Source organism: Bradyrhizobium sp. 35 (assembly GCF_023073215.1).
Lineage (GTDB): Bacteria > Pseudomonadota > Alphaproteobacteria > Rhizobiales > Xanthobacteraceae > Bradyrhizobium > Bradyrhizobium canariense_D.
On the sequence record NZ_JADPJC010000168.1, the window covers coordinates 1 to 57671 of the forward strand.

At 64.0% G+C, this 57671-nt stretch carries 49 protein-coding genes and 2 pseudogenes (1 of these 51 running past the window's edge); 11 read left to right on the forward strand and 40 right to left on the reverse strand.

Translation table 11 applies throughout. From position 1 onward, the window contains the following. From IVB36_RS38585 to lpxA, 4 genes are all read right to left on the reverse strand, one after another. The coding region (locus IVB36_RS38585) for a transposase (protein WP_247391693.1) at positions 1-288 on the reverse strand (288 nt) is incomplete at its 3' end. A 409-nt stretch (positions 289-697) separates the two neighbouring features. Further along, entirely contained in the window at positions 698-1897 is a 1200-nt protein-coding gene (lpxB, locus tag IVB36_RS38590; protein WP_247394979.1) for a lipid-A-disaccharide synthase, read from the reverse strand. After that, positions 1894-2751 (reverse strand): UDP-2,3-diacylglucosamine diphosphatase LpxI, encoded by an 858-nt coding sequence (gene lpxI / locus IVB36_RS38595; protein ID WP_247394981.1) that lies wholly within the window; start codon positions 2749-2751, stop codon positions 1894-1896. Before lpxI ends, lpxB begins: the two co-directional genes overlap by 4 nt. 19 nt (positions 2752-2770) lie before the next feature. After that, on the reverse strand, positions 2771-3562 hold the full coding sequence (lpxA, locus tag IVB36_RS38600) for an acyl-ACP--UDP-N-acetylglucosamine O-acyltransferase (RefSeq protein ID WP_247394984.1): 792 nt from the start codon (positions 3560-3562) through the stop codon (positions 2771-2773). 175 nt (positions 3563-3737) lie between these two features. On the opposite strand from lpxA, the gene IVB36_RS38605 reads away from it, so the two are divergent. Continuing rightward, positions 3738-4082 (forward strand): KTSC domain-containing protein, encoded by a 345-nt coding sequence (locus IVB36_RS38605; RefSeq protein WP_247394987.1) that lies wholly within the window; start codon positions 3738-3740, stop codon positions 4080-4082. A gap of 6 nt (positions 4083-4088) precedes the next feature. Here the strand turns inward: IVB36_RS38605 and fabZ are convergent, their stop codons facing one another. The 16 genes from fabZ to IVB36_RS38685 form a co-directional block, all read right to left on the reverse strand. After that, positions 4089-4550 carry a 3-hydroxyacyl-ACP dehydratase FabZ gene (fabZ, locus tag IVB36_RS38610; protein ID WP_007610868.1) on the reverse strand — a complete coding sequence of 154 codons (462 nt, stop codon included), beginning with the start codon at positions 4548-4550 and terminating at the stop codon, positions 4089-4091. Further along, a complete protein-coding gene (gene lpxD, locus IVB36_RS38615; protein ID WP_085353279.1) occupies positions 4547-5614 on the reverse strand; it encodes a UDP-3-O-(3-hydroxymyristoyl)glucosamine N-acyltransferase in 1068 nt (355 codons plus the stop codon). The genes fabZ and lpxD overlap by 4 nt, the downstream gene beginning before the upstream one ends. 125 nt (positions 5615-5739) lie before the next feature. Beyond that, positions 5740-8295, reverse strand: a complete 2556-nt coding sequence (gene bamA, locus IVB36_RS38620) for an outer membrane protein assembly factor BamA (protein WP_026232862.1) — start codon at positions 8293-8295, stop codon at positions 5740-5742. Between the two features lie 185 nt (positions 8296-8480). Further along, on the reverse strand, positions 8481-9632 hold the full coding sequence (gene rseP / locus IVB36_RS38625; RefSeq protein ID WP_027567151.1) for an RIP metalloprotease RseP: 1152 nt from the start codon (positions 9630-9632) through the stop codon (positions 8481-8483). Positions 9633-9676: 44 nt separating this feature from the next. Continuing rightward, entirely contained in the window at positions 9677-10900 is a 1224-nt protein-coding gene (dxr, locus tag IVB36_RS38630) for a 1-deoxy-D-xylulose-5-phosphate reductoisomerase (protein WP_247394990.1), read from the reverse strand. A 4-nt stretch (positions 10901-10904) separates the two neighbouring features. Beyond that, positions 10905-11690, reverse strand: coding sequence for a phosphatidate cytidylyltransferase (locus tag IVB36_RS38635; protein ID WP_247395099.1), 786 nt, complete (start codon positions 11688-11690; stop codon positions 10905-10907). 53 nt (positions 11691-11743) lie between these two features. Next, positions 11744-12502, reverse strand: coding sequence for an isoprenyl transferase (locus tag IVB36_RS38640; RefSeq protein WP_007610887.1), 759 nt, complete (start codon positions 12500-12502; stop codon positions 11744-11746). 112 nt (positions 12503-12614) lie between these two features. Then, positions 12615-13178 (reverse strand): ribosome recycling factor, encoded by a 564-nt coding sequence (gene frr / locus IVB36_RS38645; protein ID WP_007603628.1) that lies wholly within the window; start codon positions 13176-13178, stop codon positions 12615-12617. Positions 13179-13243: 65 nt separating this feature from the next. Beyond that, on the reverse strand, positions 13244-13960 hold the full coding sequence (gene pyrH / locus IVB36_RS38650; protein WP_018455040.1) for a UMP kinase: 717 nt from the start codon (positions 13958-13960) through the stop codon (positions 13244-13246). Positions 13961-14020: 60 nt separating this feature from the next. Beyond that, entirely contained in the window at positions 14021-14944 is a 924-nt protein-coding gene (tsf, locus tag IVB36_RS38655; protein ID WP_018455041.1) for a translation elongation factor Ts, read from the reverse strand. 131 nt (positions 14945-15075) lie between these two features. Continuing rightward, on the reverse strand, positions 15076-16065 hold the full coding sequence (locus IVB36_RS38660) for a 30S ribosomal protein S2 (protein ID WP_007603625.1): 990 nt from the start codon (positions 16063-16065) through the stop codon (positions 15076-15078). 219 nt (positions 16066-16284) lie between these two features. After that, positions 16285-18792 (reverse strand): caspase domain-containing protein, encoded by a 2508-nt coding sequence (locus tag IVB36_RS38665; RefSeq protein ID WP_247394993.1) that lies wholly within the window; start codon positions 18790-18792, stop codon positions 16285-16287. 191 nt (positions 18793-18983) lie between these two features. Next, on the reverse strand, positions 18984-19724 hold the full coding sequence (locus IVB36_RS38670) for a carbonic anhydrase (protein ID WP_085353578.1): 741 nt from the start codon (positions 19722-19724) through the stop codon (positions 18984-18986). A gap of 112 nt (positions 19725-19836) precedes the next feature. Next, positions 19837-20355, reverse strand: coding sequence for a hypothetical protein (locus IVB36_RS38675; RefSeq protein WP_027518200.1), 519 nt, complete (start codon positions 20353-20355; stop codon positions 19837-19839). 114 nt (positions 20356-20469) lie between these two features. Then, a complete protein-coding gene (dnaE, locus tag IVB36_RS38680; protein WP_247394996.1) occupies positions 20470-23967 on the reverse strand; it encodes a DNA polymerase III subunit alpha in 3498 nt (1165 codons plus the stop codon). A gap of 455 nt (positions 23968-24422) precedes the next feature. Next, on the reverse strand, positions 24423-25142 hold the full coding sequence (locus IVB36_RS38685; RefSeq protein WP_085394829.1) for an outer membrane beta-barrel protein: 720 nt from the start codon (positions 25140-25142) through the stop codon (positions 24423-24425). Between the two features lie 252 nt (positions 25143-25394). Between IVB36_RS38685 and IVB36_RS38690 the strand changes: the two genes are divergently transcribed. Continuing rightward, complete coding sequence (locus tag IVB36_RS38690; RefSeq protein WP_018455047.1) at positions 25395-25715, forward strand: DUF3551 domain-containing protein; 321 nt, start codon at positions 25395-25397, stop codon at positions 25713-25715. A 1-nt stretch (position 25716) separates the two neighbouring features. Continuing rightward, positions 25717-25965 (forward strand): DUF3551 domain-containing protein, encoded by a 249-nt coding sequence (locus IVB36_RS38695; RefSeq protein WP_018455048.1) that lies wholly within the window; start codon positions 25717-25719, stop codon positions 25963-25965. A 147-nt stretch (positions 25966-26112) separates the two neighbouring features. Here IVB36_RS38695 and map read toward each other — a convergent pair whose 3' ends face one another. Both map and IVB36_RS38705 read right to left on the reverse strand, forming a co-directional pair. Further along, entirely contained in the window at positions 26113-26862 is a 750-nt protein-coding gene (gene map / locus IVB36_RS38700) for a type I methionyl aminopeptidase (RefSeq protein ID WP_085353579.1), read from the reverse strand. Between the two features lie 78 nt (positions 26863-26940). After that, positions 26941-30090, reverse strand: a complete 3150-nt coding sequence (locus IVB36_RS38705; RefSeq protein ID WP_247394999.1) for a GAF domain-containing protein — start codon at positions 30088-30090, stop codon at positions 26941-26943. A gap of 602 nt (positions 30091-30692) precedes the next feature. On the opposite strand from IVB36_RS38705, the gene IVB36_RS38710 reads away from it, so the two are divergent. Beyond that, positions 30693-31679 (forward strand): hypothetical protein, encoded by a 987-nt coding sequence (locus IVB36_RS38710; protein ID WP_247395001.1) that lies wholly within the window; start codon positions 30693-30695, stop codon positions 31677-31679. 35 nt (positions 31680-31714) lie between these two features. Here IVB36_RS38710 and IVB36_RS38715 read toward each other — a convergent pair whose 3' ends face one another. Together IVB36_RS38715 and IVB36_RS38720 are read right to left on the reverse strand one after the other, a co-directional pair. Further along, positions 31715-32353: an HD domain-containing protein gene (locus tag IVB36_RS38715; RefSeq protein ID WP_085353295.1), complete on the reverse strand. Its 639-nt coding sequence runs from the start codon at positions 32351-32353 to the stop codon at positions 31715-31717. A 90-nt stretch (positions 32354-32443) separates the two neighbouring features. Next, positions 32444-32905 carry a carboxymuconolactone decarboxylase family protein gene (locus IVB36_RS38720; RefSeq protein ID WP_085353296.1) on the reverse strand — a complete coding sequence of 154 codons (462 nt, stop codon included), beginning with the start codon at positions 32903-32905 and terminating at the stop codon, positions 32444-32446. A gap of 137 nt (positions 32906-33042) precedes the next feature. On the opposite strand from IVB36_RS38720, the gene IVB36_RS38725 reads away from it, so the two are divergent. Next, positions 33043-34461 carry a PLP-dependent aminotransferase family protein gene (locus IVB36_RS38725; protein ID WP_247336834.1) on the forward strand — a complete coding sequence of 473 codons (1419 nt, stop codon included), beginning with the start codon at positions 33043-33045 and terminating at the stop codon, positions 34459-34461. Between the two features lie 27 nt (positions 34462-34488). On the opposite strand, the gene IVB36_RS38730 is transcribed toward IVB36_RS38725, so the two are convergent. Next, positions 34489-35262 carry a helix-turn-helix transcriptional regulator gene (locus IVB36_RS38730; RefSeq protein ID WP_018455054.1) on the reverse strand — a complete coding sequence of 258 codons (774 nt, stop codon included), beginning with the start codon at positions 35260-35262 and terminating at the stop codon, positions 34489-34491. Between the two features lie 107 nt (positions 35263-35369). Between IVB36_RS38730 and IVB36_RS38735 the strand changes: the two genes are divergently transcribed. Further along, the gene (locus tag IVB36_RS38735; RefSeq protein ID WP_247336837.1) at positions 35370-36449 is read left to right on the forward strand and encodes a zinc-binding alcohol dehydrogenase family protein; all 1080 of its coding nucleotides are present in this window, start codon (positions 35370-35372) and stop codon (positions 36447-36449) included. A gap of 77 nt (positions 36450-36526) precedes the next feature. On the opposite strand, the gene IVB36_RS38740 is transcribed toward IVB36_RS38735, so the two are convergent. The 8 genes from IVB36_RS38740 to IVB36_RS38775 all read right to left on the reverse strand — a co-directional run bounded on the left by IVB36_RS38740 (position 36527) and on the right by IVB36_RS38775 (position 45500). After that, the gene (locus IVB36_RS38740) at positions 36527-37228 is read right to left on the reverse strand and encodes an ABC transporter ATP-binding protein (RefSeq protein ID WP_018455056.1); all 702 of its coding nucleotides are present in this window, start codon (positions 37226-37228) and stop codon (positions 36527-36529) included. Positions 37229-37235: 7 nt separating this feature from the next. Next, positions 37236-38516: a lipoprotein-releasing ABC transporter permease subunit gene (locus IVB36_RS38745; RefSeq protein WP_018455057.1), complete on the reverse strand. Its 1281-nt coding sequence runs from the start codon at positions 38514-38516 to the stop codon at positions 37236-37238. Positions 38517-38606: 90 nt separating this feature from the next. Further along, positions 38607-39926 carry a proline--tRNA ligase gene (gene proS, locus IVB36_RS38750; RefSeq protein WP_247395004.1) on the reverse strand — a complete coding sequence of 440 codons (1320 nt, stop codon included), beginning with the start codon at positions 39924-39926 and terminating at the stop codon, positions 38607-38609. Positions 39927-40079: 153 nt separating this feature from the next. Next, positions 40080-41642 (reverse strand): CopD family protein, encoded by a 1563-nt coding sequence (locus IVB36_RS38755; RefSeq protein ID WP_247370276.1) that lies wholly within the window; start codon positions 41640-41642, stop codon positions 40080-40082. Further along, on the reverse strand, positions 41642-42160 hold the full coding sequence (locus tag IVB36_RS38760) for a YcnI family protein (protein WP_018455060.1): 519 nt from the start codon (positions 42158-42160) through the stop codon (positions 41642-41644). Before IVB36_RS38760 ends, IVB36_RS38755 begins: the two co-directional genes overlap by 1 nt. 32 nt (positions 42161-42192) lie before the next feature. Continuing rightward, on the reverse strand, positions 42193-42711 hold the full coding sequence (locus tag IVB36_RS38765) for a copper chaperone PCu(A)C (protein WP_247395008.1): 519 nt from the start codon (positions 42709-42711) through the stop codon (positions 42193-42195). A 122-nt stretch (positions 42712-42833) separates the two neighbouring features. Further along, the gene (locus IVB36_RS38770; RefSeq protein ID WP_247370269.1) at positions 42834-45041 is read right to left on the reverse strand and encodes a TonB-dependent receptor; all 2208 of its coding nucleotides are present in this window, start codon (positions 45039-45041) and stop codon (positions 42834-42836) included. 84 nt (positions 45042-45125) lie between these two features. Beyond that, on the reverse strand, positions 45126-45500 hold the full coding sequence (locus tag IVB36_RS38775) for a DUF2946 family protein (RefSeq protein WP_247370267.1): 375 nt from the start codon (positions 45498-45500) through the stop codon (positions 45126-45128). Between the two features lie 476 nt (positions 45501-45976). On the opposite strand from IVB36_RS38775, the pseudogene IVB36_RS38780 reads away from it, so the two are divergent. The 4 genes and pseudogenes from IVB36_RS38780 (at position 45977) to IVB36_RS38795 (ending at position 50094) form a co-directional block, all read left to right on the forward strand. Then, a pseudogene (locus IVB36_RS38780) lies at positions 45977-46380 on the forward strand (globin). Between the two features lie 141 nt (positions 46381-46521). Beyond that, the gene (locus IVB36_RS38785) at positions 46522-47544 is read left to right on the forward strand and encodes a sugar ABC transporter substrate-binding protein (protein WP_247370265.1); all 1023 of its coding nucleotides are present in this window, start codon (positions 46522-46524) and stop codon (positions 47542-47544) included. A gap of 6 nt (positions 47545-47550) precedes the next feature. After that, positions 47551-49053: a sugar ABC transporter ATP-binding protein gene (locus IVB36_RS38790; RefSeq protein ID WP_231188447.1), complete on the forward strand. Its 1503-nt coding sequence runs from the start codon at positions 47551-47553 to the stop codon at positions 49051-49053. Positions 49054-49065: 12 nt separating this feature from the next. Next, a complete protein-coding gene (locus tag IVB36_RS38795) occupies positions 49066-50094 on the forward strand; it encodes an ABC transporter permease (protein WP_085353317.1) in 1029 nt (342 codons plus the stop codon). Between the two features lie 326 nt (positions 50095-50420). On the opposite strand, the gene IVB36_RS38800 is transcribed toward IVB36_RS38795, so the two are convergent. Next, positions 50421-51125 (reverse strand): L-2-amino-thiazoline-4-carboxylic acid hydrolase, encoded by a 705-nt coding sequence (locus IVB36_RS38800; protein ID WP_204511342.1) that lies wholly within the window; start codon positions 51123-51125, stop codon positions 50421-50423. A gap of 41 nt (positions 51126-51166) precedes the next feature. Continuing rightward, entirely contained in the window at positions 51167-51559 is a 393-nt protein-coding gene (locus IVB36_RS38805; protein WP_247370264.1) for a RidA family protein, read from the reverse strand. A gap of 129 nt (positions 51560-51688) precedes the next feature. Here IVB36_RS38805 and IVB36_RS40305 point away from each other — a divergent pair. Continuing rightward, positions 51689-52311: pseudogene (locus tag IVB36_RS40305) on the forward strand (LysR family transcriptional regulator). Here IVB36_RS40305 and IVB36_RS38815 read toward each other — a convergent pair. The 5 genes in view from IVB36_RS38815 to IVB36_RS38835 are tightly spaced (at most 60 nt apart) and all read right to left on the reverse strand, a layout consistent with a single transcriptional unit that may run on beyond the window. Beyond that, entirely contained in the window at positions 52226-53368 is a 1143-nt protein-coding gene (locus IVB36_RS38815) for an oligopeptide/dipeptide ABC transporter ATP-binding protein (RefSeq protein WP_247370263.1), read from the reverse strand. The pseudogene IVB36_RS40305 and the gene IVB36_RS38815 overlap by 86 nt on opposite strands. Then, positions 53361-54341 (reverse strand): ABC transporter ATP-binding protein, encoded by a 981-nt coding sequence (locus IVB36_RS38820; protein WP_204511344.1) that lies wholly within the window; start codon positions 54339-54341, stop codon positions 53361-53363. Before IVB36_RS38820 ends, IVB36_RS38815 begins: the two co-directional genes overlap by 8 nt. Beyond that, entirely contained in the window at positions 54338-55159 is an 822-nt protein-coding gene (locus IVB36_RS38825) for an ABC transporter permease (protein WP_007603580.1), read from the reverse strand. The genes IVB36_RS38820 and IVB36_RS38825 overlap by 4 nt, the downstream gene beginning before the upstream one ends. Then, positions 55156-56079, reverse strand: coding sequence for an ABC transporter permease (locus tag IVB36_RS38830; RefSeq protein WP_018455074.1), 924 nt, complete (start codon positions 56077-56079; stop codon positions 55156-55158). The genes IVB36_RS38825 and IVB36_RS38830 overlap by 4 nt, the downstream gene beginning before the upstream one ends. A 60-nt stretch (positions 56080-56139) precedes the next feature. Further along, positions 56140-57671: the 3' portion of an ABC transporter substrate-binding protein gene (locus IVB36_RS38835; protein WP_039799326.1), read on the reverse strand. It continues 55 nt past the right edge of the window; 1532 of the gene's 1587 nt are visible here — the last part of the coding sequence; its start codon lies beyond the right edge, outside the window; it ends in the stop codon at positions 56140-56142.

The following is a 57671-nucleotide window of genomic DNA, read 5'->3' on the forward strand; positions in this document are numbered from 1 at the left end:
GGAGTCGATCGACAAAGCCACTCGGTCCTTGCCGCAGCGGGCGAGCGCTTCAAAGATCGCCTGCCAATGTCCGCGCTTAGCCCAGCGATTGAACCGATTATAGATCGTCGTGTAAGGGCCATAGTCGGACGGGCAATCGCGCCAGCGTGCGCCGCACTGGAGCATGTGAATGATACCGCTGATAATGCGTCGATCGTCTTGGCGCGCCGGGCCGGTCTGGTTCGTTGGCAGATGCGGCTCTATCTGAGCCCACTGCTTGTCGTTGAGCCAGAACAGTCCTTTGCGCATCGAAGTCCCCCGTGCCGAATCAACTTGGCACGAGGGAATCAGAACTCGCTAATTAGGTACAGACCCTAGTCCATTGGGTGGGCTGAAGGTCAGCCAGCCAGCGAACCCTAAAATCCCAAGAAGCAAGATCGCGACAAGAAATCTGAACATTTTTAGAGCAAGACGCATGCGTCCCTTTAGGTAAATCCAATCAGGAGGCCGCACCTAGGCGAGCGCACAAGATATTGCGCGCAGATCCTGACATGCACCTGACGTCCCGGTTTGCCGTGGTTGTTTGGTGGACCGAGGATGTTGGCAGTCTTACCGAGACGATGAGAGATGCAAATCGACGCGAGGTCTGCTCTGGGTCACAAACCGCCGATCACGCCCAAGGTTAGGAGGCTTCCGCTTTGCGCTGGCAAGCCAACGTTTATGAGTACACGTCCAAGCCTGCCCGCCTGCCCTTGCGCATCGTCGCCAGCACGATGTCGGCGGCGAGTACGCTCGGCGACTTGTTGCCGGTCGACATGATCGTATCGAGCTGCGCGAACGCTTCCACCTGCTGTCGGCGCAACGGTGAATCGGTCAGAAGCTGCGTGAGCGCGGGCGCTAGCTTCTCCGGCGTGCAGTCTTCCTGCAGGAACTCCGGGATGACATCCTTGCCGATCACGAGATTGGCGAGGATCACCGAGGAGACGCGGATCGCGCGGCGCAGGATGAAGGCTTCGATCGCGCCGACGCGATAGGCTGTCACCATCGGAATGCCCGATAGCGCGAGCTCCAGCGTCACCGTGCCGGATTTTGCCAGTGCCGCGCGCGCGATGCGGAAGGCAGCGCGCTTCTCGTTCTCGCCGACCACGATTTGAGGCTTGACCAGCCAGTTCGCGATGCCTTCGCGGATGGTGGTTTCGAGATGCGGCATGGTCGGCAGCATCAGCTCGAACGCGCGGCCTTCGGTCTGCAATCGGCCGAGCGTCGCGCCGAACACGTCGAGATGGTGCCTGATCTCGCTGCGGCGGCTGCCGGGCAACACCAGCAAGACCGGCGGCTCGCCGTCGCGGCGCGCCTGCTCCTCCGCGTTCGGCCGCAGCGAGGGCAATTGCTCGATCAGGGGATGGCCGACATAGCTGCATGGCGGCCCGCCGAGCTTGCGGTATTCCTCCGGCTCGAATGGCAACAGGCCGAGCACATGGTCGACATAGCCGAGCATGGTCCGCGCCCGTCCCGGCCGCCAGGCCCAGAGCTGTGGCGAGACGTAGTCGACGATCGGGATCGCCGGATTGCGCGTCCGCACGCGGCGGGCGACACGGTGGGTGAAATCGGGGCTGTCGATGATGACGAGCGCGTCCGGCGCGGCTTCGGTCACGGCCTCCGCGGTCTCGCGGATCAGCCGCAGGATCTTCGGCAATTGCTGCACGACCGCGGCGAAGCCGACGATCGAGAGCTGCTCGATCGGAAACAGCGTCTCGAGCCCCTGGCGCGCCATGGTGTGGCCGCCGACGCCCACGAACTGCACGCCGTCGCCGAGGCGCTGGCGCAGCACCTTCATCAAGGCGCTGCCGAGCCGGTCGCCGGATTCCTCCGTGGCGATCAGGAATATCTTGCGCTTGGGATCGCGACCTTGCATCACGCCGGCAGGCCGATGACGAAGACATATTTGGCGTCGGCGAGCGCGATCATCGCCTCCGGCTCGGCGGCGATGGTGTTGCCGGCAACGACGGCGATGCCGGCCAGCCCTGCGGCGGCGACGCCCTCGAGGGTGCGCGGGCCGATCGTCGGCAGGTCGAAGCGCAGATCCTGCCCGCTCTTTGGGACCTTTACCAGCACGCCCCGCCCGGTGGCGGCGCGGATGCGGCCCTCTTCGCGCAGGCGCGCCACGCGCGCGAGCAGCGCATCGGTGCCCTCGATGTCCTCGACCGCCACCACATGGCCGTCGATCACGACCGCGGCCTGGCCGATGTCGAACGGACCAAGCGCGGTCAGCACCGCGCGTCCGCGCTCGATGTCGGTCTTGCCGGTGTCGCTCGGCCAGGCGCGGCTGATGCAGCCCTCGGGCATCAAGAGGTCGGGCGCGACATCTTTGATGCCGACCATGCGAAAGCCGCCCTGCTCGAGAATGCGCCCGACGCCGGACAACAAATGATCGTCGCCGCCACGGAAGGCGCGGATGACATTGCCGAGCAGCCGGAGCGTCGTGAAGTCGACCCGGACCTCCGAGAGCGAAGGCCGTACCAGCGTGCCGATGAAGATCAGCTCGCGGCAGCCCTCCTCGCGAAACAACCGCATGGCGCGGCCGAGCTGGCCGACCGAGATCCAGCGATGACGGAATTTCTCTACCCGCGCGGGATCGCAGGCTCCTCGAAGCGGAAACAACACCGGCGTGATGCCGCGGGCGGCGAGCGAGTCGGCAACCGCGAACGGCATCGCGCCGCCGCCAGCGACGACGCCGACCGGCGATGAAATTTCCGAAGCCGCCGATGTCATGCCCGGGGCCATTCCATCATCACTTCGCGATGGCGGGAAGACAGAGCGGGCGCTTGCCCTTGCCGATGAAGTCGAGGATTTCGCCGATCGCCGGATCTCCACCGGCGAGCGGCCGCGCCGCCTCCAGGCGTTCGGCAAAGGTAGCGGGGCCATGGAAGAGCTTCTGGTAGAACGCGCGCACGGTCACAAGCCGCTGCTTGGTGAACTTGCGCCGCTTCATGCCGATCAGGTTGAGGCCTTCGAGCACCGCATATTGGCCGTTGACCAGCCCATACGGGATGACGTCGTCGCGCACGCCGCAGACACCGCCAACCATCACATAGGGGCCGATGCGGGTGAACTGATGCACTGCGGACAGGCCGCCGATATAGACGGCGTCACCGATCTCGCAATGGCCGCCGAGCGTCGCCGAGGTTGCGAAGATCACGTTGTTGCCGACCATGCAGTCATGCCCGACATGACTGTTGTTCATGAAATAGCCGTCGTTGCCGACGCGCGTCAGGCCACCGCCCTTGATGGTGCCGACATTCATGGTCGCACCGTCGCGGATGGTGCAGCCCGAGCCGATCTCAAGCTTCGTGGGCTCGCCCTTGTAGCTGAGATCCTGGGGCGCCCCGCCCAGCACCGCGAACGGCGAGATCACGCAGCCATCTCCGATCGAGGTGTGGCCGATGACGGTGACCTGTCCGATCAGCTTGCAGTTATTGCCGATCGCGACATGCGGGCCGATGATGCAGAAGGGGCCGATCTCGGTGCCCTCGCCGATCACGGCGCCGTCCGCGATCCGTGCGGTGGGGTCAATCTTACTCATCAAGCAATCTGACTCATCAAGAAGGTCTGATTAGGTGTTGAAGTCGCTCGGTTTTCCGCTGGTTAGCGCGACTATGCCCGATCTGTCCAGTGACGTATGATCTCTCCGTGTTTCAAGTGCCGGATGAGGCAGCCTTCCCGGGTCATCAACAAGTTCACGCGGAGCTTCAGGTATCGTGGTCAGGGCCCTGGCACTTCTCCTCGCACAGCTCGCCGCCGCGCCGATCGTCTCCGAGACGATCGAGACCGCCGAACACCGCCCCATCGACCTCGCGACGTTCGAGTGCCGCGACATCAGCCGCAGCACGGTGCTTCAGCGGGTCTGTTACGACCGTGCGCAGCAGGCCCTCGTCGTGGCCGTTGAAGGCGTTTATGACCGCTATTGCGGCGTACCGGTCGACACGGTCGAGCGCCTGCTGGGCGCACCGTCCATGGGACAGTTCTTCAACCAGAACATCAAGCGCGAGGTCAGCGGCGGCCGGTACGCGTGTCCTGCGCGCGAGCGCATCCAGAGAAGTTGATCCCGCTCAGTCGGTCAGCATGGCGCCGACGTCGGCCTCCGCAACCACCTGGCCGTTGACCTTGGCGTCGCCGTGAAACCACCACATGGCCTTGCGGCGGCCGATCGAGCGCATGTGGTATTCGATGGTATCGCCGGGCAGCACAGGCTTGCGGAACTTGCACTTGTCGATGGTGAGGAAATAGACCGCGCGCGGCTTCTCGGTGCCTTCGACCGACTTGATGCCGATCACACCCGCGGTCTGCGCCATCGCTTCGATCATCATGACGCCGGGATAGACCGGGCGATCGGGAAAGTGGCCCTGGAACGGCGGTTCGTTGAAGGTGACATTCTTGATGCCGATGCCGCTGTAATCGGTGCGGATGTTGATCACGCGATCGATCAGCAGCATCGGAAAACGGTGCGGGAGCGTTTGCAGGATCATGTTGATGTCCACAAGCTCGAACCTGACCGGTGCTTCGTCCGTCACTCCCGTTCCTCCTGCTTCGGATCGGCCTTGCTGTCGCGCGCCAAGCGCTCGACCGCCAAAATTTCCTTGAACCACTGCCTGGTCGGCTTGGCGAAAAAACCACCCCAACGTCCGTTGGGAGGAACGTCGTCCTTGACGCCGCTCATGGCAGTCACCTGAGCTCCATCCCCGATCTTGACGTGATTGTTGATGCCCACCTTCGCTCCCAGCGCCACGTTGTCGCCGAGCGTGAGGCTGCCGGCAAGGCCGATCTGGGCTGCCAGCAGGCAGTGCCGGCCAATGGTCACATTGTGGCCGATCTGGACCTGATTGTCGATTTTGGTCCCCTCCCCAATTACCGTGTCGCGCAAGGACCCGCGATCAATCGTGGTGCCGGCGCCGACTTCCACATTGTTTTGGATCAGCACGCGCCCGGTCTGGGGCACCTTCAGATGGCCCTCGGGGCCGAAGAAGATGAAGCCGTAGCCGTCCTGGCCGATCGAGCAGCCGGGGTGGATCAGCACGTCGTTGCCGATCAGCGCGCACTGGATGGCGGTGCGTGCGCCGACATTGCAGTCCCGGCCGATCTTGACGCCGGGGCCGATCACGGCCCCCACACCGATCACCGTGCCGCTGCCGATCTCCACGTCAGGGCCGATCACGGCCAGGGGATCGACGATCACGCCGTCCTCAAGCCTGGCGGTGGGATCGATGATGGCCGACGGCGCGATGCCGTCGTTGCCGGTCCAGGATTGCGGCCGGAGGGCGTCGCCATGCCACTCCCGCGCGATCCTGACGAAGGCGCGAAACGGCTGTGGCGCCCGCAGCACGGCGACATGCGCGGGCACCCGCGCCTCGAAGCGTGGGCTCACCAGGCAAGCACCGGCCTTGGTCGCCTTGAGCTCATCGGCATATTTGAGATTGTCGAAGAACGTCAGGTGCATCGGGCCGGCTTCGTCGAGCGAAGCAAGACCCCTGATGATTTGGCCGCCCCTGGCGGGATCGACCAACTCCGCCTTGGTCAGCGTGGCGATGTCAGCCAGCGCTGAGGCGGGCGGCTGTGTGAAGAAGGTCGGCTGCGCCATTCCACCCCGTCGCGGTCCGGCTTCGGCATGAAGCGGCCAAGCCGCATCATGCCTCATCTCCTGGATTGGCACGATCCCTTTCGGAAACCGGCTCCGGTGGTCCGGATCGTGCCGTGCTGTCCGAATTAGAACGAGGTGCCGCCGCCGAACCGGAACTCCTGCGTACGGTCGTTCTTGCCCTTGGTCAGCGGCACGGCGTAGTCGAAGCGCAGCGGACCGAACGGCGAGGCCCAGATCAAGCCGACGCCGACCGACGACCGGACCGCATTGCCATTGTCATACACCAGGCCGGTGCAGGTTCCAGCCGAAGCGGGATTGACGGTCGACGGCGTGCAGCTCGAATTCTTGGTCGTGGTCAGTTCGTTGGTCACCGACCACGTCGTCGGTCCCTGATAGTCGAACAGTCCGCCGGCGTCGGCGTAGACGGCGCCCTTCAGACCCACTTCCTTCGGCAGGAACCAGAACGGCATCTGCAATTCGAGCGAAGCACCCCAATACTTGGTGCCGCCAAGCGCGTCCTGCGTACCGAAGGGGTTCAAATCGCGCGGTCCGATGCCGTTCGGGGCAAAGCCGCGGACGAGGTTCGGGCCCATCTGGAAATGATCGAGCATGCGCAGATCGCTGCCCATCTTGTTCAGCATGCCGCCCTGGAGGCGAACGAGACCGACGATATCGGAGACCAGCGGAGTGTAGTACTTCGCGTCAACCACAGTCTTCAGATAGGAGACGTCGCCGCCGACGCCGGCGAAGTCCTGCCGGAAATCGACCAGCAGACCGTCGGTGGGGTTCTTGTTGTTGTCGAGCGTGTTGTAGGTCAGCGTGTAGCCGAGCGCCGAGGTCAGGGTCTTGCCGTTGGCAAGCTCCTTGCGGACCGGCAGCGAGGCCTCGCCGTCGCTGTAGCAGCCGAGGCCGTTGGTCGAGGGAGCCAGAGGAATACCACTCGCCGCGGAGAAAGCCGGGCTTGGATTGAATGCCGGATTCGGAGTGACACCGTCGGCAAGGAACTGGTTGTTGTTACAGTTCGCGAGGTACGACGGCAGCGTGATTTCCTGCCGGTAGATCGAGTAGCGCACCTGCAGCGACAGATCTTCACGCAGGGAGAAACCGAGGCGCGGCGAGAAGCCGAGCGTCTTGGTGCCGTAGGAGATGTAGCTGTTGGACCTCTGCTCACGCTGATAGAGGTCGAGACCCAGCGCGACCCGGTAGTCGAGCAGATAGGGTTCGACGAACGACAGCGAGTAGCCGCGGGCATACTGGCCGTAGGTCACCGCCGCCTTGGCGAACAGGCCGCGGCCGAGCAAATTGCGTTCGGAAACCGAGACTTCGGCCAGCGCGCCGTCGGTGGTGGAATAACCACCCGAGACCGAGAAGTCGCCGGTCGATTTCTCTTCCATGTCCACGAGCAGGATCACGCGGTCGCTCGACGAGCCGGGCTCCGTCGTGATCTTCACGCTCTTGAAATAGTCGAGGTTCTTCAAGCGGCGCTCGGCACGGTCGACCAGCGCGCGGTTGTAGGCATCGCCCTCGGAGACGTCGAACTCGCGACGGATCACGTAGTCGCGCGTGCGGGTGTTGCCGCGAAGATTGATGCGCTCGATATAGGTGCGCGGACCCTCGTCGATGTTGAACACGACCGACACGGTGTGCGCCTCGAAATTGCGGTCACCGCCGGGACGGACCACGGCGAAGGCGTAACCGCGACGCGAGGCCTCGATCTGCATCTCCTCGACCGACTTCTCGACCGATTCGACGTTGTAGAGCGAGCCGACATTGACGCGCGAATAGTTGCGCATCGAGGTGGGATCGAAGTTGGGAATGCTGGAGCGGAAGTCGATCGAGCCGACCCGGTATTGCGAGCCCTCCTCGATCTTGAAGGTAACGTTGAAACCCTTCTTCTCCGGATCGTATTCGGTGAGCGCGGCGACGACCTGGACGTCGGCGAAACCGTTCTTGAGATAGAAGCGGCGGATCAGGTCGCGGTCGGCCTCGACCCGATCGGGATCGTAGATGTCGCTGCTGGCGAGGAAGCTCAGCAGGTTGGATTCGTGCGTCTTGATGACGTCGCGCAGGCGGTAGGACGAGTACGCGTTGTTGCCGACGAACTCGATCGACTTGACGCCGGTCTTGGCGCCCTCCTCGACCGTGAAGACGAGATCGACGCGGTTGTTCGGCTGCTCGATGATTTCAGGCGTGACGCGAACGTCGTAACGGCCGGAGCGGCGATAGATTTCTGCGATTCGCAGGGTGTCGGACTGCACCATGGCGCGGGAGAAGGTGCCGCGCGCCTTGGACTGGACTTCACCGGTGAGCTGCTCGTCCTTGATCTTCTTGTTGCCCTCGAAGGCAATGCGGCCGATCACCGGGTTTTCCACCACGGAGACGACGATCTGGCCACCGGCCCCGCGGTTGATCCTGACGTCCTGGAACAGGCCGGTCTCGATCAACGCCTTGAGGCCATCGTCGATGGCACCCTGATCCAGGCGACCGCCGGGACCCGGCTTGAAGTAGGAGCGGATCGTCTCCACCTCGACCCGGCGATTTCCTTCGACGGAAATCGACTGCACGGTCTGAGCAAGCGCAGACGAAGACACAAAGGCAGCCCCAACCGGGGCAAGCACCGGCGCGCCGAACATGATCAGGGTTGCGAGCAAGCCCCCCCGGAGTCGCAGTCCAAACTTCATTGCGCAACGCGCCCTTATCATTCCGTACCAGACCCAACCCCAACGCCGGTCTGGAGATTCCCCAAGTTCAAGCCGCTTGTAGACAATTTCACCGACGCCGCAAACGGTCGAGCGCGCCGTAATTTCATTTTCATTCCAAGACGTTGCCCAAGAGCAACGCCCGGGACGCCACAAAAAAGCCCCTATCAGGATGCGGCCATTCGCAGGATGTCGTTATAGGTCGCAAACACCATCAACATCAGCACCAAGCCAAGCCCGATTCGGAATCCCATCTCCTGAGTCCGCTCGGACAGCGGCCGACCACGGGCGACCTCCGCTGCATAGAACATAAGGTGACCGCCATCGAGCAGCGGGATCGGGAACAGATTCAGCAGGCCGATCGACACCGAGAGCACCGCGCAGAGGTTGATCACGAACTGGAAGCCGGCGCTGGCCGCCTGCCCCGACATCTTGGCAATGCCGAGCACGCCGCTGACCTCGTTCGGGTTGCCGTTCCCGACGAACAACGAGCCCAGGAACTTGAAGGTGCTGGTGATAATGAACCAGACCTGCTCCACCCCGATCTTGAGCGCTTCGCCAACGCCGACCGGCGACGTCGAGGCCTCCCCGGCCTGAGACTTGTGTTCGACGCCGAGCACGCCGAGACGGTGGCTGTTGCCGAAGGGATCCTTGCGCTCGAGCAGCGCCGGCGTCGCGGTCAGCGACACGATGGCACCGTCGCGCTTGACCTGGAAGGCAAGCGGCGAACCAGCATTCATCGCAACCATGCGCTGCATGTCGGCAAAGCTTTCGATCGGCTTGCCGTCGATCTGGACGACGACGTCGCCGATCTTGAAGCCGGCTGCCGCCGCAGCGCCATCGGCGACGACACCGTCGACGCGCGCAATCGTGCTCGGCTTGCCATAATACAGCGCCATGCCAGCGAAGATCAGCGCGCCCAGGATGAAATTGGCGATCGGTCCGGCGGCAACGATGGCGGCGCGCGGGCCGACCTTCTTGTGATGGAAGCTGCCGGCGCGCTCCTCGGCCGTCATGGCCGCAAGCTTCTCGGACGACGGCGTCGAAGCCTCGCTCTCGTCGCCGAAGAACTTGACGTAGCCGCCAAGCGGGATCGCCGAGATCTTCCAGCGCGTGCCATGGCGGTCGTTGAAGCCGACCAGCTCAGGTCCGAAACCGAGCGAAAAAGTTAACACGCGAACGCCCGCCCAGCGCGCGACCAGGAAATGGCCGAGCTCATGGAAGAACACGACGATGGTCAGGACGAACAGGAAGGGAACCGCGTAGCCGAGGAGCCCATGGCTCAACGTATTGAAACTATGGACGAAAAAGTCGATCATCGAATTCCCTCATCCAGTGCCGCAAGGCCCTGGCCCCGAACCATCTAGGATGCCTTTAAGGCAATTTGAGGCAATAGGGCGGCAGCCCTATTTCGCGCAACATGGTCAACAGCGATTGCATCGTCCGCTGACGTCAGCGGCGCCTGGTTCCCGCTGCGGACCCAGTCATCCAGCGTCTCCTCCACCAGCCTGGCGATCGCCCCGAACCGGATCTTGCCGGCGATGAAGGCGGCGACCGCGACCTCGTTGGCGGCGTTGTAGACCGTGGTCGCCCCCTTCCCGGTCCGGAGAGAATCGAAGGCCAGGCGCAGCCCGGGGAAGCGCTCGAAATCTGGCGCCTCGAAGGTCAACTGGCCGATCTTGGCCAGATCGAGCTTGGCGGCCGGACCCTTGATACGGTCGGGCCAGCCGAGGCAATGCGCGATCGGCGTGCGCATGTCGGGTGAGCCGAGCTGGGCCACGACCGAGCAATCGGAGAACTCAACCATGCCGTGGATGATCGACTGCGGATGAACGAGGACGTCGATCTCGTCGGGCGAGAGCGCGAACAGATAGGAGGCCTCGATCACCTCGAGCCCCTTGTTCATCATCGAGGCGGAATCGATCGTGATCTTCTGGCCCATGCTCCAGTTCGGATGCTTCAGGGCTTGCGCGAGTGTCGCCTGCTCGATGTCGGCAGGCTTCCAGGTGCGGAAGGGGCCGCCGGAGGCCGTGATGATGACACGGACGAGCTCGTCGCGATTGCCCGAGGCGAGCGCCTGGAACAGCGCATTGTGCTCGGAATCCGCAGGCAGGATACAGGCGCCCGCTTTCGCCGCGCGCTGCATGAAGAAATCACCAGCGCAGACGAGACATTCCTTGTTGGCGAGCGCGACATGCGCGCCGCGATCGACCGCCGCCAGTGCCGGCTTCAGCCCGGCCGCGCCACTCACGGCGGCCATCACCCAATCGGCCGGACGCGCGCCGGCCTCGATCACCGCGCTTTCACCGGCGCCGCATTCGGTGCCGGTGCCCGCGAGCGCAGCCTTGAGTTCGGCAAACTTGGAGGTGTCGGCGATCGCAACGAAGCGCGCGGAAAACTCCTTCGCGAGCTTTGCCAGCGCCTCGACATTGCTGTTCGCCGTTAGCGCCTCGACACGGTAGCGCTCGGGAGAGGCGCGCAGCAGATCCATCGTGCTGTCGCCGATCGAGCCGGTGGCGCCGAGAACCGTGACGCTGCGGACGCTCGATGCCGCAGCCTTGTTGTTACGCAATGGAACCGCGCTCATATCTTCACCAAACCATAAGACCGCTTCCGGCGCTATGCACACCATGGCGGAGGAAGCCGATAATCCATGCCACCAGGATGGCGGCGACAAAACCGTCCAGACGGTCCAATAGCCCGCCATGGCCCGGAATTAAGTGACTGGAATCCTTGACATCGAAGCGCCGCTTGACCGCGGATTCGAACAGATCGCCGCAGGCCGACACGATTGAGAGGACCGCGCTGACGAGCAGCAATGGAACTATCTTTCCAACCCCGCAAGCGGCAAAGGCGACCGCGACCAAAAGGCTCGCGGCAAAGCCGCCGAGCGCCCCTGACCAGGTCTTCTTCGGGCTCACGCGCGGCCACAGCTTCGGTCCGCCGATGCCGCGGCCGGCGAAATAGCCGCCGATATCGGTCGCCCACACCACGAGCAGCACGAACATCAGCGCGGCGAAGCCGTTCACGAGATCCTTCCGCAGCAGGATCGAGGCGAGTAGCGCCGCCGACGCATAGGCAAATCCGGAGGCCGCCCAGACGAACTTGCCCCGCGCGATCACCGTCACGACCGCCCCGCCAATCAGGCCGGTGATGATTGCGGTCTTCAGCGCGCCGAAGGCAACGCACAAGCCCATCGTGGCGATGACGATCGTCCCCGCCCCGGTCAGCGCGGTCGAGCCTGCGCCAACCACCATCAGCCATTCCGCGAACAGTCCGATCGACACCAGGGTGACGAGAAGCGCCCACAGCCAGCCGCCGGCATAAGCGAGCGCAATGGCGAGCGGCGCCAGCACCAGCGCCGCGAGGATTCGCATCACGAGATTGCTCGGGGCAGGCTGAGAGCCGGCCGGTGCGGAGTTGGGCTCGCTCACGAGGCGGTTTTCGCGACCAGGCCGCCGAAACGGCGCTCGCGCCTGGCGAATTCGGCGATTGCGCCTTCCAGCGCCGCCTTGTCGAAATCGGGCCAGTGAATCGGCACGAAGACAAGCTCGCTATAGGCGGCCTGCCACATCAGGAAGTTGGACAGGCGCTGCTCGCCACTGGTGCGAATGATGAGATCGGGATCGGGAATGTCGGGCGCGTCGAGATGCGCCCCCAGTGTCTCGGCATCGATCGTGTCGGGACTGCGCCGGCCCTCGGCGACTTCCCGCGCGAGCTTCTGCGCCGCCTTCGCGATCTCCTGCCGGGAGCCGTAATTGAAGGCGACGACGAGCGTGAGGCGCGTGTTATCGCGCGTCAGTTCCTCCGCCTCATTGAGAAGTGCGCAGATGTCGCCCTCCAGCCCGTCCCGCTCGCCGATGATGCGTACCTTGACGCCGTCGCGATGCAGGCTCGCCAGATCGTTGCGGATGAAGCGGCGCAACAGGCCGAACAGATCGCCGATCTCGCTCGCCGGACGCGACCAGTTTTCCGAGCTGAAGGAGAAGATGGTGAGATAGCGGATGCCAAGCTCATGCGACGCCCGAACCACGCGACGCAGGGCCTCCACGCCGCGGCGATGGCCCTCCGCCCGTGGCAAGCCGCGCGCGGCCGCCCAACGTCCGTTGCCATCCATGATGATGGCGACATGCGCAGGCGCATCGGACCGATCTGGTCCTTCCGTTGCGGGCGCGGCGGCGTTGGACATGAGGCTGCCTTAAAGCATGATCCGGACCCGAAGGGCCGCGTTAGCGCAAAGTGCGAAGCGGTTTTCCGTAAAGATCATGCGCGAACATAACCTAGAGCGCGATCCATCCTGCTTAGACGGTGAGGATTTCTTTTTCCTTGGCGGCCAGCAACTGGTCGATCTCGGAGATCGTGCCGTCGGTCGCCTTCTGCACCTCGTCGGCGTGGCGCTTCTGATCGTCCTCGGACATCTCGTGATTCTTCTCGAGCTTCTTGAGAACGTCGAGACCGTCGCGGCGGACGTGGCGCGCGGCGACCTTGGCGGCTTCCGCGTATTTGTGCGCGACCTTGACGAGCTCCTTGCGACGCTCCTCATTGAGTTCGGGGATGCGCAGGCGCAGAACCTGGCCTTCAGTCGCCGGCGACAGGCCGAGATTGGAATCGACGATCGCCTTCTCCACCGCCTTGACCATCGACTTGTCCCAGACCTGCACCGAAATCAGGCGCGGCTCCGGCACGCTGACGGTGGCGAGCTGGTTCAGCGGCATGTGGCTGCCATAGGCGTCGACCTGCACCGGATCGAGCATCGAGGCGGAGGCGCGACCGGTGCGCAGGCCGCCAAGCTCGTGCTTGAGCGACTGGATCGCGCCCTGCATGCGGCGCTTGACTTCGTTGAGATCGAAATTGTCCGTGGCCATCCCGTTTCTCCTTCAAAATCCCGGCGACCTCTCCGCACCTTCTCTCAGGGTGCAACGACAAGCCGTCAGCCGGCGACAATGGTTCCGTGGCCGCCGCCACGCAGTACAGCACCGATCGAGCCCGGCTCCGCGATCGAGAACACGATGATAGGCAGCGACGTCTCGCGGGCAAGCGCGAAGGCGGTCGCATCCATCACCTTGTAGCCGCCCTCGATCGCCTGCGAATGCGTCAGACGGTCGAATCGCGTCGCCGTCGGGTCTTTCTTCGGGTCGGCCGAGTAGACACCGTCGACATTGGTCGCCTTCAGAACCGCCTGGGCGCCGATCTCGGCTGCGCGCAGCACCGCGGTCGTGTCCGTGGTGAAGAACGGATTACCGGTTCCGCCGCCGAGCAGCACGATCCGGCCCTCGGCGAGGTATTTATGTGCCGCGGTGCGGGTGAACAGCTCGGAAATCTCGGGCATGACGAAGGCCGACAGCGTGCGCGCAGGCGTGCCCTTGCGCTCGATCGTGGCCTCGAGCGCGAGGCAGTTCATCATCGTCGCGAGCATGCCCATGGTATCACCGGTCGGGCGCGACACGCCGCGCGAGGAGACCTCGACGCCGCGAAAGAGATTGCCCCCGCCGATGACGACGGCGACTTCGGTGCCGAGGTGGCGAGCGGCGATCAGATCGTCGGCGACCCGGTCGATGGTCGGTTGATCGATGCCAAAACCCTGCGGTCCCGCGAGATATTCGCCGGACAGCTTGATCACGACGCGACGATAGACCGGATCAGTCATGAGCACTTTCCTTGTCCGGGCGCCGCTTCCGGCGGCACGCCGGAAGGAACGTTCCGGCGCTTACTTCTTGCCGCTGGCCGCCGCGACCTCGGCCGCGAAGTCGCTTTCCTGCTTCTCGATTCCCTCACCGAGAGCATAGCGCACAAAGCCCGCGATTTTCACCGCGCCGCCGACCTTGCCTTCGGCTTCCTTCACCGCCTGCGCCACCGACTTCCCGGTGTCGTGGATGAAGGCCTGCTCGAGCAGGCAAACTTCCTTGTAATAGGTCTTCAGGCCGGACTCGACGATCTTCTCGATCACGTTCTCGGGCTTGCCCTGCTGGCGATATTTGTCGGCGAGCACGTCCTTCTCGCGCTTGACGACCGCCGGATCGAGACCGGACGGATCCAGCGCCAGCGGGTTGGCGGCCGCGACATGCATCGCGATCTGGCGGCCAAGCGTTGCGAGCTCGTCGGCCTTGCCGGGGGATTCCAGTGCCACGATCACGCCCATCTTGCCGGCGCCCTCGACCACCGCGCCATGGACGTAGCTCGACACCACGCCCTGGCTGACCTCGAGCGAAGCTGCGCGGCGCAGCGTCATGTTCTCGCCGATGGTGGCGATTGCGTCATTGATCGCAGTTTCGATCGTGACGTCGCCGACCTTGGCGGCCTTGATCTTGTCGACATCGGCGCCGGTGTTGAATGCGACCTGGGCGATCATCTTGACGAGGCCCTGGAACTGGCCGTTGCGCGCGACGAAGTCAGTCTCGGAATTGACTTCGACCACGACGCCCTTGTTGCCCTTGGTGAGCGCGCCGATCAGACCCTCGGCGGCGACGCGGCCCGACTTCTTGGCGGCCTTCGACAGGCCCTTCTTGCGCAGCCAATCCTGCGCCGCTTCCATGTTGCCGTCGTTTTCGGTCAGCGCGGCCTTGCAGTCCATCATGCCTGCGCCGGTCGACTCGCGCAGGTCCTTGACCATCGCAGCTGTGATCGTTGCCATCGTTCAAAATCCTTTTTGCCTGCCGGTTTGCCGCGGCGCGGCCAGATCGCCTCGCCGCGGTCCATCTCAGGAATTCGCGTCAACTGAAATGGTGGCCGGAGCTTGTCCGGCCAACCCATCGCTCTTTTTGACTATTCCGCTTCCGCGGTCAGCGCCTTGGCCTTGGCCACCCAGGCGTCCGCGCGGCTCGGCAGGCCGACTTCTTCGCCGATCTTGTGCGCGGTATCGTGATCGAGCTCAGCCAGCTGCCAGAAGTGGAAGATGCCGAGATCGTTGAACTTCTTCTCGATCGCGCCCGACACGCCCGGGAGCTTCTTGAGGTCGTCGGACGTCCCGCGCGGGCCGGCAAGGCCTTGGAAGCCGCTCGTGGCGGGCAGCTCTTCTGCGACCGGCCGAACCGAAGCACCGACGTCGATTCCGGAATCGCCCTGCGCGCGTGAAATGCCGTCAATCGCTGCGCGCGCGATCAGATCGCAATAGAGCGCAATCGCGCGGCCGGCGTCGTCATTTCCCGGCACCACATAAGTGATGCCCTTCGGATCCGAATTGGTGTCGACGATCGCCGCGACCGGAATGTTGAGCCGCTGGGCTTCCTGGATCGCGATGTCTTCCTTGTTGGTGTCGATCACGAAGATCAGGTCGGGCAGACCGCCCATGTCCTTGATGCCGCCGAGCGAGCGGTCGAGCTTGTCGCGCTCGCGCTGAAGGGTCAGGCGCTCCTTCTTGGTGTAGGAGGAGGCATCGCCGCCGGCGAGCACGTCGTCGAGATGACGCAGGCGCTTGATCGAGCCCGAGATCGTCTTCCAGTTGGTCAGCGTGCCGCCGAGCCAGCGCGAATTGACGAAGTACTGAGCGCAGCGCTTGGCCGCGTCGGCAACGCCGTCCTGCGCCTGGCGCTTGGTGCCGACGAACAGGATGCGGCCGCCCTTGGCGACGGTGTCGCTGACCGCCTGCAAGGCGTTGTGCAGCAACGGCACGGTCTGCGCGAGGTCGACGATGTGGATGTTGTTGCGGGCGCCGAAAATGAACGGCGCCATTTTCGGATTCCAGCGGTGAGACTGGTGACCAAAGTGCACGCCGGCTTCGAGGAGCTGACGCATAGTGAAATCGGGTAGTGCCATCGTTCTAATTCTCCGGTTGGTTCCTCCGGAAGCGTGTGAGCAGGACAGAGCGTTGTCGCCCCGGCTGCCACCGGACGGCCTTGTGAGCCATGCTTCCGTGTGAGATGGCGCGGTGTATAGCGCGATTTCGGCCAGAAGCAAGGAAATAAGGGCCTTTCGGGGCGGCTTTCGCCCGCAAGAGGCCCCCTTCCGTAAAGATCGCTCCGGCCTAGCCCCTGCCTAGCATCTGGGCTGGTTCGGCGGGCACTTCTTTGCCGCCGGCGGCGGAGCCGGAGGACGCGGTGGAGGTGCTGCCGGGCGCGGCGGCGGCGGTGGCGCGACGGCCATCCGGGGCGGCGGAGGTGGCGCCGGCCGGGCGACCGGCGGCGGCGGCGCGGGCCGCGCCATTGGCGGCGGCGCCGGTCGAGCAACCGCCACGGGTGGAGCCGCCCGTGGCGGTGGCGGCGGCGCAACACGCGGCGGAGGCGGAGGCGCCGGCCGCGCCACGGCCTGAGACCGCGGTGGTGGCGCCGACGGCCGGGCAGCCTGGGCGGGAGCTGCGGTCGGCTGATGCTGCGGCCTGATCGGCTCCCGCGCCGCCGAGGGCGGCGGCGTGACCGGTCGTCCAACTGCGCCAGGAGGCGTGCGGGCAGCAGGCGGCGAACCAGCCGGCTCGCGGGTCGCGGACTTGCCATGGTCCCCAGGCCCGGTCCCGGTCCCGGGCGGGGCCTGGGCCACCGGCGGCTTCGGCGGTTGGCCGGGCACAGCGGCCGGGTTTGTCGCCGTGGGCGCAGTCGCCGGCGCGGCGGCGGTCGGCGCACCGGGATGACCCGGCGGCGTGGTGCCGGGAGCAGCAGTCGTCGGCGCTCCCGCAGGCCCTCCCGGATGGGTCGGCGGCGGTGTGCCGGGAGCAGTGGCCGTGGGCAGCCCGGGTCTGCCGCCCGGCAGTGGCCCGGCTCCCGCTGGCGGTACAGGTGGACCGCCATGGGTGCCGGGAACCGGCAGGGTGTTGGCTTGGGGCAGCTTGGCCGGTGGCGTGGCAAGCGGACTGGCAGGTGGAGTCGTAGGTGGCGAACCGGTCGGTGCGGCATTGGCCGGCCTGGCCGGAGGCATTCCTGGCCTCGCCGTCGGCTGCATCGTCGCGCTCGGCGGCATCGGCGCCTTGCCCTGCTGAATCAGGGCGGCGCGCTGCACGACCGCCTGCGGCATGGCGGGACCAGCCGGATTGGTGCGCCCGGCAATGGCTGGCGCGAGATTGCCCGCTCCGGCACCCGCACCCGCACCCGCCGGCGGTGCCGGCGGCTGGTTGATCACCGTGTTGATGACCGTCCTGTTATGGATGTTCTGATAGATGATGTTGTTCGGGGGCGGTGCGACATAGACCGGCGGCCTGACGAACACAGGAATTGGCACGAACATCGGCTGCGGCAGCACGAACAGGCCGACCACCGGCATCGGCGGCGACAGCACGACGAAATCCGGCGGCGGCGGTGGCAGATAATAGACCGGCGGCGGCGGTGGCGGCGCAAAGCCAAAATCCGGATCGCTGAAATACAGCACGGGACGCTCGACATAGACCACCTCCTCCGGCGGCGGTGGCGGCACGTCGTAGTCGATCATCGCGAAGCTCGGCGGCGGCTCGGCCGGCGCGGTGAGAATCGCCAAGCGTCGGCGCGCATCCGCCGCATGCGGACCGCGCGGATAGCGACGCAGATACGACCAATAGGCCTCCGGCGTGTCGGTCCGATAGGTCCGCCGCCAGGTGATGGCCTCGCGGCGCGCCGCGACGATCACCATCACGCGCTTCGACAGCGGGTCGCCGGGATAGGCGGAGAGAAACTCTTCGTAGGCCGGCAGCGTGTCGCGCGTGAGCGCGGCGGCATAGGCATCGTGCACGCCGAGATCGCGGATCGGCTTGTTGCGCATCGCGGCGACTTGGTCGGGTGCGGCCTCAGGCGGCGGCGCGTCAGGTCCGCGCTCGAAGAACGAGAATTGCGCCGATATCTTCTGCTCGTTCCAGGGCACTTGCGCGCCCTTGCTGGACTCGTTGACGCGCAGGCGAACGCGGTCGAACACCTCAGGCAGCGGTAGGCCGCCGGTGCGGATCATCTCCGCCAGCGACTGCGCATAGATGCCGTAAGGTCCAGGCTCCTCGGGCGCCACCGTGCCGGGCGCGGCGTTGAACGCGATCAGCATGTTGGCGTCGGGCTCGACCAGCGCAAGTCCGCTCGCGATCTGCTGGCCGCCCTCCACGAAGGGCTGCGCCCGCGCAGCGTCGAGCACGACGATGTTGGCCTTGAGCGGAACGGAGGCGAGCTGGCGGAGATAGTCGCCGATGCGCAGGCCTTCGGTCGGAATGTCGGTGTCGCGGGTGATGTTGGAATCGACCGGGATGAAGTAGTTCTCACCGGCAAGTTGCACGCCATAGCCGGCGAGGTAGACCATCGCGACGGTGCCCGGTCCGGAGGCCTGCGCCTTCTGGATGAAATCGCGAAAGCTCTTGCGCAGCGTGTCGCCGTCGAGATCGCGGGCGCCGACGACGTCGAAGCCCGCCGCCTGCAGCGTCTGCGCGATCAGGCCGGCATCGTTTGCCGTCGTCGCCAGCGGCGACTTGGCATAGGCCCCGTTGCCGACCACGAGCGCCATACGCTTTTCCTGCTGCTGTGCACGCGCCGGATCCGGCGCGCCCGCGGCAAGGACCGCGATTGGCAGGAGAAGGCAAATGAAGGCTCGGAGCGTCCCACGCATGACTTGCTTGCCCGTTTTTGTTGTTGAGATGCCGCCACGCATCAGACGCGTGGCGAGCTGAATGACACTTGAACGAAAGGCTTCCAAATAACGAAGGCTTGGATTGAGGCGGCGGCATGGCGCCCGGCACCAACGCCAGGGCGCCTGCGTCAGCCTCGCGACAACGAACCGGCGCGAGCCGGTTCGTCTCGTCAGACCTGCGCGATCAGGTCGACCGTTCCCGTCGTGAGCCGATAGATGCCGCCGACGACCTTCAGCTTGCCCTGCTCCACGGCCGCATTGAGGATCGGCGCTGCCGACTTCAGCTTCGCGACGTTGTCGATGACGTTCTGCCGGATCGCCTTGTCGAGGACGTCCCCACCCTGCTGCATCGCAGCCTTCGCTGCAGGCGTGATCGCATCGACCAGCGATGGAATATGGCCCGGCGGCGGCTTGTTGTCCTTGATCGCCTTCAGCGTCGCATCGACCGCGCCGCAAGCGTCATGGCCGAGCACGAGGATCAGCGGCGCATTCAGCACGGCCACCGCGTATTCCATGCTGGCGATGGTTTCGGTGCCCGCAAAATTTCCGGCGACGCGGCAAACGAACAGATCGCCGCGGCCAGTGTCGAAGGCATATTCCGGCGCGATGCGCGAATCGGCACAGCTCAGTACGGCCGCGAACGGATTCTGTCCGCCGACCAACGCCTCGCGCTCGTGCTTGAAATCGTGCCGCCGCGACACGCCGTCGACATAGCGGGCATTGCCTTCCGTCAGGCGCTTCAATGATGCGTCGGGCGACAGCACGTTCTGCGGCTTGGGCGGCGCCTTGGTCTCTTTGGCGAAGGCTCTGCCGGTCAGGGCGAGGCCGAGCGCCGAGGCACCCAACAACATCGCGGATCGTCGCGACGGCGCGATCCTCTCATGTGGGGATTCATTGCACTTGTCGCACATGTCACGTTCCCTCCCGGCGCGATGGACGAACGGCCTCACGGCGATCATAGCCGCAACGCTGTGACGACACCACAAATGACGGTGCGGGCGGAGCTCGAATTTCGCGCGGAGGCTATTCTGCCAACCGAAGCTCTGCGATCGTCGTCCTGGCGGCCGGTTCATCCAAGGGCAGGAAATCCAGCGGTCCCTGATTTTTATAGCCGGACGTCATCGCAAGCGTGAGACCCCAGCCCAGCACCCCCGTGCTCGCATTCGCGATCATGGCGCTCTTGCGCTGACTGAAGCGCGCTACGAAGAACACGGTCTGGCCGGACTGAGCCGAAAAGTCCACGCGCGTGACGCCGAGCGCCGCCTCCTCTGCTACGAACTGGTGCTGGCCTGCCGGGCGATCGACATAGACATATGTCCCGGTCTTCAGACCCTTGATCGGCGTACCGTCGAGGGAAAATTCCCAGTCCGGATCGCCGATGCCGCCGAAGCCCTTCTCGCGAAACACGACGACGCGGGCCTGCCCGGCTTTCGGCGGACCCAGCTTTCGTACCGTCTCCGAATATCCAAGCCCGCTCCTCGCCGTCTCACAGCCGCACAGCAGTGCCGCAGCCACGAGCAATACCAGCCCACGCAATAGCATCACGCCCCCAAATTTTCCCCGAGTGCATGCTAACCGAAAACAGCGAAAGGTTGCAACAGGGCCGCCGCATGTCCCGCGCAAGACATACAGCCGCCTGCAACACCGTGCGCGTTGCTAGAGCTGCTGCACGTCCACCACACCGGCGACCGCCTTGATGGCGCCGGCGATCTGCGGCGAGACCTTGAAGCGGCCGGGCAGCTTCATCTCGACCTCGGTTTCGAGGTCGAGCATCATGACCAGCGAGACCTCGCCGTCGCCGTTGGAGCGGGGCGCGATGCCCGGACTGCCGACCTTCGGCGCGGCGCCGTTCGCCATGTCGGGGCCGGCGAGACGCTTGGCGATCGATTCCAGCGGCTTGGTGTCGCGCACGAAGATGCGCAGGCCCTTCTGCGTCTTGGCCGCGGCCTCGTCCAGCGGCTCGGCGTGCAGCACGCGCGCGCGGACGTCCTCGCCCTGGAGCTCGGCGCCGAGCTGGAGCAGCACCGCGGCGCCCGGTTCCAGGACGTCGCGATATTGCGCGAGGCCTTCGGAGAACAGCACCGCCTCAAAGTGACCCGTGGGATCAGAGAGCCCCATGATGCCCATCTTGTTGCCGGTCTTGGTCCGCCGCTCCATGCGCGACACCACGGTGGCCGCGACCTTGCCGGCGGTGGCGCCGGTCTTCACCGCGCGGGAGAACTCGGCCCAGGACTGCACGCGCAGCCGCTTCAGCACGGTGGCGTAATCGTCGAGCGGATGTCCCGACAGGAAGAAGCCGATCGCGTCATATTCGCGGCGCAGCCGCTCGGCCGGCAACCAGGGCTCGATCTGCGGCAGCATGATGGTCGGCGCGTCGGCCGAGCTGCCGAACATGTCGTTCTGGCCGATGGTTGCAGCTTCGTTCGCCCGCTGGCATGCGGCGAGAATCGAGTCGGCGCCGGCGAAGACCCGCGCCCTGTTCGGCTCCAGCGTGTCGAAGGCGCCCGCGGCGGCGAGGCTTTCGATGATGCGCTTGTTGATCGCGCGCGGCGACACCCGCGCGGCAAAGTCGGCGAGCGAGGTGAACATGCCGTTTTTGGTCCGCTCCGCGATGATCTGCTCGACGGCCGCAATACCGACGCCCTTCAGCGCCGCGAGCGCGTAGTAGATGGTCTTGTCGCCGACTTCGAAAGTCGCGCCGGAACGGTTGACATTGGGCGGCTCGACCTTGATGCCGAGGCGCTGCGCCTCGGCGCGGAATTCGGACAGCTTGTCGGTATTGTTGAGATCAAGCGTCATCGACGCGGCGATGAACTCCACCGGGTAATGCGCCTTCATGTAGGCGGTGTGGTAGGACACCAGCGCATAGGCCGCCGCGTGGCTCTTGTTGAAGCCGTAGTCGGCGAATTTCGCCAGCAGCTCGAAGATGGTATCGGCCTGCCCCTTCGGCACGCCGTTCTTCACTGCGCCTGCGACGAAGATCTCGCGCTGCTTCTCCATCTCGGCGCGGATCTTCTTGCCCATGGCGCGGCGCAGCAGGTCGGCGTCGCCGAGCGAATAGCCCGACATCACCTGCGCGATCTGCATCACCTGTTCCTGGTAGATGATGACGCCGAAGGTCTCCTTGAGAATCGGCTCCAGCACGGGGTGGAGATATTCCGGCTCCTCGTCGCCGTGCTTACGCGCGCAATAGGTCGGGATGTTCGCCATCGGACCCGGTCGATAGAGCGCGACCAGCGCGATGATGTCCTCGAAACGGTCGGGGCGCATGTCGACCAGCGCGCGCCGCATGCCCTGGCTTTCAACCTGGAACACGCCGACCACCTCGCCGCGCGCCAGCATCTGGTAGCTTTCGGCATCGTCGATCGGCAGCGTGGCGAGATCGACGTGGATGTTGCGCGGCTTGAGCAGTTTGCACGCGACGTCGAGTACGGTCAGCGTTTTCAGGCCGAGGAAGTCGAACTTCACGAGGCCCGCGGGCTCGACCCATTTCATGTTGAACTGGGTCACCGGCATGTCGGATTTGGGATCGCGATACATCGGCACGAGTTCGCTCAGCGGCCGATCGCCGATCACGATGCCGGCCGCATGCGTCGAGGCGTGACGGGTCAGGCCTTCGAGGCGCTGCGCGATGTCGAAGGCGCGCGCCACCACCGGATCCTCGTCGCGGAACGCCTGGAGTTTTGGCTCGCTCTCGATCGCGGCGGCCAGCGTCACCGGCGCGGCCGGATTCTGCGGCACGAGTTTTGTGAGCTTGTCGACCTGGCCATAGGGCATCTGCAGCACGCGGCCGACGTCGCGCAGCACGCCGCGCGCCTGCAGCGTCCCGAACGTGATGATCTGCGCGACCTGGTCGCGACCGTAGCGCTCCTGGACGTACCTGATCACCTCGCCGCGGCGATCCTGGCAGAAGTCGATGTCGAAGTCCGGCATCGAGACGCGTTCCGGATTGAGGAAGCGCTCGAACAGCAGGCCGAACTTGATCGGGTCGAGGTCGGTGATGGTCAGCGCCCACGCCACCAGCGAGCCTGCGCCGGAGCCGCGGCCCGGCCCGACCGGGATGCCCTGGCCCTTCGCCCATTTGATGAAGTCGGAGACGATCAGGAAGTAGCCCGCGTATTTCATGCGCATGATCACGTCGAGCTCGAACGCAAGCCGCGCGTTGTAATCTTCTTCCGTCGTGCCTTGCGACAGCCCGTGCACACGCAGGCGGTTGGCGAGCCCCTCCTCCGCCTGCCGCTTCAATTCGGCCGCCTCGACCGCGGCGGCATCGGAGCTTGCGGCAGCGCCGACCGTGAAGAACGGCAGGATCGGCTTGCGCGTCATCGGCCGGAACGAGCAGCGCTCGGCGATCTCGACCGTCGAGGCCAGCGCCTCCGGAATGTCGGCGAACAGCACCGCCATCTCGGCGCGGGACTTGAAGCGGTGATCGGGCGTGAGCTGCTCGCGCTCGGTCTCCGCGATCAGCCGCCCGCCGGCGATGCAGAGCAGCGCGTCATGGGCTTCATAATCGTCGGTCGTGGCGAAATACGGCTCGTTGGTCGCAACCAGCGGCAGGCCCTTGGTGTAGGCGATGTCAATCAGGCTGCTTTCGACCCGCCGCTCCTTCTCGATGTTGTGGCGCTGCAATTCGATGTAGAGACGGTCTCCGAACAGGCTGGCCAGACGCTCGCAGCGCGCCGCCGCGAGCTCGGTATAACCGCCGGCAAGCGCCAGCGAGATCGGTCCGTCCGGACCGCCCGTCAGCGCGATCAGACCTTCGGTCTCGCCTTCGAGCCAGTCGAACTTGATGTGGGGAGCATGAGTGTCGGGCGTCTCCAGGAACGCGCGCGAGTTCAGCCGCATCAGGCTGCGATAGCCGCGCTCCTGCGCGGCCAGCAGCACCACGCGCGAGGGCAGCAGCACGTTGCGCGCATTGGGATCCTGGTCGCCGAACTCGATCGCGATCTCGCAGCCCACGATCGGCTGGATACCGGAGCCCGCCATCTTGTCGGAGAACTCCAGCGCACCGAACATGTTGTCGGTGTCGGTCAACGCCAGCGCCGGCTGATGGTCTTTCTTCGCTAGCTCGGCGAGCTTGGCGATCTTGATCGAGCCCTTGAGCAGCGAATAGGCCGAGTGAACGTGAAGGTGGACAAATCCGGCGCTCGGCATGGTCGCGTGACGGCCTCTTGCAGATGAGATGGAGCGGTCACCGGCACCGGAGGCATCCTGCACTCGCCCGGCCGACTCGCCTCATAATGGTGGGGCGTCATGGTGCCAGAGTCCACGCCGGAGCGGCCGATCGGCCGCGTCGTCCTGCTTTTCCCCAACCTAGGCCCGCGCCTAGAGCTGCGGGAGCACCTGGGCCCAGATCGCAATCATCCCGACAAACAGCGCGATCGACGCCAACGCGGCGGCCTCTTCAACGAAAATCCTGAACATGGCTTACTCCATGGTGAGAACGTATGAAGAACATTGTTCTCATTTCGTTCTCAGGAGTCAAGCCATCTCGACCATCTCCAAACAGAATGGTTAACCCGCTGAATTTAAGCAACAAAAAAGCCCCGGCCGATGGCCGGGGCTTTCGCCAACCGCTCGAAGTCGAGCGATCGATAGCAGTCTTTTACTCAGTAACGGCCGAGGCTCGGGCCGCCGAACTTGTAGTTCAAGCGAACGAGGCCCATGTCGACGTCCTGGCGGATGCGATCGGTGCCAACCAGGCCTGCGAACGTGACGTTCTTGTCCTGCAGGAAGATGTGGTTGTACTCGACGCCAACCGACCAGTTCGGGGCGAAACCGTACTCGAGGCCGGCACCGATCGTGCCACCCCAACGGGTCTGATCGTTCGAGGACAGCAGCGCGCCGCCAAGGGTCGAGACTTCATACTTGCTGCCGGCGACAGCCGCACCGCCCTTGGCGTAAAGGAGGACGTTGTTCCAGGCGTAGCCGATCTGACCGGTGATCAGACCGAACGAGTCGATCTTGGAGCGGTTGCGCGTCGCGAACAGCGCGCTGACGTTGTCGCCCGAGAAGTCAGCCCAGTTGCCCTGACCTTCGATACCGAACACCCACTGGCCCGACTGCATGCGGTAGCCGATCTGGCCGCCGACCGTGCCGCCGGTCGCATCGTGCGAACCCTCGCGGCCACCGCCGACGAGATCCCAAGTCGAATGGGCGGAACCGCCGCCGCCGTTGACGCCGATGTAGAAGCCGCTCCAGTCGTAGATCGCGGCGACCATCGCCGGCGCCTTGGTGTAAGGCCGCGCAGCGAGGTCAGCAGCCACCGCCGGTGCGGTCGCGCCGAGCGCGACAAGGCTCACAGCAGCAAGCAACAGATTCTTGTTCATTTGATTCCCGTTCCAGTTTCGTCGTTAGGCCCCCGGGCCGTAGCGTCGTCATAGCAGCGCTCGACAGAATTGCTGTAACCTCGACGCCACAGTTCGCGCCAAAGGATCGCGCTTCATTAATGAAGATTTACCAGCGCGCGCGGGAAACCCTTTGAAACAAGAGTTTTCATGAGTTCCATTGTCGACTACACGACATACGCAGCATGCGCGCGTAACAACGTCGCGCGCACGTTCGCGTGATTGGAGAATCGAATGCGCAGACGAATTGCTCTCCCCATTGTCGCCACATTTTCGCTCGCCCTCGCCACATTTGGTTTCACGCTTAGCGCAAGCGTGCCTGCGCGCGCGTTCGGGACCCACCATGCCTTCTGCCTCACCGGCGATGAATGGCCGGGGCTGAGCAATTGCACGTTCGACACTTACGCGCAGTGCCAGGCGAGTTCGTCGGGCCGCGCGCTCACCTGCATCGCGAACCCGTATTTCGCAGGCCAGAGCGACGATCCCTACGCGTATCAGAACAGGCCGCGCGCGCAGGTGCCGGGTTATTCGCCCGGTTACTACTTGCCGCGCTGAGATGCGTCGCGCTCGCTTCGCGCTCCTCGCGATCGGCCTGCTGCTCGCCGGCGCGCCTGCGCACGCGCAGACCTACGATCCGAGCTATCCGGTCTGCATGCAGATCTACGGTCCCGTCGGCTATTTCGATTGCCGCTACACCTCTCTCGAGCAGTGCAGATTTTTAGCCCTCGGTCGGTCAGCGACGTGCGTGGCGAACCCGTATTTTGCGCAGAAGAAGCCCCCTCGCCACTCGCGGCGCGTCAATTAAATCGGGACTTCGATATGCGGCCCGCCTTGCGTTGAGCTTCCGACGCCACGCTCGGCAATCTGGTCGGCGAGACCGGCGCCGCCGCTGGCTCTGGATGATCGAACCCGTTCGGATGCTGCCCGAGATCCGGTGGCTTGAGGAGCCTCCTTAACCAGCCATCGTAACGATCAACGGTCCGCTTCGCGTGGCGATCACGGTGTGCTCGTATTGAACGGTCGGCGCCTCGGGGCTGCTGTAGAGCGTCCATGGATCATCGCCATCCTCTGCCCATTCCGCGCCAAGGGACAGGAACGGCTCGACGGTGAACACGAGGCCTTCGCTCATGATGCGGCGTTCGGAGCGGTCGGGCCACGTTGCGATCTCCGTCGGCTCCTCGTGGAGCGACAGGCCGACGCCGTGACTGGCAAGGTTCCTGACCAGGCTGTAACCGTTCTTCCGCGCAAAGGTCCCGATGGCCTGACCGATACCGGCAATCGGTTTGCCGGCTCCGACCTGCTGCAGGCCCGTCCACATCGCCCGCCGGCCGTCCCTGCAAAGACGTTCGACCGCGCGGGTTGCGGGTGGAACGGCGAATGAGGCTCCCGTATCCGCAAAGAAGCCGTTCTTCTCGGCTGACACGTCGATGTTCACGAGGTCCCCGCGCGCGATCCGCCGATCGCCGGGGATGCCATGAGCGATCTCCTCGTTCACGCTGATGCAGGTTGCGCCCGGAAAGTCGTAGGCCAGCTCCGGAGCCGAACGTGCACCGGCGGCCTCCAGCAGCGTTCGCCCGATCTGGTCGAGCTCGGAGGTGGACATGCCCGGCTCGAGCGCCTTTCCCATTGCCTCCAGGGTATTGGCGACAATGCGCCCGATCTCCTTCAGGCGCGCGAGGTCGTTGTCATCCGAGATTGTCATGTCATGCTCTTCCGAAAGCCGGGACATAGCCCTTGTGAAGGCAGCTTGCAAACGGAAGAGATCGTTTCCAAAACGCGTTCAGATCTCGTCGAGCAAGGTGCGGACTTTGGCAGCCAGGTCTTCGATAGCGAAGGGCTTGGGAAGCAGATGCTTGCCGGCATCGAGCACGCCATTGTGAACGATTGCATTGCGCGTGTAGCCGGTGGTGAACAGCACTTTCAGCGCCGGGTATCGTTTCGACAGCTCGGCCGCCAGCTCGGCGCCGGTCATGTCGGGCATGACGACATCCGTGAACAGCAGATCTGGAACGAAACCATTTTCGATCGTCCTGATCGCCTCTTTGGCGCTGGCTGCCTCGATGACGTTGTAGCCAAGTTCGCGCAGGCTTTCGGACGAAAGGTTGCGGACGCGCTCGTCGTCTTCCACGACGAGAATGGTTTCGTTCTGATGGCTTGCACCGGCGGGTATTTCTTCCTGTGACAGAGCTGAGCCCGCCTCCTCGCCGGCGAAGCGTGGAAGGTAGATCTTCACGGTCGTGCCAACATCGACTTCCGAGTAAATTTTGACATGGCCGCCCGACTGCCGCACGAAACCGTAGACCTGACTGAGGCCGAGACCGGTGCCCCTGCCCACGACCTTGGTCGTGAAAAACGGATCGAACACCTTGCCCAGCACGTCGGCCGGAATTCCCGTGCCGTTGTCCGTCACGGCCACGAGAACGTACTGCCCGGGTGCGAGTGCATACTCGCGAGCATATTTTCGGTCTATCGAGACGTTGCTGGTTTCTACTGTCAGCCTGCCGCCCTTCGGCATGGCATCGCGCGCATTGACCGCGAGGTTGATCATCGCGCTTTCCAGCTGGGCCGGGTCTGCCTTGACCCGCCAGAGGCCAGCCGCCAGCACCGTCTCGAGGCGGATCAGCTCGCCCAGCGAGCGCTCGAGCAACTCGCTCATCCCGCCGACCATCTTGTTGATGTCCACGACCTCAGGCGCGAGCGGCTGTTGGCGCGAGAACGCGAGCAGCCTCTGCGTCAACGTGGCTGCGCGATTTGCACCGTCGATGGCGCCCTCGATGAAGCGGTCTATGCTGACCTCTCCCCTGCCGAGCCGCCGCTTGGCAAGATTCAGGCTGCCGAGAATCACGGCCAGCATATTGTTGAAGTCGTGGGCAATGCCGCCGGTCAACTGCCCGACGGCTTCCATCTTCTGGGATTGCCGCAATTGCTCTTCGGCCTTCATGCGCTCGGCAATTTCGTCGGCAACACGTTGCTCCAATCCGGCGTTGAGCGCCTCGAGCCGGGTCAAGAGCTGGGCGTTGTCGATAGCGGTGGCGGCATGGCCCGCAATACCAAGCAACGCGGACTCCTGCTCGGCTTGGAATTTACCCGTCTCGGCGTGACCGAAGAAAAGTCCGCCGAAAACTTCGCCGGTGCGCGAGATCACAGGGACCGCCAGGTAGGATCGGACCGGAAGATGGCCCTCGGGCATGCCTTTCCGCGGCGCGTTCTTGCCATAGCGGGGGTCCCGCAGGATATCGTCGGACCTCACCACGCCGGAGCCCTCGAAGGTCGGGCCAAAGACGGCTGTGTTACGCGGCATCGGAAAGTTTTCAAACGCGGATCGCGGCGCACCAGACAGCGAATACAGCATGTAGCTGCCGCCATCCGGCGCCAGAACGTTGTAGAAAAAGGCGCCGAATTGAGCACCGGTGAGTCCGACGCCGGCATCCGTCACGATCTGGACGATCTTGTCGAGGTCGCGTTCGCGAGAGACCGAGGCCCCGGTATCATTGAGTATTCTGAGATGACGCTCGGTTTTCTTTTGCGCGGTGATATCCAGAACCGTTCCGATGAACCGAACAGCTTGGCCGTTGGCAAAGATGGCTTGACCGGTCGCGGCGATCCAGCGTTCGACCCCATCCTCGATGCCAATGGTCCGGTATTCCATGTTGTAGTTTGCCGGCGCGTGCGGCGTCAGCGCCGCGGAGACGGCCTCGTGGGCGCGCTGCCTGTCTTCGGGATGAAGGCCCTTCAGGAACGACCCTTCATAGCTGACTTCGGCGTCCGGCGATAAACCGAACACCTCCTTGCAGCGGCTATCCCATCGAAGAACGTTGTTGACCGGGTCGTAGTCCCAGGTGCCGATACCAGCCGCCTTGTTTGCAAGCGTCAGTCGTTCGGCGGCCTCCCGCGCCGCCTGTTCCGATCGGACGCGCTCGATGTGGGCCCACGACCGTTCGGTCACTTCGGTGAGCAAGGCGAGTTCGCGCGGCGTCCACTGGTGCGGGCCCCGGTGATGGATCGCCATCAAGGCGGTGAGTTGCCCTTCTTTGACCAAGGGCATGCAAATCGTCGAACCGATCCCGATGTTCTGGAAAGTGGCGGCTTCCTCAGGCGCAAGCTCCTTCAAATTGTCATTGATGATCAGGGGCCTGCCGGCGCCGAGCTCTCGCACCGCCTTCTTCCCGAAGTCAGCCAGGCTGTAGTGACCAAGGATATGCACCGCGCCCGGCGCCGCCCAATCCCCGCGTATGGTGAAGCCGTCCTGGTCGGGATCCATATCGGCATAGGCACAGCTCGATACCTCGAGATGCTCGCCAAGCATCCTGGTCGTCACCGCCATCACGCCGTCGGCATCGCGGGTCCTGGCCGTCTCCTTGTTGAGTGCGTCCAGGAAAAGCAGCCGGGCTTCGTTCTCCCGCACGGCCGTCTCAGCACGGCGACGCTCAACGGCCGTGCGCGTACGCTCGGCAACATCGCGAATGAGCTCCAGCTCTTCGGGGCTCCATTCGCGCGGCCCGGCATTGTTCAAATACAGCAGCGCCACGACCCCATCGGCCTCCGAGATCGGCATGTTGACGAGCGCACGCGCAGAGATCGCCTCGAGAGCCTCGGCACGATCGCCGACGCGAGGGTCTTTTTCAGCATCGGCACAGATGACGGTCTCGCCCCGCTTGAGATCTTCGATGTAGCTGCCATAGTCGCGGAAGCGCAGCACGCCTGCGAGGCTCAGGATGCCCGGTGCGTTCCAGTCGCGGACAATGGTGATGGTCTCGGCTGAGGTGTCGACCGTGCCATAGCCCGCCCGGCTGACGTTCAGGCTGCGGCCGAGCAGTTCCGCCGCAGCATAGGCGAGATCGTCGGGATTGCTGATCTCTCGGATGAAGTCGCCGAGTGTGGCTAAGACGGAATTGCGATCGGCCGAGCGGATCCCGGTCGCTGTCGTCATTGGTCTTCCCCTGCCACGTTCCTAGCTCCACGAGGAGCTACTGCTTGATCGTCCCGCTGCTGTTCGCTTCGACCACAGGTAGCCCACCTGACTTTCTGAGTGATGCAGCCGGGTCGCGCAAATTGTCTGCGCGATAACCGCATGATGGCATTTAGGTTCCTGTCGTCACCGTCCCCTTGGGAGATGCTGTTCTGCCTGCTCCCACATCGCCGCCAGATTGCCAATCCAGCCGTCGCGGACAGACCCGTGCGGATGCGCCACCGCAAGTTGTGGCTGCGCGGATCATCGTGTAACATCGATCTCTGCTTTTCACTGCGGGTGGTCCCCGTCGTTTCATGCTCGCCCGTAGTCTGCTTGTCCTGGCCTCGCTGATTCATGGCGCATTGCACGCCGAAGGGACGCCGGCCGAGATGACTGGATTTGCATCCAGGCTGACGATCTATCTTGCCAAGGGACCACCAGACGCCTGCGGACCGGGCTGCGACCGCTGGATCGCCATCGAGGGCGATATCGACCAGGACGCTGCGCCGCGCATTCGCCGCTTCCTTGCCGGCGTCAAGGACACGCAGCGTCCGATCTACCTCTATTCACCGGGCGGAAACGTGGAGCAGTCCTATGTCATCGGGCGGTTGTTGCGCAGCCGCAAGGCGATCGCTCGGGTTGGCCGGACCATCGCGACGGCGTGCGCCGCGGGCACGCAGGTGGACGCCGCGTGCCTGAAAATAAAAAATACCGGCGGCGAGGTGGAAGCCGAACTCACCACTTACCATGCGATGTGCAACTCGGCCTGCGGCTACCTGTTTCTCGGAGCGACATCGCGCGAGGTCGCCCCCGACGCCGCGCTGGCGGTCCATAATTCCAGGCTGGTCCTTGCCTTTCACGGGCATCCGCCTCCGGCGGCGGTCGCGGAATACAGGCAGCGCCGGATGGCCAGGGCCGATCGCGATCGCGCTGCGTTCATCGCGGCGATGGGGATCAGCCGCGAGCTAGACGATCTGATCCGGACGGTGAAGTTCGAAAACCTGCACCTGCTGACGCGCGCCGAGCTCTATCGTTTCGGCATCGACACGCGTTCGCTTGCCGAAACGGCGTGGAAACTGGAAAAGGAAGCGCGCCCCTTCGTCCGCAAGATCGCGATGCTGAAGGAGAACGGCGCGTCGTTCCGGCCTATGGAATGGCGTCTGTCCTGCGAAAGCGGAAAGCGCGTGCCGTTGACATTCGCGCGCGAGATCGACGAGACGGCCATCGCCAAGACCACCATCCTGGTGACGGCGGACGCCGCTCCGGACAACGCGGCCGGAGGGTCTGTGTTGCGGGCCGGAAAATACGAAGTCTGGCGCGGCAGCATCGATCCGGACATGCTCAAGGCGATACTGGCGTCCCGCTCCCTCCATGTCCGCGAAACCACGCTGTTACCCGACGACAAGGCGGACATCACGAAATTCGACATCGACTTGACGGGCCTGACGTCAGTGTGGCCGCAGCTTGCGGCGTCATGCGCGGTGGCGACGCCGGCTCCGAAGAGCCCGTGGCCGGCCATTCAGCAGCCGAACGCCAGCGTAACGCCCCCGGCCGCACCGTCGCCATGAGTCAACGTGGCGAAACTCGAACATCGCGCCGAAGGTCAGCTCCGCCAGGGAGTGTTGCGGATGCGCGTGCATGCGTTCGGCTTGTGAAATGTGGGGTCGTGATCTTCGATGTAATCGAAATTGACAGTCCCGAACGTGGTCTGCGGCTTCTTCAAGGCCGAGCAGGTTTGTACCTGAAGGAATTCGTTCTTGAAATCACCGCGCGGAAATGCGGTGGTCACCTGGTCGCGCTGCTCTGGCGAGTACTCGTCATAGCCAATCCCCACGACGTCGACCAACACACCCGCATTCGTGAGAGCGATTTCCGGCCGCATGTATTGTGGAATTCCGGGCGTCGTATGTAACGCGATCGCCTCCCAAACCAGATCGGCTTTTGGCTCGTCGATGCCGTGCCCCCTCAGAAATTCGCGGGCGGCATCGGCGCCATCAACTTCAAATCGCTTGGTCTGTGTATGGTAATGGTCGACAAGCCCGAGATCGTGGAACAGCGCCGCGATGTAGAGCAGCTCGGAATCGAATTTCAGATTTTGCCGATGTCCCTTGATCGCGCCGAACACAAAGACGCGGACCGAGTGGTTGAACAACATGTCGTTTTCGTACTGGCGCACCAGCTCGGCGGCCTCCCGTGCGATCTTGCTGTCGGGAATCTTCACGCCGGAAATTGCGATGGTCATTTCAAGCTCCTGCCTTGAATCGCCGATATCTCAGGACATGCCGTCGCAGTCGATGGCATGTGTTTACCCTCTTGCCGTCTGGCACCGGGGTCAGGCTGCCATCTCTTTCGCGGCCTGTGGCGTATTTCGGAAGCTGATTGCCATGCGATTGTACGCATTCATCAGGCCGATCGCGATGGTGAGATCGACGAGCTCGCGCTCCTCGAAGACGGCGCGGGCAGCCTCGTAAGCTTGATCCGGGATGCCGGTGTCGGCCACACGGGTCACCGTTTCAGCCCATGCGAGGGCGGCACGCTCCCGCTCGTCGAAGAGATGACCGCCTTCCGCCCAGGCCTGCACCAGCGCGATCTTTTCGATCTTCTGTCCGCTCTTCAGCAGATCGCGCGTGTGCATGTCGAGGCAGTAGGCGCAATTGTTGATCTGCGAAATGCGCAGATAAACCAGAGTGACGAGCGTTGCAGGAAGATTGCTCTGCATGACATAGCCGTAAACGCCGCCGAGCGCTTTCATGCCTGCGGGTGCAATGCGGTCGTAGTCGAGACGCTTAGCCATTTTCATACTCCATGATCGGTTCTGTTCGGCGGCTGTCGCCATGTACTTCCGCCATGTACTTCCCTGCCCGATAAATGGCCCCGCCCTGGTCTACAAAAAAGCACCAAGAATGGACGAAAATCGTGTACCAGGGGGGCATGGTCAAACCGCTGCAGCTGGAGCTCGATCGATCTGCGAAGACGCCATTGGCGGAACAAATCCGCAGAGGTATCGGAGCTGCCATCGAGAGCGGCGTGCTGGCGCCGGGAGCTCGTCTGCCCTCATGGCAGGATTTGGCGGCTCAGCTGGGCGTGGCGCGCGGCACCGTGCGATCGGCCTACGAAAAACTTTCCTCTGCGCAACTGATCGTCGCGTCGCGCGCGACCGGAACGCGTGTTGCGGATCGACCCGCCTTTACCCCTCGGCAGGAAGCCGCTCCCCACCCCGGCTCGTTCATGGAGATGTACCAGGAGCTCACTGCGGGACCGGCCGTTTTCCAAATGGGTGTGCCCGCTCACGAGACCTTTCCCGCCAAGCTCTTCTCGAGGATGCGCACGCGGGCGGTGCGCGCGGAAACCAGCGCACCGGCCATTTATCGGGATCCCCGCGGCGAGCTGGAATTGAGGCGCGACATTGCGGCATATCTCGCGCTGGCGCGGGGGATCGAATGTGCACCGTCGCAGATCATCATCACCGGCGGCTTCAGCAGCGGCCTCGGACTGGCACTGCGGGTTCTCGGCCTCGAGCAGAAGAAGGTCTGGATGGAGGACCCGGGCTTCCCCTTCACAAGACACGGCCTTGAGCTTGCAAGGTTGTCGATCAGGCCGATCCCAGTTGATGCAGACGGCATTGACGTCGGTTACGGCCTGAAACACGCTCCTGATGCTGCATTGGTGGTCGTGACGCCGGGACAGCAGGCACCGCTTGGCTCCACCTTGTCGCTGGCAAGACGTTCATGTCTTCTCGACTGGGCAGCCCAGGAAGGGGTATGGGTGATCGAGGACGACTATCTGAGCGAGCTTCAGCTGAGAGGGCGGGCCACACCGGCGCTCGCCTCTCTCGATCGTTTCGGGCGCGTGATTCACATCGGGTCGTTCAGCAAGACCCTGACTCCTGCCTTGCGGCTGGGCTTCGTCGTTGCACCCGCTTCTCTGGCATCCCGTTTTGCCGAGGTAGCGGCATGCCTCGCTCCGGCGCCCGGGCCCTCCGTACAGCTCGCAACCGCCGAATTCATCCGCGACGGCCACTATCTGCGGCATCTTCGACGCACGAAGCGGGCCTATGCCGCGCAAGGCGATGCGCTGCTGAAATATTTGAAGGCACGCGCCAAGGACGTTGCGAAGGACGTTGCGATCGCCGGATTGGCCGCGGTCCTGAGACTGCCGGACGGAACCTCCGACGTCGCGATCGCGAGGGAAGCAGCATCGTTTGGGTTGGCGCCCACGCCCCTGTCGCTATGGCATGCGTCCGCGGCCTCGGCGCGATCCGGCCTGTTGCTGGGCGTCGCCACATCTCCCCACAAGAGGATCGAGGCGTCCTGCGATCGGCTCCTTCAGATCATCGACCGTCATACGTGACGAGCTTCGACCCCATGTTTCCGCAATCTACACCGGCGTGTAGATCACGAGCTTCAGCGCCGGATCGTCATTGGCCTGAAAGCTCGTGTGCTCGAACCGGAGCACGCCCTTGGTCGGATGGTTCATGATCTTGAGGCCCGCGGCAGTGCTGCGGATCTCGTGCGCCTCCCACCATTTGACGAATTCCGGACTGCCCTGGCGCAGCCGCGTCAGCAATTCCGTAAAGGCGGGATCGCCGGCCCAGACGTCGTGAGTGGCGCGAAACATCGCGACCATGCTCTTGGCGATGTCAGCCCAGCCGGCACCGTAGAATTTTCGCGTCTGCTTGTTCGTCATGACCAGCAGCAGCGTGTTGCGGTCCTGCTCGGGCAATTGTCCGAACCCGAAGATCTCCTCGGCCGCCGCGTTCCAGGCCAGCACGTCCCAGCGCCGCCCCGTGACATAGGCCGGCTGCGCCAGGCTCTCGATCATCCGCCGAACGGGGGGCGGCACGATCTCGCGCGTGAACGCGCGCCTATCGCCGTCGCGCGCAAGTGCCTTGAGATGGGCGTGCTCGGTCTTGCTGAGGCGCAACGCTCGCGCCAGCGCATCCACGGTGGTGACCGAGGGGCTGACGGTGCGGCCCTGCTCGAGGCGGATGTACCAGTCGACGCCGATGCCGGCGAGCTGCGCCACCTCTTCGCGGCGCAGGCCCGCCGTGCGACGCCGCCGGCCCGCGGGAAGCCCGACCGTCTTCGGCGACAGCTTTTCGCGGCGGGACCTGAGGAAGTCGCCGAATTCGACGCGGCGTGGGTCGGCCATGGTGACGTGCCTCGATGGAGGGCTTGGGGAATACTAGGATAATACCAGGCCTTCCTGGGCCTGGAAAGGCGGCGCATATGGGCTTCAACCCACTTTGAGGTGAGATCATGAAAGCTGCCGTATTGAAATCATTTGGATCGCCGCTTGCGATTGAGGAAGCCGCGGACCCTGTGCTCGGCACGGGCGAGGTCATCGTGGACGTCATCGCAACGCGGGTGCTGTCCTACATGAACGAGGTCTTCAGCGGGGCACGCAACTATGCCCTCGACCTGCCGATCATCCCGGGGCCAGGCGGCATCGGCCGGGTGCGCGCCATCGGCCCGGACGCAACCAAGCTCAGCGTTGGCGACTGGGTGTTCTGCGACCCGACGGTGCGCTCGCGCGACGACGCCGCAGCGCCCGACATTGCCCTGCAAGGACTCACTGCCCCCGGTGCCGGCGCCATGCGCCTGCAACAGCATTTTCGCCATGGCTCGTTCGCCGAGCAGATGCGGGTGCCGACGGAGAACGTCAAACGGCTTGGCACGATCGCGTCGGAGGACGCCACGCGATGGTGCGCGCTGGGGACGCTGCTGGTGCCCTATGGCGGCTTTCTCGCCGCCAGCCTTCAGCCCGGCGAGACCGTGCTGGTGAGCGGGGCCACCGGCAATTTCGGCAGCGCAGCCGTCTCCGTCGCGCTCGCGATGGGCGCGGCCTGCGTGGTCGCGCCCGGCCGCAACGACAAGATCTTGGCCGACCTCGTCCGCCGTTTCGGCGATCGCGTGAAGCCGGTCAAACTCTCCGGCAACGAGGATCACGACCGCGAGAGCATGAAGCGTGCGGCGCCCGGGCCGATCGACTGCGTGCTCGACATCATGCCGCCCTCGGTGAGCACGAATGTGGTGCGCGCGGCGATCATGACGGTGCGCCCCAATGGCCGCGTCGTGCTGATGGGTGGCGTCGGCATGGCCGGCGGCGCTGGCCTCGAGCTGCCCTACCCCTGGATCATGCGCAACTGCATCAGCATCCACGGCGTCTGGATGTATCCGCCGGATGCGGCAAGCCGCCTGATCGCGCTGGTGCGCGCGGGACTGCTGAGGCTGGAGGAGTACGAGGCCACGGCCTTCGACCTCGACCACGCCGATGAGGCGGTAGCCCATGCCGCAGCCAATGGCGGGCCGTTCAAATTGACGGTGATCCGGCCTTGAACCTCCCGGGAGCACCATTTTTTTCGTCAGTGCGCCCAAGCACTTGGCTACTGTGCATGGGGTTGTTTTCGCGGTTTTTACTCGAGCTCGACCACCTGGCCGTTCGACAGCGACACGCGGCGGTCCATCCGGCCGGCGAGCTCCATGTTGTGGGTCGCGATCAGCATCGAGACCTTGGTCGCCTTGACGAGCTGCATCAGGGCCTGGAAGACGTGGTCAGCGGTGTGCGGATCGAGATTGCCGGTCGGCTCGTCCGCAAACAGCACCCGCGGAGCATTGGCCACCGCGCGCGCGATTGCAACGCGCTGCTGCTCGCCGCCCGACAGCTCGGACGGACGGTGCGTGATGCGCTCGCCGAGGCCGAGATAGCCAAGGATCTCCTTGGCGCGCTTGACGCTCTCGGATTTCTTGAGGCCGCGGATCATCTGCGGCAGCATGACGTTCTCCAGCGCCGAGAACTCCGGCAACAGCCGGTGGGACTGGTAGACGAAGCCGATATCGGTGCGGCGAAGCTGGGTGCGCTCGATGTCGGGCAGTTGCGAGGTCGGCGCGCCATTGACGTAGACCTCGCCGGAATCGGGCGCTTCCAACAGACCCGCAATGTGCAGCAGCGTCGACTTGCCCGAGCCTGACGGCGCCACCAGCGCGACGGACTGGCCCGCCCACAGCGCGAGCTTGGCGCCGTCGAGGATCGTCAGCGGCACCTCGCCCTGCAAGTACTGTCGCTTTATCTCGTGGAGATAAATGACCGGTACATCTTCCGCCCCCTGCTGCTCCATCAGCCCCTCACTCGTACCGCAGCGCTTCGACGGGATCGAGGCGCGCGGCGCGCCAGGACGGATACAGCGTCGCCAGGAACGACAGCGTCAGCGCCATGATCACGACGGCCGAGGTCTCGCCGATGTCGATCTCGGCGGGCAGCTTCGACAGGAAATATAGCTCTGGCGAAAACAGTTCGGTGCTGGTCAGCCAGGACAGGAATTGCCTGATCGATTCGATGTTCAGGCAGATCACCAGCCCGACGATGAAGCCGACCATCGTACCGACCACGCCGATCGAGGCGCCCGTGATCAGGAAGATGCGCATGATCGAGCCTTGCGAGGCCCCCATGGTCCGCAGGATCGCGATGTCGCTGCCCTTGTCCTTCACCAGCATGATCAGGCCGGAAACGATGTTGAGCGCGGCGACCAGCACGATCATGGTGAGGATCAGGAACATCACGTTGCGTTCGACCTGGAGCGCGTTGAAGAAGGTCGAGTTGCGCTGCCGCCAGTCCACCAGAAACACCGGCCGGCCCGCCGCCTCCGTCACGGCCTGGCGGAACGCGACGATCTGATCCGGATTGGTGGTGAAGACCTCGATCGAGGTGACGTCGTTGCTGCGGTTGAAATAGGCCTGCGCCTCCGCGAGCGGCATGAACACGAAGCCGAGATCATACTCGGACATGCCGATCTCGAATACCGCGGCGATCTTGTACGGCTTGATGCGCGGTGTCGTGCCCATTGGCGTGACTGCGCCCTTTGGCGCGACCAGCGTGATGCTGTCGCCGGCGTGCAGCGACAGCTGGTCAGCGAGGCGCCGGCCGATCGCGACCCCCTGCCCGTCATCAAAACCCTCGAGCGAGCCCTGCTTGATGTTCTTGGCGATCGAGGTGAGGTTGTTGAGGTCGTCGGAGCGGATGCCGCGCACCAGGACGCCGGAGGCGTTCCACGGCGATGACGCCAGCGCCTGGCCGTCCACCACGGGCGCGGCGAGCCGAATGCCCTGGACCTGACTGAGGCGGTCGGCGACGTCCTTCCAGTCGGTCAGCGGCGATTCCAGCGGCTGGACCAGGATGTGGCCGTTGAGCCCGAGTATCTTGTCGAGCAGCTCCTTGCGGAAGCCGTTCATGACGGCCATGACGATAATCAGTGTCGCCACGCCCAGCATGATGCCGAGGAAGGAGAACCCAGCGATGACCGAGATGAATCCCTCCTTGCGGCGCGCCCGTAGGTAACGCCCCGACAGCATCCACTCGAATGGCGCAAAAGGCGCGGTTTGAACAGTTTCGGTCATGGTCTCATCCATCGCTCGATAGTCCCATGATTCGGGGTCAAATGTGGCCGGATTGGCGGCCGCGATCTCGGGCGATGAACAATATTCAGCCGACCAGCCTTATCAGCCCACAAGTCTTGCGACCGCGTCCGCAGGCGACATGATCTCGCGGGCGCCGTCACTTCGCCGCTTGAGCTCGACCTTGCCGTCGGCGAGCCCTTTCGGCCCGATCATGATCTGCCACGGAATGCCGATCAGGTCGGCGGCGGCGAATTTGGCTCCGGCGCGCTGGTCGGTGTCGTCGTAGAGCACGTCGACGCACTTGGCGGACAGCTCCGCATAGAGCTTCTCGCAGGCCGCATCGACCGCGGCATCGCCCTGCTTGAGGTTGAGAATCGACACGCGGAACGGGGCAACGGCCTCCGGCCATTTGATGCCGGCATCGTCATGGCAGGCCTCGATAATGGCGCCGAGCAGGCGCGAGACGCCGACGCCGTAGGAGCCGCCGTGGATCGGCACGTCGACACCGTCGGAGCCTGCCACCAGCGCCTTCATCGCCTCGGAATACTTCGTGCCGAAATAGAAGATCTGCCCGACCTCGATACCGCGGGTGTTCACCCGCTTGTCCGCGGGCACTTCCTGCTCGAAGCGCGCGGCGTCGTGAACGTCTTCCGTCGCCGCATAGACCGACGTCCATTGCTTGATGATCGGCGTCAAATCGCTCTCATAGTCGACGTCCTCGCCCGGCACCGGCAGGTCCAGCACGTCGCGATTGATGAACACGCCGGATTCGCCGGTCTCGGCCAGCACAATGAACTCATGACTGAGATCGCCGCCGATCGGGCCGGTCTCGGCGCGCATCGGGATAGCCTTCAGCCCCATCCGCGCGAAGGTGCGCAAATACGCGACGAACATCTTGTTGTAGGCGACGCGCGCCGCGGCCTCGTTGAGGTCGAATGAATAGGCGTCCTTCATCAGGAACTCGCGGCCGCGCATCACGCCGAAGCGCGGACGCTGCTCGTCGCGGAATTTCCATTGAATATGATAGAGATTCAGCGGCAGGCTCTTGTAGGACTTCACATAGGCGCGGAAGATCTCGGTGATCATTTCCTCGTTGGTCGGGCCATACAGCAGCTCACGCTTGTGCCGGTCGGCGATGCGCAGCATCTCGGGGCCATAGGCATCGTAGCGGCCGCTCTCGCGCCAGAGGTCGGCAAGCTGCAGCGTCGGCATCAACAGTTCCAGCGCGCCAGAGCGGTCCTGCTCCTCGCGCACGATCTGCTCGATCTTCTTGAGCACGCGGAAGCCGAGCGGCAGCCAGGCATAGATGCCGGCGGCCTCCTGCCGGATCATGCCGGCACGCAGCATCAGCCGATGCGAGACGATCTCCGCCTCTTTCGGATTTTCCTTCAGAATGGGCAGAAAGAACCGCGACAACCGCATGGCAATACTCGAGGAATCAGTGATGACTTGCAGTGAAACCGGATTGGGAGCCAAAACACAAGACCGGGAATGAGGAAAACCCGCTAACACAGCGGAATTCCTGTCATTTTTCCGTCGACTTCAGATTCGACGTGATGTGCCGAAGAGCCCGATTCAGGGCGCCGCCACCTCAAGCTCGTCCTCCAGCGTGATCTTCTCGAAATCGCTCACCAGCGCGTCGATCCGCACATGCCAGCGGCCCGCAAAGGGCAGCTCGACCTTGCGCACGTGCCAGTAGCTGTCCGGCCCGAGCGAGGCGTTCCGCTCCATCGGCTCGATGCCGCGTTCGGGCAGGCTCAGCGTCAGCGTCACCTCCTTGGCCTCCAGCACCGCCCCCTCGCCAGTGATGAGCTGCAGCACGAAATCGTCGATACCCGCCTTACCCGGCGAGACCAGGATCTGAAACATCGCCCTGTCGGTGTGGATGTGGATCGCCAGCGGGGTCTCCGGAACGATCGTCCGCGGCGGCGGCGTGAAGCGCCAGCCGGCGACCACGGCGAAGATGCCGAGCGCGATGGCGCATTCGATCACGATCGAGCGCTTCAGGGCCGGCGCAGCCTTGTGATCTCCCGCGAGCGCCGGGGTCAGGCGGAAGCGGTTGAGCGCGGCAAGCGCCAACAGCACGAGGACCAGCGCGAGCTTGATCGAGAGGATGAGCCCGTAGCGGGTCTCGACCAATGCAGACGGATCCTCAAGCTGGACGATGGCGAGCGCGAGGCCGGTCAATGCGAGAACACCAACGACCGGCGCGGCGAGGCGAGAGAAGCGGTTCACGACAGGCAATGCCACGGCGGGCCGCTTCGATAACAGGGCGACCAGCGGTGCGAGGGCTCCAATCCAGAAGGCAACACCAAGACCATGGAGAAAGATTGCCGGCCGGGTCAACAGTTCGGGCGGTGCCGTAGCGGCGTGCCCGGTCATTGCCAGCGACAAGCCGACGCCGACGAAGGCAATAATGGCCAGAGCGCGCGCGCACCACGCGCTGCCTAGCGCCAGCAATGCGAACAGCATTGCAGCGACGGCCACGAGCAAGGCGGGGCCCGCGCTGGTCCCGAATGCCACTTTCCAGGGAGCCATCGTCGCGAGAGCCGACAACGGTAGCCCGAGGAGATCAAGCCCCAACACGCCAAGGGACACCACCGCGCTCGGGAGACCGATGGCGAGCGCCACACGCGGGACGGTTATGCCCGTCATCGACCACGCAACCCAGCGCGCAAAGAACACGCCGCCGACGCCGACGAAGAGGCCAAGATAGAGACCGACCCGCGCCAGCCAGATCAGCACGTTCAATCCGCGATCGGCGTTTGCGGGAGGTTGCGTCCCCGTCGGCGTGCCGATAGAGAAGATCACCGATCCCGTGACGGGATGACCGTCCTGCGAGATCACGCGATAGCTGACGACCGCCGTGCCCTGCGGCATGTCCATCGGCATCGCGACCGAGATGGTCTCGCCCGATGCGTTGACGCGCACATCATCCCGCGCCCTGCCCGCGCCGTCGATCAGCCGGATCGCGCCCGGCGTCACTGTCTCATTGAAGCGCAACTCCACCGCCTTCGGCGCGCTCGCGAGCATGCTGCCGCTCGCCGGCTCGACCGCGACGAGCGCCGCGTGCGCCGAGGCGCCGGTCGCGAAGCCGACAACGAGAAGCAGCGTCGCCAGCGCGGCGAGCAGGCGCATCAGGGTTTTGGCAGAAGTTTTACGCCCGGCGCCGGTGACTTGCCCTCGTGCGAATGCCCTGCCCCCTCCGCGGGGATCTCGATCCAGCGGCTGACGCCGGTCTCGCATTCCTGGACGACGGGGAAGTACAGGATTGTGTTCGGTTTGAGCGTGTCGGTCAGGGCCGTGTGCATGACGAACTCGTCATAGTTCTTGTCCGGCAGCTTACCGCCGGACCAGGTCACCTCCTTGACGCCGGACGAAAGCTTGTTGCCGTGATAGTCGTATTCGCTGGCATATTTGCCCTCGACCACGTCAACACTCCAGCCCGCCTTCGGCATCGGTTTCACCGCGATCACGCCTTCCGGGATCTGCACCCGGATTTTCACCGTGGGCGAGCCGGCGCAACCGTGCGGGACAGCGAAGACGGCCTTGTACGATCCCCCCACGGTTGCCTGCTTGCCTTCGAGGAAGACGTGCGCAGTCGCTGGCGTTGCCGCAAATACGCTCAGAACAATCAGCCAGGTTCGCTTCGACATATTGGATCTCCCAAAGGTCCAGATCATGCTCGTCACATCTTCATTCCAGAATGATCAGGCATTTTCTTCATCATGTGCCCACTGTCGCCGGGCGCCTGCGCGCCGACGCCCTGGACGTCGAGGGAAACGGCGACCTTGCCGGCCTTCTCGAACTGAAGCGTCACTGGCACCTTGTCGCCCTGCTTGAAGGGGCCCTTCAGCTCCTGGAGCATGAGGTGGTAGCCGCCGGGGGCGAACTTCACCGTCTTGCCGGGATCGATCACCAGGCCCTTGTCGAGCAGGCGCATCTTCATCACGCCGTTCTCCATCGCCATCTCGTGAACCTCGGCCTTCCCCGCGATATCCGCGGAAACGCTGACCAGCTTGTCGGCCACTGTGCCCTTGTTCTCGATGGTGAGATAGCCGCCGGCGACCTTGGCGCCGCCCGGCGTCGCCCGGCTCCACGGGTGCGAGATGACGAGATCGCCGGCCTTGATGTCCTCGGCCTGCGCGACGGCACAGGCGGTCAGCAACAGTGAAATTGCAAGGAGAGTTCGTCCGATATTCTTCATGTTGATTGCCTCTTTCTCGATTGATCGGGCCAAGAATGGCCCTGCATTCTTGCGATCACTTTCCGCCGCCGTCAGCATCGGCATTCGGAATGCGGGCCTGCCGCGGAGCCGAGCATAGAGCGTCACCATCGATACCTCATTCCAGCGTATACTGCTCTTCCAGTACCCGGCTCAAACAATGCTGACGTCGCCGTCGCTCGATCGATGATGCTGGCGCTGGCTATGTAGGTCTTGTTGGTGAGATTGCGCCCCTCGATGTAGGCAGACATCGGGCCGCCATTGTCGAATCCGGCTTTCAATCCCAACAGGGCGTAAGGCTCTGTCGTCAGCGTGTTCATGCTGTCGACGAAGTAGGCCTGTGGCACCCATTCTACGTTGGGTCCAACATAGAAACCGGTAGGGTGCTTGTAGAGAAGCTCCGTGCGCAAATAGTGAGTTGGGGCTCCCGGCAATCGATTGTTTCCGAAGATCGGATCTTTGTCGAAGCGGAAGTCGTTGAAGGAATAGGCGACATTTAGCCAGATCTTGTCCGGCGCCGGGCCATTGACGAAGATGTCACGAAAGATGGCTGCGCCCGCGCCGGCCTCGACGCCCTGATGGATGGTGCGGTCGGCATTGGTCACATTGCAATTGCCGAAAGCACTATAGAGGCATTGCAATTCGTCGCGAATGTTGGCCCGGTAGGCAGTCAGTTCCCAGGCATAATCAGATCGCTTCATGCGAGTCCCGATTTCGTACGTGGTCGCAATCTGCGGGCGGATGCTGGTGAACGGGATCGTCGGAATGCCGAGACCGATCGCGCTTTCGCCGAAGCTCGGCACCTCGGCACTCCGCGAGACATTGGCGAAGGCCTGCCAAGCCGGATCGATTTGCCACAACAGACCGCTTTTCGGCGACCAGAGATTAAAGCGCGTTGCCCCCGATTGATCCCCGTCGCTGATGAAGCGATCCTGCCGATTGCGGGTCGCGTAGAGAAATTGCGTGCCGCCGATCAGCGCAAGATTTGGAAGGACGTAGAAGCTGTCCTCGACATAGGCGGAAATATTCTCCGACCGATCGATCGAGGAAGAAAGCAGTGCGCCCTTCTGCCCGCCAATGTTGGCGAACTGCTGGTTGTCAATGCTGCCGTTCAGCACATTGACGCCTGCGACCAACTTGTTGCGGAAGCCGCCAATGGTGCGGTCATCCGTGATCTTCGCGAATCCGCCGTAGTCCTTGTAACGGTAGTCCAGCCACTGGAAGATCGGATGCATCAAATGGCGATCGACGCCAAAGGCGCCGAATTCGACTTTGGTATCATCGAAACGAACGGTGGTTTTGTTGGCGAGCCTGACAGTATCGATATTGCGCTGCTGATCCATCGCAACATTCGCGGGTGCAGCAGCTTCCGGATCGGTCAAAGCGGACGTCTTGGTCACGGTACCCGGAATTCGCTGCCGCACCTCGTTGGCATTGAGGTAGAACCGTGTCTCGACATCCGCGGAGAACTGATAGCCCACATTACCGCTCAAACGGTTGCTCGAGCCGAAGCTCTGATCGCGAAATCCGTCTGCGGCCTGCGCGGAAGCGGTCACGAAACCATCCCACCGCCCGTTGACGCCTCCCGCGTTCGCCTGAAGTCGTTTGTAGCCGAATCCTCCGACATCGAAGGATACACCGTTCGGAAACGAGTCGCGGCCAGTCGGGGTCACAAAGTTGATCGCGCCCCCCAGCGAATTGGCGCCAAACTGAAGCGCATTGCCGCCCTTGAAGACTTCGACATATTTGTAGGCGCTCGGATCAATCTCCTGGAAATCGCCATAGCCATCCGCGGTGTTGATCGGAATGCCGTCCATATAGAGCTGCACGCCGCGCAGATGAAAATTGCGCGACAGGCCGGATCCGCGAATCGAAAGACGGGTGTCGTCGCCCCATTTGGGCTGGGCGTACACGCCGGGCACGTAATCCAGAACATCCTTGATCGTGTTGGACGGCGTCGAGTTCCTGTACGCCTCGGCCGACACGAGCGCCACGCCGCCCGGAGTCTGGTCAATTTCCGCCAGCGCTTGTTGAGCAGTCAGAACCGTCAGGGCACCCGGAGCCCCTGCACTCTGGTCGCTCACGGTTTCCTGCGGTGATGGGGTCGTTCGCAGGCTTCGGGTGATGCGGGCCGATCGCGCAGAATTGCGTGGCGGTCGGACCGCCGGCGTACGCTTCTGGTGAGGCGCCTCAACCGTGATTGGCGGCAGCACTGCGCTGCTGTCTTGGGCAAAGGCTCCGCTCGACGACGCAAGCAGCGCGGCCTGAATGGCAACGACGCTCACGCCACGGCGGGCATGACAACGTAACATAGGGCATTCCTGACGCCGGGCTTTCTCTCCGGCCATTCGACAGCATCAATCGCCTGCGGCGGACCGCGGCGATCACGAGAGTCGTCAGGAAAATTGAGGCGGGGCGCGCGCCTGGGCGTTTGTGCCCTTATGGGCCGCGCCGGCGAATGCCTCCGCCGCGCGCCACACCACGCGCTGGGCGTGGCGCAAGGGAACGGAGAGTGCGGCGTGCGGCGGCGAATCGAGCGACGCGCCCACCTGCGCCAGGCAACAGAGGGCACACGCACCGGCATGTGCGACCGGCGTACCCGCCGGATCGTTCAGCCCGCCTTGCTCGCCTGCGCTGTGGCAGATGACGGCGGCGGACAGCGGATCGGCCACGGCCTGGCCGGCCGCCAGACAGGCGGCAATCGGCGCCAGCACCTGCATCACTAGGGCAAGCAGGACCAGAGGTAGGAATTTTTGCAGCCGTGCGCGCATCCGCTGAACCGTTTGTTCGTCTACTAACTAAACACCGGCGGATGGCCAAGTCGAGCCCGGTTCCGCCGCCTTCTTGGTCCAGCGCAAATTCCCCGGAAACTGTGGTCCGGCCGGCCCAAGGGAGGGGACCTCCGGGATTTGAGGCAGTCGAGACCTGGCCCATCCACAGATTTCTTATATTTGTCATACACTTATGCGGCCGGCCGTCCGATCATTTCGTCAATTGCTCGAATTTTGAACATTCGTTGCCGAAAATGATGACAAGTGAGAAAAGTTGATCTAGCATCCTTTTGCTCAGGCTGGCCGCGAGGTCGAAGTCTGGTGGTCCAAGTCTCGGGAGGAGCCCCTGACGCGCAAAATGCAGCGTCGCCCCGCCAATCAAGATCAAATCTTAGAATCGGGGATAATAGGGTCGACACAATTTTCGAGCGGGGCTAGGGCCCCGCTCTTTTTTTGTCTGCGGGGCTAAAGCACCGATGAATCCTTCTCCCAATCCGATCGAACAGAGCTTTGAACTTGCAGCCTCGCGCTGCATCGATCTCACGCCACTCGTCTATCGCGGCTGTTCGAGCAGCATCCCGAAACCCGGGCGATGTTCCGCACGCTAGGCAGCGAGATCGTGATGGGATCGATGCTCGCACTCACGATCGAGGCGATTCTCGACTTCGCCGGTGATCGCCGCGGGCAATTCCGGCTGATCACATGCGAGGTCGTATCGCACGATGGCTACGGCACGCCGCGCGAGCTGTTCATCGCCTTCTTCGCCGTCATCAGGGATACGCTGCGCGATCTTCTCCGCGATGAATGGTCGCCGGGCATGGCGCAGGCATGGGACCGATTGCTCATCGAGATCGACGCGTTCGCCGCCGTACAGGCCTGACGCTTTGCGCTGCACCAACACGGGCTCGCGGCGACCCCGCCGTTGATTGCGGATTGAGTGGCACCAACTCTTGTGAGACACTTTCGAACATCGGTCGCGCAATCAATGACGCGCCGAGATAGAATTGTATGGGAGCGAGCGATGTCCGGGACGAAAGATTTCTCGACGACGAGGCGCGATCTTCTTCAGGCGGCAGCAACCGCCGGCGCCGCGACTGCCATCCTCGGCAGCATGGGCATAAACGCCGCCCTTGCAGCCGAAGTCGGACGAAGCGAGAAGCCGCTGAAGGCGGCGTTCTCCAACGCGGGCCTCCAGGCGACCTGGTGCGCGCAGGGCAAGCAGGCCGCGGAATTCTGGGGCAAGCTGTTCAATGTCGAGGTCACCTGGTTCGACGGCCAGCTCGATGCCGTGAAGCAACGCGCGGCGATCGACAACATGGCCTCGCAGAAATGGGACTTCGTCGCGATCCAGGCTTTTGGCATCGGCACGCTCACCCAGCCGGTGCAGAAGATGATCGACGCCGGCACGCCCGTGATCGATATGGACACGCTGATTGCGCCGCTCGACCAGATCAACGTCCACTCCTTCCTCGCCCCCGATAACGAGTTCATGGGCGCCTCGGTGACGCAGGCGCTGTGCAACGCCATGGGCGGCAAGGGCAAGATCATCATGACGCAAGGAGCCCTCGGCCACACCGGCGCGCAGGGCCGCGCCAAGGGCTTCAACAATGTCGTGAAGCAATTCCCTGGGATCGAGGTGCTCGACACCCAGCCGGCCGACTGGGATGTGTCGAAGACCGCGCGTCTCTGGGAAACCTACCTGACGAAGTATCCGCAGATCGACGCGGCGTTCTTCCACAATGACGACATGGCGCTCGCCGCCGCCAACATCATGAAGGCGCGGGGCCGCACCAACATCCTGATCGGCGGTGTGGATGCGATGCCGCCGGCGATCCAGGCCGTCAGCGAAGGCCGCATGTTCGCCACCGTGCGCAATCCGTCCTGCCGCATTCATGGCGGCGCCATCATTGCGGGCGTCTCCGCCGTGGTCGGGGGCGAAAAGAGCGGACAGGGCATCCCGAAGAACGTCGTCACCGACGGTCCGGTCGTGACCAAGGCCAACGCCGCCGGCATGCAGTGGATGCAGGATCACTTCCTGATCTGAGCCTCCATGCGAGAGGATCGTTCGCCCATTCTGGAACTGCAGGGCATCACGAAGAGCTTCGGCGGCGTCGAGGCGCTTCGTGGTGTCGACTTCGCGCTCTCACCCGGCGAGATCCATGGTCTCGTTGGCGAGAACGGCGCGGGAAAAAGCACGCTGATGAAGATCATCGCCGGCGTGCACACCGAATTCTCGGGTCGCTTCCTGATCGACGGACAGGAGACGCATTTCCGCTCGGCCCGCGACGCTCACAGCGCCGGCATCGCCATGGTGCACCAGGAGCTGTCGGTCGCGCCCGACCTCACGGTTGCGGAGAACGTGTTTCTGGGCAACCAGCCGACCAACCGGCTCGGCCTCGTGCAATGGCGGCGGATGGCGCGGGAGGCCGGCGAGCAGCTCGCCCGCTTCGGCATCGACGTCGATCCGATGAGCAGGCTCGGCGACCTCCCGATTGGGCTGCAGCAGCTGATCGAGATCGCGCGCGTGCTGTTCTCCGGCGCGCGCATCGTCATCCTGGACGAGCCGACGTCCGCCCTCTCTCCGCCCGAGGTCGAGCGATTGTTCGCGACCCTGCGGCGCCTGCGCGAGGAAGGCACGGCGATCGTCTTCATCTCGCATTTCATCGAGGACATCTTGCGCGTGTCCGACACGGTCACCGTGTTCCGCAACGGGCGGAAGGTCGCGGAGACGGCAAGTGCCGCGACCAACAAGGGCGCGCTGATCGAGGCCATGATCGGCCGCGGCGGCGAAGCGCTCGAGCACAGCTACAGCGACGATTTGATGCTGCCCCAACCGAGCGACAGCTCGGTTGTCCTAAGGGTCGACCAGCTGTCGCTGGCCCGCAGCCTGAAGGACATCTCCTTCGAGGCGCGCGCCGGCGAAGTGCTCGGCATCTACGGCTTCATGGGCTGCGGCCAGCAGGAGCTGTCGCGCATCTTGTTCGGCAAGCTGAAGCCGGACGGCGGCACGCTCGCTGTCGAGGGCAAGCCCAAGACCTTCGCGAGCACGGCGGCGGCGCGGCGCGCCGGGGTGGCGCTGGTGCCGGAGAGCCGGCGCGCGATGCTGTTTCACCAGGAGCCGGTTTACAAGAACATCTCGATCAGCATCCTCGATCGCATCTCGGCGTTGCTGCTCAAGCCGGCGCAGGAGCGCGACATCGCAAAGCGCCAGGTCGAGCAGCTCCAGATCAGGCCGCCCGTGGTCGGCCTCGATCTCGGCATGCTCTCCGGCGGCAACCAACAGAAAGTCGCGCTGGCGAAATGGCTGACCTATCCGCCAAAACTGCTGGTGCTCTGCGAGCCCACTCGCGGCATGGATGTCGGCGCCAAGAACGACGTCATCAACATCGTCCGTGATCTCCGCGCCAGGGGGCTCGCGATCATCGTGCTGTCGACCGAGCCGGAAACGGTGCTGTCGCTGGCCGACCGCATCCTGGTGCTCAAGCGCGGCGCATTGGTGCGCGAATTCAAGAACGAGCCGGTCAGCAAGGACCGCCTGCTGGAAGCGGCGTGACGGAGAAGCACCATGGCAAGCAGTGACACGGCTTTGGCGGCGGGGCAGCGGACGCGAGGGCTTGCGCCCTTCCTGCGCTCGCAGATGCGCAACATCGCCCCGTTCCTGACGCTGATCTTCCTGTCCGGCTTCTTCGCGCTGGCCAGTCCGTCGTTCGCGACGCTGGACAATCTCGGCAACATCCTGACGCAGGTCTCCGTCACAGGCATCATCGCCGTCGGCCTCACCTTCGTGATCCTCTGCGCGGAGATCGACCTCTCGATCGCCAGCATCGCCAACGTCACGGGCATCGCGGTCGCCTACTTCACGCTCCAGGAATCCTACGTCAACATTCCCAACATTCCCCTGCCCGGGGCCGCAGCGATCCTGCTGGCCATTTTGCTGTGCGCGTTTCTCGGCCTCGTCAATGCGCTGGGACTGACCGTGATCGGCATCCCCTCCTTCATCATGACCCTGGCGATGATGCAGATCGCGGCCGGCATCTCGGCGCTGCTGGTGCGGGGCCAGATCGCCTACAAGGTGCCCGGCGTGATCACCACGCTCGGCTCCGGATCGATCGGCGGCATCCCATGGATCGTCATCGTCGCCGCGATCATGCTCCTCTTGGGACATCTGGTGCTGACCTACACGCGCTTCGGCCGCTACGTCTACATGGTCGGCGGCAACCGCGAGGCGGCCGAATATTCCGGCCTTAACGTCAAGCTCATCCTCGGCGCGGTGATGGTCATTTCGGCGGTGTGCTCCGGGATCGGCGGCATGCTCGGTGTCGCTCATTTCGGCAGCGCGCAGCAGAACGAGTTCGACACCTATCTGCTCGACTCCATCGCTGCCGTCGTCGTCGGCGGCACCAGCCTGTTCGGCGGCCGCGGCGGCATCGGCAACACCATCGTCGGTCTCTTCGTTCTCGGTGTTCTCAACAACGGCCTCGACCACGTCAACATCGACAGCTTCCTGAAAATCCTGATCCGCGGCCTGATCCTGCTGGCAGCGCTGGTGATCAATGTTTATGCGCAGCGGCTGAGGGAGAAAGCGGTGGAATAGCCGCCCCTCAAAACAAAAAGCGCGAAAACAACCCCATGCACAGTAGAGACTGTGAGGGAATTCAACGACTTACAAAAACCCGAAATTGTGTAGCTGCGACCGTGGCGGCATTTGACTCGTCGGGCAAAACAGGAGCAGGATGTCATCGTGGCAGCGGGCGCGGATGGGCTCAGGGTCGCTCCCCAAACTCCGTCATTGCGAGCGCAGCGAAGCAATCTAGGCTGCCGCCGCGGAAAGATTCTGGATTGCTTCGCTGCGCTCGCAATGACGACGTGACAGCAGGGGCAATCCAGCCTCACCTCGATCGCGGAGCATGAGAACGCGGCTTAGCTCTCCGCTTTCTCATCCGGCGCAAGCCGCGAGAACCGGAAATTGCAGTGGCTCGCACCGCCCGCTAACGTCTGTGTCCTTTCCAGCCGGATGCCTCGCGCTGCGTAGGCAACGAAATCGAGCCCGCAGATGTTCGGCAAAATGTCCTTGTCGCCATGGCGCGCCGCGAGTTTGCAGAAGCCGCAAGCCTTGTAGTTGATGCCGAACTCAAAACTGTCACCCGTATCAGGCTCGACGAAATCGTAGACGAAATCTTCCGGAAATTCGGTCTGATGGCTTTCAGTCGCGCTTCTTGCCGCCTGCTCGCGCAGCAAGGCCTGGTTCTCCGGCGACATGAATTGACGCCCTGAGGCGAGACGCTCCGCTTCAGGCGCGGTGAGCAATTGCGCCTTGTAGGTTTCCCGCTCGATCTCGCCGATCACAGGCACCGGCACGCCGTGGCGCCGCAGCACCCGGCTGATGGCCATAAAACCCATCAGACGCATGAAGAAATCGCTCATGCGGCTTGCCGCGCCGCCGACATAGGGCATTTGGGTGAGCACGATTTCGAACTCGTCCATCACCTCGCGCCTGATCTCGTCGATCTCGGAAAGTTGCGCGCACTCACGCAACATCGCTTCGGCCAAATCGAGCCGATCGCGCATGGCGGCCTCCATTGCACCGCGATGCGCTTCGTAAAACGGATGGATGATCTCAGCCATGGGACACCCGATATGATTGGCTCATTGCAAAGTCGGCTGGTTCACTCCGCGGCGATCGCCTCGATCTCCAGCAGCCATTTGCTGTCGACGGTCTCGACGATCACGACCGTCAGCGCAGGCTGGTGTTCGCGCAGCATCGCGCGACGAATGGAGCGGTTGGTCACGAGTTGATTGCGGTCAGTCAGGAACGTGGTGACCTTGACCAGATGCGCGATGCCAAGGCCGGCGGCAGCAAGCACCTCGATCAAATTGCGCCAGGCCTGCTCGCACTGCGCCTCGAAACCTTCGGGCACGGTGCCGTCGAGTCTCTCCGGCACCTGGCCGCTGATGAACAACAGGCGGCGATACTGCGTCAATTCAAGTCCCATGCAGTAGCCGCCGGCAGGCGCATGGACTGTTGCGGGATTGTGGCTGACGAGGTGAGCTGGGGGCACGAGGTTTCTCCGGATTGCGGGTCGGACCGTATCCGGCGCCATCACCGCTCCGCAAAGCATCATTGCTGCGGTTCAGCGCAAGAAAATCTATTGCAAGGCCACAGCCCATCAGTGTCAAAATGGAGCCCGATGACCTACGCCCTTCCCCACTCAACGCGCTGCGCGCCTTCGAGGCCGCCGCGCGGCATCTCAGCTTCAAACTGGCCGCACACGAGCTGCACGTGACGCCCGCCGCCGTGGGGCAGCAGGTGAAGGCGCTGGAGGCGCGCCTCGGCGTGCAGCTCTTCGAGCGGCTGCATAAGCAGCTCGTCCTCACCGTCGCCGGTCAGGCCTATCTGCCCGGCGTCTCCGAAGGCTTTCGCCACATTGCGGAGGCGACCTCGCAATTGAAACCGGCAGGTGCGGTGCTGCTGCAATTGGGCATCCATGGCGGCTTCGACCTCCGCCGCCTCGACCTGGCGGCGTTTCGCAGCACGCATGCGGAGATCGGCTTGCGGGTGCTGCACCCGGCCGGCCTGCACGAATTGGTCGAAGGCAAGGTCGACCTGTTGCTCGCCCGCGGCCTCGGCCACCATCCCGGCTATCGCTGCGACCGGATCGATCAGGGATCGGGTTTGGGTGATTGGCTGGTTTCGCCTGAAGGCACCGCGGATTGTCCGGAGATCGTCAGTTTTCGCGCGTGGCTGCGTGCGCTGCCGGCGGAGAACTCGATAGCGAATCGCCGCCCTCGTCTGGTTGGTGGCAGACGATAGGCTCGACCGGCACGGAGGGTAACGGAGATAGAGCGACGCTCGCTGCACCAATTTCGTCACTTCGCCAACACCTCACCGCGTGCCCGTCGGCTCGCGTCTCCAGCACAGGCCCCGGCTCGCGCCGACACACAGCCTCCGCATACCGGCATCGCGGGCTGAATGCGCATCCGTTCGGCGGATTGAGCGGGTTGGGAAGGTCGCCCCCTGTCGTCGCCAGCGGCGCATGGCGCAAGGGATCGGGGATGGCGGCGATCAGGGCTTGCGTATAGAGGTGCGCGGGCCGTTCGAAGATCTCGCGCCAGTGGCCGTTCTCGACGATGCGGCCGAGATACATCACGGCGACCTTGTCGCTCATGTGTTCGACGACGCCGAGATCGTGGCTGATCATGATGTAGGAGAGGCCGAGCGTTTCCTTCAATTCCAGCAGCAGATTGATGATCTGGGCGCGGATCGAGACGTCGAGCGCCGAGACCGGTTCATCGCAGATGACGATCTTCGGATTGAGGATCAGCGCACGCGCAATGCCGATGCGCTGGCGCTGGCCGCCTGAGAATTCATGCGGGTAGCGGTCGGCCTGCTCCGGCCGCAGGCCCACATGCCGCAGCATCTTCGCGACGCGGTCGTCGATCTCGCTCTTGGCCGTGACGCCATGCACGCGCAGGGGATCTTCCAGCGTGCGGCGAACGGTCTGGCGCGGATTGAGCGAGGCGTAGGGATCCTGAAACACGATCTGCACGATGCGGGCCAGCGCCTTCCGATCGCCGGATGGTCGGTTGGTCACGTCCTGTCCGTCCAGCACGATGCGGCCGCGCGTCGGGGTCACGAGGCCAAGGATCGACAATGCGACCGTCGACTTGCCGGAGCCGGACTCGCCGACGAGGCCGAGGCATTCGCCCCGCTTCAGGGTGAGATCGACGCCGTCGACGGCGTGGAGCAGCCGCCGGCCGCGCCCGAGCAGGCCGCCTCCGAGCGGAAAATGGACCGCGAGATCTCTGACGCTGAGAATGACATCGTCGTCCGGCCGTGTTTCAACCAAACTAGCTTGCGGCTCATGCATGGTGGTGACACCTGACCAGGCCGCCGGCGTCCAGCAAATCCGCTTCCGGCGGGGTGGTCCTGCAAATATCGGTCGCCTGCGCGCAACGCGGATTGAACCGGCAGCCGTTGGGGAAATTCGTGATGGCCGGGACCACACCCGCGATCTCCGTCAGGCGGCTGCGGCCAAGCGCTGCGCGACTGCCGAGCCGCGGCAGCGAGGCAACCAGGCCTCGCGTATAGGGGTGCGAGGGTGCCCGGAAAATATCGGCCGAGCCGCGCTCCTCGACGATGCGGCCGGCATACATCACGGCCACGCGGCGGCAGACATTGGCGACCAGCCCCAGATCGTGGCTGATCATCAGGATTGCGGTTCCCCGCTCGGCACACAGATTCCGCATCAGCTCGATGATTTCGGCTTGCACGGTAACGTCGAGCGCCGTGGTCGGCTCGTCGGCGATCAGGAGATCCGGACCGCAAGCGAGCGCGATGGCGATCATCACGCGCTGGCGCATGCCGCCGGACAGCTGGTGCGGGTAATCCTTCACGCGCCGCTCCGGGGCGGGAACGCGCACGCTCGCCAGCGCCTCGACCGCCAGTCTATCGGCTTCCCGCCAGCTCTTGCCCTTGTGCAGCACGAACATCTCGGCGATCTGCCGGCCCACCGGCGAGACCGGGTTGAGCGCCGTCATCGGCTCCTGGAAGATCATGGCGATGCGATTGCCGCGCAGATCCCGTTGCCTGGCGGCTGAAAGGTGCTGGATCTCCCGTCCCTCAAACCGGATGACACCGCCGCCGATCGACAACGGCTGCCGCAACAGGCCGATCAAGGCCAGCGCCGTGATGCTTTTGCCGCAGCCGGATTCGCCGACAAGGCCGAACGTCTCGCCGCGATCGATGCGGAATGAAATGCCCTCGGCCGCCGCAACGCGCCGCGATCCATCGTCGAGATCGATACGCAAATCCTCGACTTCGATCAGCGGCGTGCGGGTCATGTGCGCCGGCTCCGCGATTGCGGATCGAGAATGTCGCGCAGGCCGTCACCGAGCAGATTGAGGCCGAGCACCGTCAGGAAGATCGCAAGGCCGGGAAACACCGAGAGCCACGGCGCGGTCGTGATCTGATCGCGGGCATCCGACAACATGCTGCCCCAGCTCGGAAACGGCGGGCGGACGCCGAGGCCGAGGAACGACAACGCGGCTTCGGACAAGACCGCGCTGCCCATGCCGAGCGTGCCGATGACGACGATCGGCCCTAGCATGTTCGGCAGCAGCTGCGTGATCATGATGCGGAGATCGCCGTAGCCGAGCACGGTCGCGGCCTGCACATAGCCCTGGCTCCTCAGCGACAGCGCCGAGGCCCGCGCGATCCGGCACGTGAAGGACCAGTTGGTCAAGCCGAGTGCGATCAGCAGGCTGGTCAGGCCGGGACCGAGCACCGCCATGATGGCCAACGCGAAGATCAGCGAGGGGATCGCGAGCATGAGATTGGTCAGGCCGTTGACGACATCGTCCCACCAGCCGCCCCAATAGCCGGCGCTCAGGCCCAACGCGACGCCGATGACGCTATTGATGAGCTGTGAGACGATGCCGACCGTCAGCGAAACCCGCGCGCCATAGACGACGCGGGAATAGATGTCGCGGCCTTGGTCGTCGGTGCCGAACCACCAAGTCCAGCTCGGAGGCTCTTCCGCGTTGAGCAGATTGGCGTCCAGGACAGGATCGGTATGCGCCAGCCATGGCGCGAGCAGGCCGACCAGGATCGCAAGCGCGAACAGCGCGCCACCGATGATGAGATTGGCGCGGAGCTTCATGCGTATCTGATCCTGGGATCGATCACGCCGTAGAGCACGTCGATCAGCAGATTGATAGCGAGAAAGGACAGCACCACGACAAGAATGGAGCCCTGGACGGCCGGAATGTCGCGCTGCAGGACACTGTCGACCAGCAGCGAGCCGATGCCCGGCCAGGAGTACAGTTTCTCGACCACGACCGCCTGCCCCATCAGCCCGCCGAACTGCAGGCCGACGGTGGTGAGAATGATGACAAGCGCGTTGCGCATCACATGCCACTTCACGACTCGGGTCTCGCTCATGCCCTTGGAGCGCGCGGTGCGGACGAAATCCGCGGTCATGATCTCGAGGACCGCGGCGCGTGTCGTCCGCGCGAACAGCGCCATCGGCGAGACGCCGAGCGTCACGGCCGGGAGGATCAGATATTTCAGTCCGCCATCGCCATAGCCGAAACTCGGCAGCCAGCCGAGCTTCAACGCGAACAAGTACATCAGCACCAGTCCGAGCCAGAATTTGGCGATCGAAAGGCCTGATACCGCCACGACCATGGCCAGCGTGTCGACGATACCCCCCGGCTTCAGCGCGGCGATGAAACCCAGGGGAACACCGATCACGACGGAAAACGCCATGGCGGTGAAGATGAGCTGGAGCGTCGGCCATATCCGCTTGGCGATCATGAACGTCACAGGCTCGCGCGTCCGGAACGACGTTCCGAAATCACCGGTCGCAAGCTTGGCGATGTAGGCGCCGAAGCGGACATAGACGGGATCGTCGAGCCCGAGCTGCTTCTTCATGCGCAGCTCGACCTGCGGATCGGCATCGTCGCTCATCGACGAGACGATGCTGCCGGGAACGACGCTGAACAGCACGAACACCAGAGCCACCACTGCGAGCACGGTCGGAATGGTCTGCAGCAGGCGGCGGAACAGGAAGGAGAGCATCGGCACTTTTCCTCTCTCCCTCCGTCGTTCATGGCGACGGAGGGAGCGCGAGAGCGCGTGTCACTTCGCGGGCGAGGTCTCGTCGACCCAGAGGTCTTCGACGTTCTGATGGGTCAGTTCGGTCGCATTCAGCTGAACCCCCTTGAGCCACGGCTGCACGGCCATGACCGCCTTGTTGTAGTTGAAGAACCAGACCGGCGCCTCTTCGTAGAGAACAGCATTGGCCTTCTGCAGCAGCTGGGTACGCTTTGCAGCGTCATCGGACTGCCCCGCCTCGTCGATCAGCTTGTCGAACTCGGCATTCTTGAAGTTCATGTAGTTGCAGGCCGACTGCGGTGTCGATGAGTGGAAGCATTTGAGGGCGGCCTGCGGATCGGGTCCGGTCGCCTGCGAATAGACAAAGGCCTGGTAGTCGCCGCTGCGAACCACCTCCGCCAGCACCGCGGTCTCGACCTGCTTGACCTTGGCCTTGATGCCCACCCTGTCCAGCATCGGGATCACGGCCGAGACGATCGGCAGACCCCAGCTCTCGTTCTGGCTGGTGGTCCATTCGAATTCGAAGCCTGAGGGATAGCCGGCGTCGGCGAGCAGCTGCTTGGCCTTGGCGGGATCGAAGGCGTAGGGCTTCATGGCCTTGTCGTAGGCGGTAGAGGTGAGCGGCAGCCAGCTGGTGGCCCGGTAGGCCTTGCCCTTGACCAGCTTGTTGATGATCAGGTCGGTGTCGATCGCGTAGTTGATCGCCTGCCGGACCCGCTTGTCGGCGAACGGCTTGAACGCGGGATTCATCCCCATGTAGCGGGTGAAGACCTCGGCGACTTCCACGACCGTGCCCTTGAGGTCGGCGTCGTTCTGATAGGCGACATATTGCGCCGGTCCCAGCACCGAGGTGTCGATCTCCTTGTTGCGGAAGGCGACATCGCGTGCCGCGGCCTCCCCCATGACCGACACAATGATCTTGTCAGCGTAGGGCTTGCCGGGCTTGTAGAACCGATCCCAGCGCTCCAGAACGATGCGCGACCCCGGCACGTGCTCGACGAATTTGAAGGGTCCAAGACCGATCGGCTTCTGGAGAAAGCTCTCCTTGGCGGCCTCGTCGGCGGGATAGATCGACGTGATCGCGTTCCAGAAGTAGAAACCTGGATCGACCTTCTCGGTCAGCTTCATCTCGAAGGTAAAGTCGTCGATTTTCTTCAGGCCGGAGATCTCCTTGGCCTGGCCCTTCTCGACCGCCGCCGCGCCCTCGATCACGCGGACATAGCGCGCACCGGGATAAGCCTTGGTGCCGTCCATGATGCGGTTGTAGGTCCAGATGATGTCGTCGGCCGTCATCTTGCGGCCGTTGTGGAAATAGGCGTCGTCGCGCAGCTTGAAGGTATGAACGAGGCCTCCGCCCGAGACGACGTCCTCCTTGGCAAGCTCCAGAACCGGCTTGCCTTCCGTGGAATTCCAGATGTAGAGCGACCGGTGCAGCGCCTTGGCGTAGATCTCGTCCTGGGCGCGCTGCGTGGTAAGAATGTCCAGGCTGGTGAAGCTCGAGCCATAAGGCGCGGTCATGCGGATGGTTCCGCCCTTGCGCGGCGTCTGGGCCTCCG

Bases quoted from the DNA above. Each gene is read 5' to 3' on its own strand.
- IVB36_RS38785 (WP_247370265.1), top strand. From the start codon at position 46,522: ATGTCCGGGACGAAAGATTTCTCGACGACGAGGCGCGATCTTCTTCAG.
- IVB36_RS38660 (WP_007603625.1), bottom strand. From the start codon at position 16,065: ATGGCACTACCCGATTTCACTATGCGTCAGCTCCTCGAAGCCGGCGTG.
- dxr (WP_247394990.1), bottom strand. From the start codon at position 10,900: ATGAGCGCGGTTCCATTGCGTAACAACAAGGCTGCGGCATCGAGCGTC.
- IVB36_RS38685 (WP_085394829.1), bottom strand. From the start codon at position 25,142: ATGAACAAGAATCTGTTGCTTGCTGCTGTGAGCCTTGTCGCGCTCGGC.
- IVB36_RS38725 (WP_247336834.1), top strand. From the start codon at position 33,043: ATGGTCAAACCGCTGCAGCTGGAGCTCGATCGATCTGCGAAGACGCCA.
- IVB36_RS38715 (WP_085353295.1), bottom strand. From the start codon at position 32,353: ATGACCATCGCAATTTCCGGCGTGAAGATTCCCGACAGCAAGATCGCA.
- bamA (WP_026232862.1), bottom strand. From the start codon at position 8,295: ATGAAGTTTGGACTGCGACTCCGGGGGGGCTTGCTCGCAACCCTGATC.
- IVB36_RS38770 (WP_247370269.1), bottom strand. From the start codon at position 45,041: ATGTTACGTTGTCATGCCCGCCGTGGCGTGAGCGTCGTTGCCATTCAG.
- IVB36_RS38765 (WP_247395008.1), bottom strand. From the start codon at position 42,711: ATGAAGAATATCGGACGAACTCTCCTTGCAATTTCACTGTTGCTGACC.
- IVB36_RS38665 (WP_247394993.1), bottom strand. From the start codon at position 18,792: ATGCGTGGGACGCTCCGAGCCTTCATTTGCCTTCTCCTGCCAATCGCG.
- IVB36_RS38720 (WP_085353296.1), bottom strand. From the start codon at position 32,905: ATGGCTAAGCGTCTCGACTACGACCGCATTGCACCCGCAGGCATGAAA.
- IVB36_RS38815 (WP_247370263.1), bottom strand. From the start codon at position 53,368: ATGCATGAGCCGCAAGCTAGTTTGGTTGAAACACGGCCGGACGACGAT.
- IVB36_RS38740 (WP_018455056.1), bottom strand. From the start codon at position 37,228: ATGGAGCAGCAGGGGGCGGAAGATGTACCGGTCATTTATCTCCACGAG.
- lpxD (WP_085353279.1), bottom strand. From the start codon at position 5,614: ATGGCGCAGCCGACCTTCTTCACACAGCCGCCCGCCTCAGCGCTGGCT.
- IVB36_RS38730 (WP_018455054.1), bottom strand. From the start codon at position 35,262: ATGGCCGACCCACGCCGCGTCGAATTCGGCGACTTCCTCAGGTCCCGC.
- map (WP_085353579.1), bottom strand. From the start codon at position 26,862: ATGACAATCTCGGATGACAACGACCTCGCGCGCCTGAAGGAGATCGGG.
- lpxA (WP_247394984.1), bottom strand. From the start codon at position 3,562: ATGAGTAAGATTGACCCCACCGCACGGATCGCGGACGGCGCCGTGATC.
- IVB36_RS38670 (WP_085353578.1), bottom strand. From the start codon at position 19,724: ATGTGCGACAAGTGCAATGAATCCCCACATGAGAGGATCGCGCCGTCG.
- IVB36_RS38790 (WP_231188447.1), top strand. From the start codon at position 47,551: ATGCGAGAGGATCGTTCGCCCATTCTGGAACTGCAGGGCATCACGAAG.
- IVB36_RS38830 (WP_018455074.1), bottom strand. From the start codon at position 56,079: ATGCTCTCCTTCCTGTTCCGCCGCCTGCTGCAGACCATTCCGACCGTG.
- rseP (WP_027567151.1), bottom strand. From the start codon at position 9,632: ATGATCGACTTTTTCGTCCATAGTTTCAATACGTTGAGCCATGGGCTC.
- IVB36_RS38635 (WP_247395099.1), bottom strand. From the start codon at position 11,690: ATGCGAATCCTCGCGGCGCTGGTGCTGGCGCCGCTCGCCATTGCGCTC.
- IVB36_RS38775 (WP_247370267.1), bottom strand. From the start codon at position 45,500: ATGCGCGCACGGCTGCAAAAATTCCTACCTCTGGTCCTGCTTGCCCTA.
- proS (WP_247395004.1), bottom strand. From the start codon at position 39,926: ATGCGGTTGTCGCGGTTCTTTCTGCCCATTCTGAAGGAAAATCCGAAA.
- IVB36_RS38695 (WP_018455048.1), top strand. From the start codon at position 25,717: ATGCGTCGCGCTCGCTTCGCGCTCCTCGCGATCGGCCTGCTGCTCGCC.
- IVB36_RS38755 (WP_247370276.1), bottom strand. From the start codon at position 41,642: ATGCGCCTGCTCGCCGCGCTGGCGACGCTGCTTCTCGTTGTCGGCTTC.
- pyrH (WP_018455040.1), bottom strand. From the start codon at position 13,960: ATGACTGATCCGGTCTATCGTCGCGTCGTGATCAAGCTGTCCGGCGAA.
- IVB36_RS38760 (WP_018455060.1), bottom strand. From the start codon at position 42,160: ATGTCGAAGCGAACCTGGCTGATTGTTCTGAGCGTATTTGCGGCAACG.
- IVB36_RS38705 (WP_247394999.1), bottom strand. From the start codon at position 30,090: ATGACGACAGCGACCGGGATCCGCTCGGCCGATCGCAATTCCGTCTTA.
- frr (WP_007603628.1), bottom strand. From the start codon at position 13,178: ATGGCCACGGACAATTTCGATCTCAACGAAGTCAAGCGCCGCATGCAG.
- tsf (WP_018455041.1), bottom strand. From the start codon at position 14,944: ATGGCAACGATCACAGCTGCGATGGTCAAGGACCTGCGCGAGTCGACC.
- IVB36_RS38795 (WP_085353317.1), top strand. From the start codon at position 49,066: ATGGCAAGCAGTGACACGGCTTTGGCGGCGGGGCAGCGGACGCGAGGG.
- IVB36_RS38745 (WP_018455057.1), bottom strand. From the start codon at position 38,516: ATGGATGAGACCATGACCGAAACTGTTCAAACCGCGCCTTTTGCGCCA.
- IVB36_RS38820 (WP_204511344.1), bottom strand. From the start codon at position 54,341: ATGACCCGCACGCCGCTGATCGAAGTCGAGGATTTGCGTATCGATCTC.
- IVB36_RS38735 (WP_247336837.1), top strand. From the start codon at position 35,370: ATGAAAGCTGCCGTATTGAAATCATTTGGATCGCCGCTTGCGATTGAG.
- IVB36_RS38800 (WP_204511342.1), bottom strand. From the start codon at position 51,125: ATGGCTGAGATCATCCATCCGTTTTACGAAGCGCATCGCGGTGCAATG.
- dnaE (WP_247394996.1), bottom strand. From the start codon at position 23,967: ATGCCGAGCGCCGGATTTGTCCACCTTCACGTTCACTCGGCCTATTCG.
- IVB36_RS38640 (WP_007610887.1), bottom strand. From the start codon at position 12,502: ATGTCCAACGCCGCCGCGCCCGCAACGGAAGGACCAGATCGGTCCGAT.
- IVB36_RS38825 (WP_007603580.1), bottom strand. From the start codon at position 55,159: ATGAAGCTCCGCGCCAATCTCATCATCGGTGGCGCGCTGTTCGCGCTT.
- lpxI (WP_247394981.1), bottom strand. From the start codon at position 2,751: ATGACATCGGCGGCTTCGGAAATTTCATCGCCGGTCGGCGTCGTCGCT.
- IVB36_RS38690 (WP_018455047.1), top strand. From the start codon at position 25,395: ATGCGCAGACGAATTGCTCTCCCCATTGTCGCCACATTTTCGCTCGCC.
- IVB36_RS38675 (WP_027518200.1), bottom strand. From the start codon at position 20,355: ATGCTATTGCGTGGGCTGGTATTGCTCGTGGCTGCGGCACTGCTGTGC.